The sequence below is a fragment of the Novosphingobium sp. ST904 genome (assembly GCF_001298105.1).
In the GTDB taxonomy this organism is placed as follows: Bacteria; Pseudomonadota; Alphaproteobacteria; order Sphingomonadales; family Sphingomonadaceae; genus Novosphingobium.
In genome coordinates this window covers 57,672-113,532 of record NZ_LGJH01000159.1, presented here as the reverse complement: position 1 = coordinate 113,532, position 55,861 = coordinate 57,672, and the positions used below count along the sequence as shown (strand labels likewise).

Here is a 55,861-nt window from a genome sequence, read left to right as displayed (position 1 = left end):
GATCGCGCCGTCCATCTGGGCGGCACCGGTGATCATGTTCTTCACGTAGTCAGCGTGACCCGGGCAGTCGACGTGCGCGTAGTGACGGGCTTCGGTCTCGTACTCGACGTGAGCGGTCGAGATCGTGATGCCGCGCTCGCGCTCTTCCGGAGCCTTGTCGATGTTTGCGAAGTCAACGGCTTCACCGCCGAACGCTTCCGACATGACCTTGGTGATGGCAGCCGTGAGGGTGGTCTTGCCGTGGTCGACGTGACCGATGGTGCCGATGTTGCAGTGCGGCTTGTTCCGCTCGAATTTTGCCTTCGCCATCTTACAAACCTTCTTTCGCTTGAATTGTATCTGCGGGATGTGAGGCAACGCCCGCCGAAACAGGCGCCGCCCCTAGAATGATCTTGCCGTTTAGGCAAGCTTCTCCTTGACCTCAGCCGCGACGTTCGCCGGGACTTCGTCATAATGGGAGAAGAACATCGAGTAGTTCGCACGGCCCTGGGTGAACGAGCGGAGCTGGTTCACATAGCCGAACATGTTGGCCAGCGGGACCATCGATTCGACGACCTGGGCATTGCCGCGGCTGTCGGTGCCCTGGATCTGGCCACGACGGCTGTTCATGTCGCCGATGACGTCGCCGAGGTATTCCTCGGGGGTGACGACTTCGACCTTCATGATCGGTTCGAGCAGCTTGATGCCGGCCTTCTGGGCGACTTCACGCATGGCACCGCGACCGGCGATTTCGAAGGCCAGGGCCGACGAGTCGACGTCGTGGTAGGCACCGTCGTAGAGGACGATGTCGAAGTCGATGATCGGGAAGCCGACCAGCGAGCCCGAGGCAGCGGTTTCGCGCATGCCCTTTTCGATCGCGGGGATATATTCCTTCGGAATGTTACCGCCCTTGATCTCGTCCTTGAAGGTGATGCCCGCGCCGCGCTCGCCCGGCGTGACCTTAACCTTCACGCGACCGAACTGACCGGTACCGCCCGACTGCTTCTTGTGGGTGTAGTCGATGTCCACCGGCTTCGCGAGGTATTCGCGATAGGCAACCTGCGGAGCGCCGACGTTGGCTTCGACCTTGAACTCGCGACGCATGCGGTCAACGATGATGTCCAGGTGAAGTTCGCCCATGCCCTTGATGATCGTCTGGCCCGATTCGTGATCGGTGGTGACGCGGAACGAGGGATCTTCGGCCGAGAGACGGTTGAGCGCGACGCCCATCTTCTCCTGGTCGGCCTTGGTCTTCGGTTCCACCGACAGTTCGATGACCGGCTCGGGGAATTCCATGCGTTCGAGCACGATCGGCGCGCGTTCGGCGCAGAGCGTGTCGCCCGTGGTGGTTTCCTTCATGCCGGCAAGAGCAACGATGTCACCCGCGAAGGATTCGTCGATGTCCTTACGGTCGTTGGCGTGCATTTCGAGAATGCGGCCGACCTTTTCCTTCTTGCCCTTCACCGAGTTCAGGTACGAACCCTTCGAGAGCGTACCCGAGTAGATACGGATGAAGGTGAGCGAGCCCACGAAGGGATCGTTCATGACCTTGAAGGCCAGCGCCGAGAACGGAGCGTTGTCTTCCGGCGGACGGCTGTCGGGCTCGTCGCTGTCGACCTTGACGCCCTGGACGTCTTCGATGTCGAGCGGAGAAGGCAGGTAGTCGACGACGGCGTCGAGCAGGGGCTGAACGCCCTTGTTCTTGAACGCCGAGCCGCAAACGACCGGAACGAACGAGTGGTTCAGCGTGCCCTTGCGGATCAGCGACTTCAGCGTGGCGACGTCGGGCTCATTGCCTTCGAGGTAGGCTTCCAGAACCGCATCGTCCTGCTCGACAGCGAGTTCGAGCAGCTTTTCACGGTATTCTGCAGCTTCGTCAGCGAGTTCAGCCGGGATTTCTTCGTAGAAGAATTCGGCGCCGAGCGATTCGTCCTTCCAGATGATCGCGCGGTTGTGAACGAGGTCGACCAGGCCCTTCAGGTCGGCTTCGAGGCCGATCGGAATGTAGAGCACGGCAGGCTTGGCACCGAGGCGGTCGATGATCGACTGCACGCAGTACTTGAAGTTCGCGCCGGTACGGTCGAGCTTGTTGATGAAGCACATGCGCGGAACGCCGTACTTGTCAGCCTGGCGCCACACGGTTTCCGACTGCGGCTCAACGCCGGCAACGCCGTCGAAGCAGGCGACCGCACCGTCGAGCACGCGCAGCGAACGTTCGACTTCAATGGTGAAGTCAACGTGGCCGGGGGTGTCGATGATGTTGATGCGGTATTCCTGGCCCTCAGACGTCCAGAAGCAGGTGGTCGCAGCCGAGGTGATGGTGATCCCGCGTTCCTGCTCCTGCTCCATCCAGTCCATGGTCGCGGCGCCGTCGTGGACTTCGCCGATCTTGTAGGACTTGCCGGTGTAATAGAGGATGCGCTCGGTAGTCGTGGTCTTACCGGCGTCGATGTGCGCCATAATACCGATGTTGCGGTACATATTGAGCGGATGGCTGCGTGCCATGGTGAGAATCCTTAGCAGGAGTGTTCGGGGTTGGGACCGACCGTCAGATAGGCCCCCGCCCCCTGAATTAAAAGTGTGACGCCCGGATGACCGCCTCTGAAGGGGCCGATCCGGGCGACACCACGCACATTACCAGCGGTAGTGCGAGAAGGCGCGGTTCGCGTCCGCCATGCGGTGCGTGTCTTCGCGCTTCTTCACGGCGTTGCCGCGGTTGTTGGCAGCGTCGAGCAGCTCGCCCGAGAGACGCGCCGACATGGTGGTCTCGGGACGGTTGCGGGCGGCGGTGATGAGCCAGCGGATGGCCAGGGCCTGGGCGCGCTCGGGGCGCACTTCGACGGGAACCTGGTAGGTCGCGCCACCGACGCGGCGGCTGCGGACTTCGATCTGCGGCTTCACGTTGTTCAGGGCATCGTGGAACAGCTGGACCGGATCGGCCTTGGCGCGGGTTTCCATGGTGTCGAGAGCACCGTAGACGATCGATTCAGCGACCGACTTCTTGCCGTCGAGCATGAGGTTGTTCATGAACTTCGACAGGGTCTGATCACCGAACTTGGGATCAGGCAGGATTTCCCGCTTCTCGGGACGACGACGACGTGACATCGTTGGTATTCCTTGTTGTTTCGGGCGGGAGCGTGAGCATCACCGGCCGGTAGATCCAGTACCGTGCGGCAGAGAACGTCAGGCCCTCATGCCGCTACCAGCTTACTTCGGACGCTTGGCGCCGTACTTCGAGCGCGACTGCTTGCGATCCTTGACGCCCTGCGTGTCGAGCACGCCGCGCAGGATGTGGTAGCGCACGCCGGGAAGGTCGCGGACGCGGCCGCCGCGGATGAGCACGACCGAGTGCTCCTGCAGGTTGTGGCCTTCACCCGGGATGTACGAAATGACTTCGCGGCTGTTGGTCAGGCGCACCTTGGCGACCTTGCGGAGAGCCGAGTTCGGCTTCTTCGGGGTCGTGGTGTACACGCGGGTGCAGACGCCGCGCTTCTGCGGGTTCTGCTCCATCGCAGGAACCTTCGACTTGGCCTTCTGCGGTTCGCGACCCTTGCGGATCAGCTGGTTGATAGTGGGCATCTATACTCTTCTTTCAAATGGGAGTGCGATGGATCCGGGCCGGAGCATCTTGCCCGTCGAGACGGACAGCACCGGCGCGAACCCTTCGCACCCCAAGGGACCAAACCGACAGCGGGCCCCGGAGCATCTGAGAGGATGAGGAAATTCGAGAGTCACGCCGAACGGTGAACACCCGGGCCGCACCTGCCGCGCCGATCCCGGATCGGGAACGATGGCGGTCTGCAACCTGGCAACCGTCGAACGTGAGCCGAAAAACACTCCACCCGGTCAGAAACACCGGATTACTTTGCCATGCGCACCTTCGAAAACCCCCTGCACGACTCGGCACAAGGTACTTCCGAAGAGACCTCCTCATGGCCAAGCCACGGAAAAGTCCCAAAAAATGCCGACATGACAATGTTCAGCTCTATGTCGTTTCCCACGAGCGAACCCGCAGGAGATGGCGGCCCTTAGGTGATCCGGGCCGCAGGGTCAAGTTCAGGCGCAATCCGCCTCCCCTCCCATCCCTATGCGGAAGCTGCGGAAGATAGCTTTGACGTCAGGAAGGGGGCCGGCAGGCGACTGTCGCCTGACCTGTTGCGCGACCGCGATAGCTGCCGGTCGCCTTTCACTGCGGGGAGCACTTGAGAGGATTTTTCCTGCCGTTCGGCAAGGGCCCCCTAGCGGACACCGCTCCGCCACGGCAAAAGGTAGTATGATCTCCTTTCGCCTCCCTTGGTATAGCCTGACTGTTGGAGCCGTCATATTGATCGGCGCCAGCTTCCTGCCGATTTCAAGTGCCATCAAGTGGCCTGTGATACTTGCTGGAGGCCTTCTCTTGATGGATGGCGGCCTCGGGCTGCGTACATTGCCGAGCCTCGTCCCGTTCGTGAGCTTTTCTGAGGATTGGCAACAGATTGAGCGCGAGATGTACTTCGGCCAGATCGGGAAAGTGCGCTGGGGCCTCATCGCCTGCGCCTGTATTTGCCTCGCTCTCTTTGCGCTGACCCTCCCCGGCGGCGATTGGCAAATCTGGGCTGTGCTTGCCTTGATGTTGGCGTCAGCAATCGGGTGGGTAGTAGCGGCTCTCAGAGCAATTCGAGAGGTGCTCGGGAATGACTGATAACCACCCATCATTGCCGCTAACGCTGCGGATCTGCACCGCCAGGAAACGGTCGGCCGGCTTTACGCCGCCAACGATGCGATCGGCGATCCGGAAGGGCGAGCATGGGGGGATTGCGGAATGTCCGGTTTGGCGAATCGTAATAGCAACCCCGGACATTGAAAATGACGGAAACTAGTGCCACAAAACTGCTGAATATTGCGTCTCAATGCGATTACGCACGGGCAACCCGTAAAAACTGGCTGAAAAGAAAGAAATAGGAATGTCTGGGAAATTTCTCAAGCGCAACGCGATCATTGATACGATCAGAAGCGAAGAGAAGATCAACAGCATACAGAGGCGAAATGGCGGACAACATTACCATGTTGATACCATTCCGTGCGGATGCCCAGATGATAACTGTGGCGCTTTTCACGTAATTAGAACCGATCGCCCCTTGCCTTCGGCAAGTGAGGCTGACGCAACACTCAAATCACGACGCTAACAATAACATTTGATAAGGTGAGCGATTTCGTATGTCTGCTTCTCGCAAGCGATAGCGAGGGAGCAGACGGCAAAAAAGGGGCGTTCGCGGACCGACAGCTTTTCTCGCGTAACAAAGGGCGGCCTCGCCTGAACGAGCGGCCGCTTTCGATCAATGGAAGATACCTGCCGTCCGGCGGTAATGGGTGCAAGGCAGTCGTTGATCCGACTCCGACCCGCTGACTTGTCCGCAAGCGAGGCGTGAGGATCGAGAGACCGAAAAGGCGGCCGGTGGAATCGGGACACGCCCCCGCGCCATCAGAAGAGCGAGAATCGAATCGCGCCGTGAACAAGGGATTTTATTATTTTCTGTCCGGCTTGTGCGAACTCGTGCAAATATCTATCTAGGAACCATCGAAGAGAATTCCGTCTACAGGCAATGCTTCGACTGAGAGCTCCGTGCTCCCGCTTATGAAGTGGAGCAAGGCCATGGCTTTTCATCTCACCCGTTATTTCACGTCATCGGCATCCGCACGATGAGCCGCGCCATCAACGTGAACCTGCCCGAGGCAGACGTGATCGCGCTTTGCGACAAGTTCGCCGTGTCTATCAGCACCATCGAGCCCTTGCCCACGGGCGGGACGCATCTGGTCTGCACGCGGGGAGAAGGCGCGGACGAAATGCGGCGCAGGCTCAAGGGCCATATCGTCGAAGGCGTCGTCAGGCGCTTCCCCTTCTATCGCGCCCGGGGCCCCTGGTAGGCCCGGACGTGCCGACGTGAAGGACCGTCCGATGGCACAGCAATTGAACCTGATCGTCAAGCCCTCCATCCACGAGGGCGTCCGGCCATTGGAGCGCGGCAACGCGCCCCGCCCCGGGATGCAGGACGATGCCCCTTCCCACTTCGACATCTTCCGCGCGGAATCCGTCAGCGTGACCTCCACCCTGTTCGCCGGGGGCGACTGGCGGTGGCGGCTGGTTTCCTGCGTGGGCACTGTGCTGGTCGAGTGCGGCGGCTATCGCAGCCAGGCGCTGGCGGCGGCGGCCGTGGACCTGCTGCGCAGCGAGGCCTGGTCCGCCACCGTATCCGCCCGGGCCTGATCTCGCGCAGGATCGAATCGGCCGAAGCGGCCTTTCCCCGAATTCGTACACGTCTTCGGGCGATCGGTGCTAGAAGCAGCCATCGCGGGAACCGGACACCAAGCCTCCCGCGGCTGAGGGATAAAACGCGCCCCCGCTTGAAAGCAGGAGCACGAACATGGCCAAGTCGCAGAAGCGCAGCACGCGGGAAATCCGCAAGCCCAAGGCAGCCAAGACCAAGCCCGCGCCTTCCTTGGGCCTTTCCACGGACTCGCAGGTCGTCACCACCATCCGCAAGCCCAGGGACAAGCTGTGAGGCCTTGATCCCCTGAGGCCCTGATCCCGCCCCTCCGCCCGCCACACCCCCGGCTGGCGGAGGGGCGCGGGAGCATCCGCCCCCGTTTGGCCAGTGCGTCGCAGAGCCACGGCCCTCACGGAACATTTTCCTACACGCCGCCGGCCGCGTTAAACCGGCCCGCCATGAAATGACGGGGATGACGGCAAGGATAATTGCTCCAGCCCCTGAATCGGCCCTGCAACCTTCATGAGGCCTGAAACGGCTTGAAAATCCCGCGCCCAAACCGGCGTAGAAGTGGCCGCAAACAGAAATCGATGCGCCGATGCAGCACGGAATAGCTTGCAATTTTGACGTTTAGACACCATGTGGCGGGTGCTGCGTCGCCTGCGACGGGATTTTGCCGGCTGGAACTTCAGCCCTGCCTCCCATTTCTAGCTGCTTGGCCTTGATGGCTCGCCTTTCGATGTGCGGACGGCGGGACCTGACGCAAATTGACTATGGACGGAACCGGATGGCCAAGGAAGAATTGCTTACTATGGAAGGCTACATCGAGGAAATCCTCCCCGATGGGCGCTTCGCCGTTCTGCTCGACAACGAGCACAAGATCATCGCCTACACCGCGGGTAAGATGCGCAAGTTCCGCATCCGCTCCGTCGTTGGCGACCGCGTACACGTGGAAATGACGCCTTACGACCTCACCAAGGGTCGCATCGTGTTCCGCGAACGCACCCCCGGCCAGGCCGGTGGCCCGCCGCGCAAGCGCGGCGGCTTCAAACGATAAACGCAATGCGGCCAAGGGCCGCTGATTCAGGGCGGCCATGAGCCGCGAAATTCAGGAATAGATGATTACAGATTTTTCGGGAGCGATCCATCGCTCTACCAATGCCTTCAATACACATCAGATCCGGCATCTCCCGCGCCCTGCGCGGGACGCCAGCCGGACCAGCCTGTCACGAGAGGATCTCCAGCGGCTTGTCGCCGCGATGGTCGACTGAGGTCGACCCTTCCTCCTGAAGGCACTTACCGGGCGGCGCGCAGGACGCGCCGCCTCGGGCAAAAACCCACAAACCGCAGCTTGCGGCGTAAGAACCGGGGTCGGCATATGCCGCGCCCCGGTTCTTCTGCAATCAGGCCGACTGCAGGTTCACGGCAGAAGCCTTGCCATTGCGGCCGACTTCGACTTCGTAGGAAACGCGCTGGTCCTTGTTCAGCGTCTGCATCCCGGCGTTCTGAACGGCGCTGATGTGGACGAAGCTGTCCTGGCCGCCGTCCTCGGGCGAAATGAAGCCGTAACCCTTGTCGGTGTTGAAGAACTTCACGGTGCCGATCGGCATGGGTGTTTCCTTTCAAGAAACGGTGTTTTCGGCCTGCGAGATTGCAGTCCGGTAGTGCGTCAAATCGTCAAGTGAAAGGAAATCGTCGCAGTTGAAGTTCGGATCGGAAAAATTCCGGCCCGGACCCAATATTGCCGAAACCCGTCGCAAATTCGACGTCAGCGCCAACGGCTATATCACAACAGCGCCCCGGTCCCTAGCTGGAACTGTTCTCGGGCGGATGATCCCCCTTCGCCCGAGTATTTTCGCGGCCTGTTCTCCGAGTTCGCCACCACCTAGCCCTTAATAACCAAGGAAATCCGCCGTCATTTTCGTAACCTATCAGGTGACGAATCCATGGGCGTGTCAGCCATCGGCGGGGCGGTTTCCCCCCGAAGGCAGGGCGCCGGGTGGCAGGTCTTTCCAGGGAGGGCACCCCATATGTCGCACCAGTTATCGCGCCTGTTCCGTTTCAGGCACATTCTCGCGGCCCCGCTTGCCGCGACGCTCGCTTCGTCATTGATGCTCGGGGCATGTTCCTCGCCCACGGCATCTCTGCCCACGCTCGCATCCACGCAGGCAGGTCCCTACCGCGTGGGTGCGGGCGACAAGCTGCATATCGTGGTGCAGGATCTGACGACCGCCGACGGCGACTACATCGTCGAGGATACCGGCGCGATCTCGCTGCCCTATATCAAGCAGGTGAACGTCGCCGGGCTCACTTACCGGGAGATCGAACAGGGCATCGCCGCCACGCTGCTGCGCCAGGGGATCATGACCGGCGACCCGGTGGTCAACGTCGGCCCGGTGGAACTGCGCCCGTTCTATGTGGTGGGCGAGGTCAACCAGCCCGGCCAGTTCGCCTATCGCCAGGGCATGACCGTGCTGGCAGCGCTTTCGGCGGCGGGGGGCTACACTTACCGCGCGCAGACCGGCAAGGTGGCGATCACCCGGCAGGTCGACGGCAAGGACGTGACCGCGCAGGCGGACGAAACCACCATCATCCTCCCCGGAGACCGTATCCGGGTCTACGAGCGCTGGTTCTGACGCCGTGCGGGGGGCAATCGCACTGGCCGTCCCGGTCCCGCTCCTGCTGGCGACTCCGCAGCAGGCACTGGCCCAGGCACGCGACATCGGCTCGACCGCGCCGGCGGTCTATCCCAACGACAGGTCCTACCGGGAACTGCCGATCCACCTCGGCTCGATCGACGTCACCATGGGCGGCGAAGCCCGGATCGAGTACGACAGCAACGTCTACGCCGAACCCGCCAATGCCCGGGACGACGTGCATCTCGAAATCACGCCCGAAATCAGGGCCCGGACCGCGCCCGGCGTCGTCAGCGGCGAAGTGCTGGCCACGTCCACGATCCGGCGCTTCGCCGATCTCAAGACCGAGAATACCGAGGCCTGGCTGCTCCAGGGCTCGGCGCGCTGGTCTCCCGATCCTTCCACCTCGGTAACGGGGCGCGGGTTCTGGCAGCGCGCGGTCGAGGAGCGCGGCTCGCCGGAATCCCGGCAGGACCCGAACTCCGGCCCGCGCGAGATCGACAGCCTGGGCGGCGAACTGCGCGCACACCATGAGACGGCGCGCCTGCTGTTCGACCTTCAGGGCAACATTACCCAGTACGACGCGGTTTCCGCGGCGGACGCCAACCGGGACTTCACCGGCTACAGCGCCCTTGCCACGGCCGGCTGGCGGGTATCGGGCATCACCTTCGTCACCCTGAGCGCCTTTGCCGTGCGGCGTGATTTCAGGATCGAAAGGACTTCCGAGGGCGACAAGCGCAACACCACCACCTGGGGCATGCGCGGAGGCATCCAGATCCAGCCGGGAGGCGTGCTGGAGGGCAATCTGTCGGCAGGCTTCTTCCGCCTCGAACCCGACGACCCGGGCACGCCGGGCCGCACCGGGCTCTCGGTCTCGGGCAACCTGACCTATCATCCCACGCGACGCACTGCGGTGATCCTCGACGCCTTCAACGGCGACGTCGCGACCTTCCGCACCGGCGCCCAGTCCCGCACGGACACGACCGTCAAGCTGGCGGTGCAGCAGGAGATCAGGCACAACCTGTTCGCAACGGTAGGCGCCGGCTATCGCCGCTCGCGCTACAACGGCTCGGGAACCAAGGAGCAGACCGTCACGGCATCGGGCGAGATCGAATATGTGATGTCGCGCAATATGTCGCTGGCCGGCTACGCTAATTTCGGCAAGCGGACCGGCGATGACGGCACCCAGGAGTTCGACCGCTTCCGAACCGGCGTCGCACTGCGCATCCGGTTCTGAGCGCCCCCCTCCGGCAGCACACACCCGGGGCAGCGCCCCGGGTTCCGGCATGTGCGGGACAGGCCCGTGCCGCTCGCCTCTCCCCTTCAGCCTCGCGCCAGTTCCTCGTAGACCGCGCTGACCTGACGGACGTGATTCTCCTTTGAGAAGCGCCGCATGGCTTCGAGCCGTGCATGCCGGCGGATCGCGTCGATCCGTTCCGGATCGGCAAGCAGGTCGGCGGCCGCGCGCGCCATGGCGGCGGGATCGTCGAGCGGGCAGAGCACACCGCAGCCGCCTTCCAGCGCCTCGGGATTGCCGCCCGAATCCGTGGCGACGACAAGCGTGCCGACCAGCATCGCCTCCACCAGCGTGCGGCCGAGCGGCTCGCGCGCGGCGGGAACCAGCAGCAGGTCGCAGCCCGCCAGCCATTCATGCCCCGGCGAGCGATAGCCCATCATGTGGACGCGGGCATTGCCGGATACCCGCGCGATCCGCTCGGGCAGTGCATCTCCCACCTCGGTGTTGCGCGGATCGCCGAACATCAGGCCGACGACCGGCCGGTCGAGCATGGCGCCCAGCCGCTCCACGGCCTCCACGAACTCCAATGGCCGCTTGCGCTTCACGAAGTTGCCGAACCAACCGCACAGCAAGGCATCGGGCGGACAGCCGAGTTCCTCGACGATCCGGGCGCGCATCGCCGCCCAGTCGGCGCTGACCGACGTGTCGAAGGGACTGTAGACGACTTGCGCGGCCCTGGCCGCCTCGCTCGATCCCTGCGGCAGGGAAAACCGCGAGACGGTGAAGATCCGGCTGGCCAGCAAGGGGGCGACGAAGCGCAGGCCGCGGGCATCGGGATCGCCGCGATGGTGCCAGACCAGCCGCGCCCCCGCCAGCCGCGCCGCCAGCGCCCAGCTCGCATGGCTGCGGCCGTCATTGCTGTGAACCACGTCGATACCATGCTCCCGCAGGAAGCGCGCCCGGCGGGGTACCCCTGCGAGCGCGCGCAGCACCTTGCCGGGACCGAAGCGCGCGCCGGGCACGAAGGAGCGGCGCGGCGCGGCGGGATCAGGCGTCCGGGTAAAGGCGCCGAAGAACTCCGCAATCGTTCCGTCCGGCACTTCCGGCACCACCAGCAGGCGGTAGCGCGCCGGATCGAGGCCCTCCATCAGCCCCCGCGCCGAGACATGGCTGCCGCCCAGTTCGTCCCCCGCGAAGGGGAAGCAGATGGTCAGCGGCCCGCCGGTCCGCCCACGGGCCGGGATCTCGCCGCCAAGGGGAACCGGCGCAGCCAGGCTGTTCACAGACCGAACCCCTTTTCGCGATATGCCAGGAATTCCTCGAAGTTCTCGATACCGTCGCCGTTCCGGTCGCCCCAGGCGTCGTTCTTCGTGGTGTCGAGCCCGTTGGCGCGCTCCCAGGCGTCGTCCATGCCGTCCTTATCGTTATCGGCATAAGGCGCGGCCGGAGGCTGGTAGGGGATCGCCGGGACGGGAGCGCCGATGCGTCCGGTGATGCCGCGCACGTCGGCGAGCACCTGCTGGTCTATGGCATCGCGCGGGAATGCCCCGGCGCGGGCGAGCACGGAGGAATAGGCGGCCGTCGCGGCCATCGGCTGGAGCGTCAGCGGACACGGCGCCTGCTGGACCTGCGCGGGCACGACTTCCGGGCTGACATGCTTGAAGTTGCCGCTGAAATTGTTGTCCCACAGATAGATCGACGCGGTTCCCGTCGATCCCACCGTCTCGCGGGCGACGCCCCGGCTGTTGGTGTTGGTATTGGTCCCGGCGATGAAGCTGTTGCCGACGATGGATACCGGCGAGCCCCCGTAGCTCTCCCAGACTTCCGCGAACTCGGAGGCGGCGTTGTAGAGCACGTTGTTGATGACCTCCACGCAGGAGCCACGCGGGAAGTTGATGTCGGGGTTGCGGTCTCCGTTGTGGGCGCAGACGTTGCCGATGAAGCTCAGCTTCTGCTTGTCCACCGGATCGCTGGCGAGCAGCGCGCACTTGTCATGCTTGGGGATACCCCAGGCGAAGATCGAATTGCTGATGGTGATCTCGTCGTTGTCGTCGTAGCCGTTGATCACCTCGTCGCGCGCCCAGGAGGCGCTGACATGGTCGATCACCACGCGGCTGCTCCGCTCGATGGTGATATCGTCCTCGCCGCCGGGATTGCGGCCGATGCGGTCGGTACGCACGCGGATGCCGCGCACGACCACGTCATGCGTGTTCTTGATGACCAGCGGGGTCAGTCCGTTGGACCCGCCCGCATGGGCCAGCGTGATGCCGCCGCCGGGCGCGGTCTGGCCGGCGATCGTCAGGTAGGGGGTCATGATCCACGGCGGGCGCTGGGTGAAGCGGATCACCCCGTTGACCCGGAACACGCAGACGCGCGGTCCGGTCGCGGTCACGCAGGCGCGGTAGGAACCGGCGCCGGAATCGGCCAGTGTGGTGATGTAGATGATACGCCCGCCGCGCCGCCCACGCTGGTGGCGCCGTAGCCCACGGCTGCCGGGAACGCCTTCTTGCCGGCGATGGCGCGCACCACGGGCGCCGCCGCCAGCACCGGCTCGCCCGCGGTTCCGGCAAGGCCGAGCACCAGGGCCACGATCGCCAGCACCGCGCCGCCGAACCAGACGGGACGCCAGTTCGCGCGTTTCCTCGCAACGGGGCGGGCTGTCCTCGAGGTGTCTGCCGCGGTCATGCCATATCTCCAGCCTGGCTCAGGAGCATTTTGCCCCCCGCCCCCCGCAAAGCCGTTTGCGGCAAGACCTTGATCCTCGCCCCCAGTGCGCACAAGTCACCAATTCGACTTAGCGCGGGACCGGCCCTCACCCTTTTGCGCTAACATCTATGCGCTGGCGGACTGCCCGGACTGGCCTTTGCCTTCGCCTCCCCCCCTGACCATGATCGCCGCCATGGCCGCTATCATCACACAGGCATCCCCCGAGTTTCCGGCGGGGCTTCCGAAGCCGGTTCCCGGCGTGATCCCCGACGCGGGGTGGCAGCAGCCGGCGAGACTTCCGGGCCATTCCGCATATCGGCCCGCGACCGCTTCGGTATCCCCATACGAACGCGTGATCGCCGTGCTGCTGCCTGTCGCCGCCTTCTTCCTGAGTTGGTGGCAGGTGGGCCGCATTCCCGCCTTCAACCTCACCATGTCCGACATCCTGCTTCTCGTCTGCACGCTGCTCATGCTCGCCTCGCGCGGGCTCAACGCGGCGATGATGGGGCGGATGTCGGCGATCTGGGTGCTGGGCCTGGTCATGCTGCTGGGCGGGATGCTGGTCGGCTCGGTCACGCACGGCGATTCCGAACGCTGGCCGGTGGTCGCCGGGCAATATGCCTTCGCGCTGCTGCTGATCCCGATGCTGCTGGCGAACTGCAGCCACGCACTGCTCCAGAAATGCGCGATCGCCTATGTGCTGGGCGTCGCCGTATCGCAGGCCATCGGCATCGCCATGGTCAACCTGCTGAGCCGCGCGGCGATCACCCAGTACGTCAACAAGTACGTGGTGACCGGCAATGGCCGCCTCGGCGCGATGACGGGCGAGCCGAACTCGAACGGCGCGGTCTGCGTCTTCGCGCTGATCTTCCTGATCCACGCGGTGATCGACAAGCGCCTGAAGACGGTCTTCGCGGTTCCCCTCGCGCTCGTGATCGTGGCCGGGCTGGTCTATTGCGCCAGCTTCACCGCCTTCACCGCGACGATCCTGTCCATCGGCTTCATCCTCGCCTTCTCGCGCATCCGCACGGTCATCTCGATCGCGGTGCCGGTGCTGCTGGTGGTGACTGCCTATGTCGGCCTCGGCGGGCCGGTGCCCGCCGTGTTCGAGCAACGCGTGGGCGACGCGGTGGTCACCGGAGACCCGACCAAGGCGGGTACTTTCGTCGGCCGCTCGGTGCTGATCGAGGAAGCCTGGCAGATGTCGGGCAACAACCTGCTGATCGGTCTCGGCAGTGACGGATACCGCAAGGCCAGCTCTTACGGGATGCCCGTGCACCAGCTCTACCTGCTGGTGCTCAACGAAGGCGGGATCGTCTCCTTCCTCGGACTCTTCGTCATGTTCCTCGCCATGCTGGTGGAGGGGTTGTTCATAGCCCGAAGAAACAAGGCGGCCGGCGTGTCCGCGCTCGCCAGCCTGGGAGTGTTCTTCATGTACGCCATGTCGTTGCCGCACATGTTCGCGCGGATGTGGAACGGACCGGTGGTGCTGATGTTCGCGCTTGCCGGGGCCGCCACTTTCACGGCGGCACGGCGGGAACGGCGCCCGAGACACGGGAGCTGGAAACCGGACGAACGGGAAGGCGACGAGCCCTCCCTCCGCCCGCAAACGATACGGACGCTGGAAGCAGGATGAACCGGAGAGAGAGTGCCAGCGAGGGCGCGGCGCCGATCTGGCGCCGTGGAGCCTCCTTCATCGCCCGCCAGCGCGAACGCTGGCAGGGCTCGGAGATGCTCCGCCCGCATCTCATGAGCATCATCCACCTGCTCTCGGGCAATTTCGGCGGCGTGATGATCATGATGGCGAGCCTCGCCATCGCCACCCGCGCGCTGGGCCAGCAACAGTTCGGCACCCTCGCAGTGGTGCTTTCCATCGGCAGGGTGTGCGAACGGCTGATCCGGTTCGAATCCTGGCAGCCGCTGGTTCGCTTCGTCGCCGTGGAGGAGGAAAACGGCGATGCCGGCAGGATGTCCTCGCTTTACGCCTATGGCCTGCTGCTGGACGTCGGCAGCGCGCTGGTGGCGGCGCTGATGAGCGTCCTGGTCGCCTGGCTGGCGGGCAACCTGATCGGCATCCAGCCCCATGACGTGGACCTCGTGGCGATCTACGCTTGCGCCATCGCCTGCAACCCGCGCGGCATGGCCAGCGCGGCACTGCGACTGGCGGGGCGCTTCCGCATCCTCGCCTATGTCCAGCTCGCCTCGTTCGTGGCCCGATTCGCGCTTTCGGCGCTGCTCTACGTGCTGGGAGAAGGACTGGTCTGGTTCGTCGTGGTGTGGACGGTGAGCCAGATCTTCGATTCGGCGTTGTTCAACTACCTCGGTTTCCGGGCGCTTCGCGATACCGGCATTCCCAGCCCGCTCAAGGCGGACCTGCGCGACCTGCCGGGCCGCTTCCCCGGCTTCATGCGCTTCGCCATCTCCACCAACCTCTCCTCCACCCTGCGCACGATGACGCACGAGATGGACACCCTGCTGGTCAGCAGCTTCGCGGGACCGGCAGCGGCCGGGCTCTACTATCTCTCCCGCCGCATCGCCAAGGTGGCGCAGACCGCGGGCGACATGATCCAGACGGTGATCTACCCTGATCTCGCCCGGCTCTGGCGCAAGATGGGGCCGGATTCGATGGCCCAGCTCGTTTCCGTGCTGCAACTGGTGCTGGCGGGAATCGCGCTGGCCACGGTGGGGGCGTGCTGGCTGCTCGGCCGGCAGGCGATCGAACTGGTGTTCGGCCCCGGCTTTGCCGACAGCTATCCCATGCTGCTGGTCCAACTCGTGGCTGTGCTGCTGACGCTTCATGCCACCCCCACCCGCGCCGCGCTGCTGGCGATGAACCGGCCGACTTTCGTGCTGCTCTCCAGCCTCGCCGCCACCGTCAGCTTCTTCGCTTCCGCACTCGTGCTGATCCCGCATTACGGCGCGCTCGGCGCCAACATGGCCCATATCGCCTTCGGAATCGCCACGGTGGCCCTGCTCGACACCGCGTTCTGGCGCGGCATCCGCAGCGCCCGGCGCACTGCCGTCCCGGCATCCGATTCCCTGGGCTCCCTGCATCCGGCACCCGTGCCTACCCCGATGCCGGCGGATTCCCGGACATGACAGTTCATGCCCCCAGCGAAGGCTTCGCCCGCAGCGTCAGCCCGCCGCAGCCGCTCCGGGTCAGCTCGATCATCACCAGCCTGACGTCGGGCGGCGCCGAAATCCTCGTCACCAACCTCAACGGCGCGTTTGCCGCCAAAGGCGCATCCGGCACCGTGGTCGCTTTCTGCGACGCGGGAACGCTGGGCAATTCAGCGGAGATGGAAGCCGAACTCGCGGCGCAGATAGACCGCACCGGCTGCCGTTTCGAATCGCTCTCGCTCGGACGGCGGCGGCGGCTGCTGCCGGGAATCCTCGCCTTGCGCCGCCACCTGGCCGAAACACGGCCCGACGTGGTTCACGCCCATACCGTGCGCGCGGTGGCCATGCTCGCCTTCTGCGGTTACCGAGGGCCGGTGGTGTTCACTTACCACAACAGCCGCCTCAGCTTCCCGCCCGGCCTGTTCACCCTGCTCGACCGGGTGGTCCATCACTACGTCGCCATCAGCAACGACACCGCAGGCATCTACCGGCACCTGTCGAAGCGGCCCTTCACGCTGATCCAGAACGCCCCCGCCGCGCGCTACCGCGCCGCCGGGCCGCGCCTCGTGCCCGAACGGCCCTGCCGCATCCTCAGCGTCGGCGCGATCTCGGACCAGAAGAACTATCCGCTGCTGATCGAGACCGCCCGCATCCTGCGCGACCGCGCGACCCCGGCCTGTCCCGCCCCGCTGCTGCGCGTGGCCGGTGGCGGCGAGGGGCTGGAGACGCTCCGCGCCCAGGTGCGCGAGCTGGGGCTGGAGGATGTCGTGCAGTTCCTGGGCGAGCGGCGAGACGTGCCCGAACTGCTCGCGCGCAGCGATCTCTTCCTCAACACCTCCCACTACGAGGGGTTTTCGGTGGCGATCCTTGAAGCCATGGCCATGGGCCTGCCGGTGGTCGCCACGGATGTCTCGGGCAATCGCGGGCTCGTGCGGCCCGCCCAGAACGGGCTGCTCTGCCCGGTCGACAGACCGCAGGCGCTGGCCGCGGGTATCATGCGGCTGATGCAGGATACTTCGCTTTACCGGCAGTTTTCCGCGGGCGCGCTGACCACCAGCCGCGAGTACACGATCGAGAACGCGGCCGCGCGCCATCTCGAACTCTACTCGTCCCTGCTGCGCCGCCGCGCCCCCCAAAAGGACTAGTCTCTATTAGCGGCGCCGTTCACGGATGCCCTTTTTGCCTGTCCCGCCTTTCACCGCATAGTCGAACATGGAAGGCCACCTGACCCGGCGGCACCTATCTTCACCTCGCAGGAGGGGCACATGTCGACTGCAATCGCGCCAAGCCAAATGGGCGGCGCGCCGGTACATTATCGAGGACCGGCGCTGTCGCAGGAAGGTTCCCAACCACCCGAACAGCAGGTCGGTCCGCGCGACCTGCTTCGTGTCGTCTACCGCTATCGCACGATGATGGTCCTGATCGTCGGCGCGATCACGCTCGCGGTGCTGGTGCAGCAGTTGCTTTCGCCCACGCTCTATCGCTCCTCCTCCACGGTGCAGGTCGAACTGATCGACGAAGTCGGCACCAACCAGGCGGACGTCAATTCCCGCAACGCGGAACGCGTCGCCAATGCGGTGCGCCTGCACGTTCGCGCTCCGCCGCCGAACAGGTGATCCGGGATCTCGATCTGGTTCACAACCCGGTCTTCCTGCGCGAACTCGGCAATGTCCCCTCGGACGCCAAGGTCCTTTACCAGGCCGCGACCAACAAGGTCCTGTCGATGACGACGATGAACTCGGAAACGGGTTCCGACCTCATCGAGATCGCCGTGACCGCGCGCTCGCCCGAACTGGCCGCCGAGATCGCCAACCAGATCCCGCCCTCGGTGCGCGCCCTGCGCACCAGCAAGAGCAACGAGCGCCGCGCCGAGCTGCTCTCCTCGCTGGAATACGAACAGCAGGCCCGCGCCCGCGCCGCCGAGGAAACCGCCAGGCACGTCGCCGATTTCCGCGAAACCCACCAGATGCTGGTGGGCGCGGGCGGCGCGGAGGACCTCGCCCAGATCAATCGCATCGCCGTGCAGAGCGCGGCAGCCACCGCCGCGCGTGACGGCGCCGCCGCCCGCAGCGCCGGCATCGCCCGCGCCAGCCAGATGCAGAGCACCGCGCTGGCCACCTCCGGCGCGCTTGACCAGCTCGAACGCCGCCGCGGCGAACTCGTGGCGGAAGCCTCCAAGCTCGGCACCAGCCTCGGGCCGAACCATCCCGACGTGAAGCGCCTCGGCTCTCAGCTTGCCGCGGTCGACAGCAGCATCGCCGAGGAACGCGGCCGCGTGCAGGCCGCCGCCCAGGCCGACGCTTCCGCGCGCGGCGCGCAGATGGCGCAGATCGCCCGCAGCGAAGCCGCCGGCGATTCCGCGCAGGCCTCGCGCCTCGAAGGCATCGTCGCCGGGCTCAGCTCGATGGCCTACCGCAACACCTCCAACACCGTGCAGCTCGAAAAGCTGGTCCGCGAGGCCACTCTCGCCGACGATGCCTACAAGGCGATCGCCGGCCGCGTCGAACAGGTTCGCGCGCAGATGCAGCTGGAAGGCGTGTCTTCCTCGATCGTCTCGCCGGCGGTTCCCAATTACGATCCGATCGCCCCGGCCCCGGTCAAGATGGCGATCACCGCGCTGCTCGGCTCCACCGTGCTCGCCTTCCTGATCGCGTTTGCCCGCGACTTCCTTGACGACCGCCTGCGCACCACCGCCCAGATCCGCCGCCTGTTCGGGCTGCCGACGCTGGGGATGCTGCCGCTGCTCAACCAGGACCTTTCGGAAGATCCGAAGGAAAGCCCGGTCATCCGCGAGCCGCAGTCGCTCTTCGCCGAAGTCGCCCGCTCGGCCTATACCGAAGTGCGTGCGCTCGACCGGCGCCCGCCGGCCCAGAGCAGCAACTCGCAGGTCGTGCTCGTCACCTCGCCGCTGCCCGGCGACGGCAAGTCCACCGTCTCGCTGACGCTGGCCGCCGCGGGCATCGCCATGGGCGATCGCACGGTGATCCTCGACCTCGACTTGCGCAAGCGCGGCGCCCTCCAGCGCCTCCAGAGCGACATGCAGGTGCCCGATCTGGTCGACATCGTCTGCGGTCGCGCCAATCTCGACAGTCTGGTGAGCCCGCGCTCGGCCAACCCCTATGACGGTCCTGACATGCCCGTGACGCTGGACGGCGAGGCCGGGGTGCCGATCCCCGTCGAAGCCGCCAGCCCGCACCAGATCGTGCTGCTGAGCGCCAAGGAACCGGTGGCCGAACCGGCGCTGCTGCTGTCCTCCAGCCGCCTCAAGACCCTGCTCGAACAGCTCCGTGAGCGTTTCGAACTGGTCATCATCAATGCCCCGGCCGCCCTGGCCGTGCGCGATGCGCGGGCGATGTGCCACTTCGCCGACCAGACCGTGCTGGTCGCCCGCTGGGGCCACACCACCGGAGACCAGATGCGCGCCGCCCTCGAAATGCTGGACGACAGCGTGGGCGGGGTGATCTTCGATCAGGTGGACTACGCCGAACATGCCCGCCGCCGCTACGGGGACTCGGTGCAGTATTATGCGGACTCGGCCAGCTACTACAGCTCGCCGGTAGCCGCCCGGGAGGCCATGGCCGCCCGTATCCGTCGCATGTTCCGGGGCCACTCCTGGCGGCCGGTGGAAGCCTGAGCGGGGCGCGCGGCGTGCAGAAGCTCCCCTTGCGTCTGCTCGCCGCGCTGCTCCTGCTGGCCGTGCTTCCGCTGCTGGCGGTGCTCGGGATCGGCGTAGTCCTGTCGATGGGTCGCCCGGTGCTGTTCCGACAGCGCCGGGCGGGCCTGCACGGACAGACCTTCACCCTGCTCAAGCTGCGCTCCATGCGCGAGGCCGCCGGAAAGGACGGCCAGCCGCTTCCCGACGAGGCGCGCGTCACCCGCTTCGGGCGCTTCCTGCGCCGCAGCCGGCTCGACGAATTGCCCGGACTGTGGAACGTGGCCGCCGGCGACATGGCCTTCGTCGGCCCGCGCCCTCTGCTCCCCGAGACCATCGCCGGACTGGGCCAGCGCGGCGCGATGCGCGGCGAGGTTCGCCCCGGGCTGACAGGCTGGTCGCAGGTCAACGGCAATACCCTGCTCTCGCTCGACGAGAAGATCGCGCTGGACCTGTGGTATGTCGCTCATGCCGGGCCGCTGCTGGACCTGCGCATCCTGGCGCTGACGGCCTGGGTCATGGTCGGCGGCGAGCGGCGCTCGCCGGATATCGCCCTGGCTTCAGGCGCGGACTGACGGTTCCAGCACGAGATCGTCCAGCGAATCCACCACATGGTGAGCGGCATGGTCGGGGGTCGGCGCGATGCAGGGATGGATATGCCCCTCGCGCAGGATCTGCACCGTCAGCCAGCCGCGCGCGCGCGGGGTGACGAAGTCCTTGGCCGCATTGTCGCCGATGTAGACATGTTCTGCGGCAGGACGTCCCGACCATTGCTCGACCATCGCATAAGCCATGGCATGGGGCTTGGCGCAGCCCTCGGGCAGGATGCCGGTGAGGACCACCTTGCCGATCCGCCCGTAAAGGCCGAGCGCCGCCACCTTGTTGCCCTGCGTCTGGCCGGGACCGTCGGTTATGATCGCGGTCGCGTGGCCGTCCAGCCGGTCGATCAGGCGCGCGGCGTCCCCGGCCAGCGCGATCTTGGGCGCATGGCCGCGATAGAGCGCCACCAGCGGGCCGACGTCGATCGCGGAAAGCCCCAGCGCGCCCAGCGCCGCATCGAACACGGTGCCGCGATGCCCCTCCTCGAACAGGCGCATGCATTCGGCGCCGTAGCCCGGTTGGCCGTGGCGTTCCTCTACATGACGGCCCACCGCCGCGAAGCCGCTCAGCGCGAAATCGCGTTCGAGATAGAGCGTATCGTCAAGATCGAGCACGACGACACGGCGCGAGATATCAACCACGGAACACGGCACTGTCGTAGCGTACCATGGTCACGCCCTCGCGCCAGTGGTCGCTTGCACATTCCGGCAGGCCCGCCACCCGCGCAAGCAGGCTTTCGGCGAAGCGCCCGCCCGCCTGGTCGGCCAGCGGATAGCCGCCGCCGAAGCGGGCGTTGATCTCGAACACGCGGGGGCCGCGGTCGGGGTCGTCGATGAGCTGGAAGCACAGGACGCCCTCCGCTCCCCGCCCCCGGCCCAGCGCCGCGGCCACGTTGGCGGCGATCTCGATCATGCGCGGATCGCGCACGGTGCGCCCCTTCTCGACTTCGCCCGCCCGCACAGAGATGCGCAAGTGCGGGATCGCCGAGCGGATTCGCCCGCGCGCGTCGAGGTACATGTTGATGGTATATTCCGGCCCGCGCAGCAGTTCCTGCACCAGCATCGGCTCGGGATAGTCTTCGCGGATATCGGCGGCGGATTCGAGCACTCCGATGCCCCGGCTGGCGCTTCCGCCCACCGGCTTAACGAACAGCGGGAAAGTCCAGCCCGAGGGATCTGCGCGCAGGGCCTCTATCCGCGCGGTACGCGGAACCGGCACTCCCGCGTCGCGCAGCACGGTAATGGTGCGCTCCTTGTCTCGCACGACGTCGATGATCTCCGGCGCGCGACATGGACCATCGTGCCCACTTCGGCGAACCTGTCCCGCGTGCGGGAAAGCACGTCCAGTTCGGTATCGATGGTCGGCACCAGCAACGCGATCTTCTCGCGCGCGCAGTGGTCGAGCAGGCGGGCCACATAGTCCGGGTCGGTGCAGCGCGGCACCTTGAAGGCGGCTTCGGCCTCCAGGCAGGCGGCGCTGAGTTCGGGCTCCAGGTCGCAGGCATGGATTTCCGCCCTCATGCCGAGCTTTTCGGCAGCCCGGCGGAAACAGCGCGTCAGTTCGACACGGCGACCCGCCGAAGTAAAGAGAATGCGTACCACGTTCATCTGCGCGTTCCCGCCTTTCCAATGAGGGCCTTTGCCATGAGGGGCTTTCCGACGGGAGCCTCCCCCCCGGGAGCCTCCCCGGCAGGCCTGGCGGCTCCCTCCTCTCCATGCCCCGCCGCGCGGGACTGCGCCAGCCGCCGGTCGTCCGGGTGCCCCGCTTCGGAAAGCCCGTTCCCCAGCACCTGGTCCCAGTTCTGGAGTATCCGCTCCGGGTGAAACCGTGCCATGGCCGTGCGCGCGGCCCTGCCCATGCGCATCCTTTCGAACGGATCGGCGATCAGCGCGGACATCGCCGCCGCCAGTCCCTCCACGTCCTCGCTGTCAACCAGCAGCCCGCTGCGGCCGTGCTGCACCATGTCGGAAGGCCCGAAATCGCAATCGGCCGCGACGACCGGCAAGCCCGCCGCCATCGCCTCGCCCAGCACATTGGGAAAACCCTCGTAACGGGAGGAGAGGACGAAGATATCCGCCTCCGCCACCCAGGCCCGCGGCCGCGGCGTCAGCCCGCGCAGCACGACCCGCCCTTCCAGCCCGGCACCGGCGATCAGCGCGGCAAGGGCGCCGTGTTCGGGGCCCTCACCCCAGATATCCAGCCCCCAGCCCGGCCAGCGCGGCGCCACTTCGGCAAAGGCCCGCACCAGCAGGTCAAAGCCCTTCTGGTGTCAGCCGCCCCACCGCGCAGAGCCGCCGGGTATCGCCGGCGGCGCGCGGCACGTCGGGTGGCGGCACCGGGTTCGCGATCGTCACCAGCTTACCGCGCACCGAGGCGGGGAAGCAGCGACGCACCGCGTCGGTCTGGCAGACGATGGCGTCGGCGCGGCGGTAAAGCAGGCGCAGCAGGAGGTTCCACAGCGGATGGGCGGCCTGCCGCTCGGGGTTGTTGCGCTCCGAACAGACCAGCCGGATGCCGGTGCCCGTGGTCGCCAGCGCGGCGATCAGGTTATTCTTGGTCAGGAAGGACACCAGCACCTGCGGCCGCCGCGCCGCAAGGACGCGCCGCAGCGCCGCCACCCGCCCCGCCATGCCGGCAAAGCCGCTCGAACCGCCCAGCCGGTGCAGCGCCGCGTCTTCGGGAAGGCGTGGAATATCGGATCGGCGGGACGGTCGAAGGCGATCACGTCCACCTGATGCCCGGCCTCGCACCAGTGGCGGGCCAGCTGCGCGATCACCTGCTCCGCACCGCCTGCCCCCAGACCGGAGGTCAGGATCGCGATATGCGTCGATGTCGGGAGAATTGCCAAGGAGGAAGAGCCCGTCCGGATGCCGCGCGAAGCGTGTGATCGATCGCCTCCAGTCTATCGAATGGCCTCCCCGCGCGGCAGGGTTCATGCGGTCTAACCCTTTATTGGCAAAGGCATCCATCCCTCGCCACCCGCCTCGCGCGCTGCCTTCATCCTGAGTGATTACGCCCTAATCGCGCTCACGCGGGGGGCCGTGATCCGCCAGACTTCCGCGCGGCGTCGGCAGCGCCGGCAATCGGGAAAGGGGCCTTCCGCGATGACGATGGGCGACGTTCTGCAGGAACGCGAATTGCAACAGGGCGAACGGCCCGAGACGCGGCCGCGCTCGCTCGCAAGGGTGGCGGGCTATGCGCTGCTCGGCGTGCTGTTCGTGGGACTCGCCGGCCGCCTGATGGACTTTCCCATCGGCCGCGACGAGAACCTGTTCATCACCGTCTCGCGCCTCTGGGGCAGCGGCGACATCTACCGCGACTTCGGGTTCAACCACCTGCCCTATCTGCCCTACCTGCTGGGCGGTCTCTACTGGCTGACCGGAACCGGCCATCTCGTCCTGCTCGGCCGCCTGCTGGTGCTGCTGGCCTGGGCGGCGGCGATCACGGCGCTGTGGCTGATCGCCCGGCGCCAGCGCGCAGGCTTTCCCGCCTTCTTCACCGCCGCCGTCCTGCTCATGGGCAATGTGCTGCTGCTCGGCGGTCCGGGCATGATGGCCACCAACAACTTCCTGCCGATCCCCTTCGCGCTGTTCGCGCTCTATTTCCTGCTGTGCGGACTGGACCGCGAACGCCCTTCGTGGACCCTGTGCTTCGTGGCGGGGATGATGGTTTCATGCGCGATCGGGCTCAAGGCGAACTACGTGTTCCTCGCGCCGTTCCTGGCGATGGCGACGATCCTGGCACCGGCGGCGCGGCCGCTGCGCTCGCGGCTGGTCTGCGGCGCGTCCCGCTGGCGCTGGGCGGGCTGACCGCCGGAATCCCGGTGCTTATCGCGATGGCCACCGATCCCGAGGCCATGCTCGCCCACACCGTGCGCTACTTCACCGAGCTGCAGGCCGCCTACTGGGCCCATTCGACCGAGCCCAAGGTCGTCGGCCTTGCCGCCAAGGTGCTGTTCGCCGAGGATATATGGACCTCGAACGCCTCCTTGCTGTCCATGGCCGCAATCGTCGCCCTCGTGGCCCTGCCGCTGCTGCGGCGCGGATGGCGCGACGGGCTGCTGACGGTCTGGTCCTGGCCGGTCGTGCTGACCGCCGCGCTGGCCGCTCTGGGCTTCGTCGTCGCCTTCGTGCCGAGCCCCTCGTTCCCGCAGTATTTCGTGCCGCCGATCCCGTTCCTGGTGCTGCTGGTGGTGCTGCTGCGCGCCCGGATGCTGAGCGAGAACCGCGTGGCCGCCGATGCCGTGCTCCTGTCGCTGGCGCTGCTGGCGCTGCTCTGCGCCGCCTCCCGGCTTGGACCGGGGCTGGTCTCCTTCGCCCGCCCGGCATCATGGGAAGGCGTGGCGGTCCACCGCGAGATGCGCGAACTCGTCCGCCGCGCCGCGGCTTCCTCGGGCGACCGGGTGGCGACGCTCTCGCCGCTACTTGCAGTGGAGGGCGGGCTCACCGTGCCGCCGGAATTCGCGGCAGGCCAGTTCGTCTACCGCGTGGCCGAATATATCCCCCCGCGCGACCGGCCCTACTGGACCACGACCTCGCCTGCGCAGCTCACCGCCTTTCTCGACGCGGACCAGCCCTCGGCGATCCTGATAAGCGGCGAGGAACCGCTGGAACAACCTTTCGAGGACTATGCCCGCAGCCATGGCTACATCCTGACCCAGGGCACCCGGAACGGCGGCTATCCGCGTCTTTTCCGTAGGCCCGAGCGCCCCTTGGAGGCACGCCGGTAACCCTTTGATAGCCGCATTGGCTAAAGCTGCCTAACCCGGATGACCATTTCTCCGACGCAGGCTCTGCCCTTAACCTTGCCCCATCGACAGGAGAAATTCTCCTGAAAATACCGACGCCGGAGACACGATCATGAAAGTCGTCCTGCTTGCCGGGGGCCTCGGCTCCCGCCTTGCCGAAGAAACGGTTCGGGTTCCCAAGCCCATGGTGGAAGTGGCGGGGCGCCCGATCATGCTCCACGTCATGGATATCTACGATCGCTGGGGTCACAACGACTTCATCGTGGCTTGCGGTTACAAGGCCATGGCGATCAAGAGCTTCTTCCAGGACCTTCACCTCATGTCGAACGACTTCACGGTCGGCATCGGCAATGGCGAAATGGCCCTGCACCCCACCACCAAGGTCGACTGGCGGGTTTCGGTGGTCGACACCGGCCTCGCGACGATGACCGGCGGCCGCCTGAAGCGCCTGCGTTCCTGGCTCGACGACGAGACCTTTATGGTCACTTACTCGGACGGGGTCGGCAACGTGGACATCTCCGCCCTGCTGGAATTCCACCGCTCGCACGGCAAGCTCGCCACGGTCACCGCGGTCCAGCCGCCGGCCCGCTTCGGCAATCTCGAACTCGGCCAGTGCGCGGGCGCGGGCGGCGAAGTGATCGAATTCACCGAGAAGGTCATCAAGTACGAAACCTGGATCAACGGCGGCTTCTTCGTCTTCGAACCGGGTGTGCTCGATTACCTCACCGGAGACGAGGAGCCGCTGGAGCAGGCCCCGCTCACCCGCCTCGCCCATGACGGCCAGCTCATGGCCTACAAGCACAAGGGCTTCTGGCACCCCATGGACACGATCCGCGACCGCGACACGCTGGACAAGCTGGGCACGCAGACGCTGCCGCCGTGGATGGACTTCGAGAACGGACAGCCGGTGCTCAGCACCGACATGCCCACCAAGCTGCAACATGCCTGAGCAAGGCTCACTGGATCAGGCGTTTGCTTCGGTTTACCGGGGCAAGCGGATTCTGGTAACCGGCCACACCGGTTTCAAGGGTGGCTGGTTGTGCCTCTGGCTCAGGAAACTGGGTGCAGAAGTAACCGGGATCGCCTTGCACCGCCCCCCGCAAGGCCCTGACTTATTCCATACGGTCGACCTCGGGGGGCTGGTCGACCACCGCATCGCCGACATCCGCGATGCCGGGGCCTATGCCCGGGCCTGCGAGGGGCTTGAGCCGGACCTCGTGTTCCATCTCGCCGCCCAGGCCCTGGTGCGGCCTTCCTACGACGATCCGGTGGAGACGTTCGCCACCAACGTCACCGGCACCGCCGTCGTGCTCGATGCGGTGCGCCGGATGAAGAGCGTGCGCGGCGTCGTCGTCGTCACCAGCGACAAGTGCTACGAGAACCGCGAGTGGGAATGGCCCTACCGCGAGACCGACGAACTGGGTGGGGCCGATCCCTACAGCGCCTCGAAAGGCTGCACCGAACTGGTCGCCGCCGCGTTCCGGCGCTCCTACTTCTCGGACCCCGCCGGTTGCCAGATCGCCACCGTGCGCGCCGGCAACGTGATCGGCGGGGGCGACAATTCGCTCGACCGCCTGCTGCCCGACGTTGTGCGCGCCACGATCGCGGGCACGGCTGTGACGATCCGCAACCCGGCCAGCGTGCGCCCGTGGCAACACGTGCTGGAGCCGCTGGCGGGATACCTGATGCTGGGTGCGCGGCTTCTTGGAGAGGGTGCGCCGCGCTTTGCCGAAGCCTGGAACTTCGGCCCCAGCGCCCAGGGCTTCATCGACGTCGAGGAAATCGCCCGCCACTTCCAGCGGGCCTGGGGGCCCGGCGTGGCGCAGATCGCCTTCGGTCGCCGTACCGACGATCCGCACGAGGCGGGAATGCTGACGCTCGACAGCAGCAAGGCACAGGCCCGGCTCGGCTGGCGCCCGCGCCTTTCGACCGAGGAAGCTGTGACCATGACCGCCGAATGGTACCGCGCCTTCGCGCGCGGAAACACCCGGATGCGCGCCTTCAGCGAGGCGCAGATCGCCCGGTATTCCCACGGGAATGCCGGGAGCACCACCGAATTGACCGAGGGGGAAGCAGCAAGATGCGCGTGAACTATGGCCAGACCGTCCACGGCGAGGAAGAGATCGCCGCCGTCCTCGAAGTCCTGCGGACCTCGACCCAGATGGGTCCGAAAGTGCGCGCCATGCAGGAGCAGGTCTCCGCGCTGTTCGCCAAGGACCACGGGATCATGGTCAACTCCGGCTCCTCGGCGAACTACCTCGCCATCGAGCTGCTGAACCTGCCCGAGGGCAGCGAGGTCATCACCCCGGCCCTGACCTTCGCCACCACCGTGGCGCCGATCGTGCGCTCTCGCCTCGTACCGGCCTTCGTGGATTCCGCGGTCGGCACCTACAACATCGACGTCGAGAAGATCGAGGCGATGATCGGGCCGAACACCAGGGCGATGATGATCCCCTCGCTGATCGGCAACCTGCCCGACTGGGACCGCATCCGCGAGATCGCCGACAAGCACGGCCTCATGGTGGTGGAAGACAGCGCCGATACGCTGGGCGCCACCCTGCGCGGCACCAGCACCGGCACCCGCTCCGACATTTCCACCACCAGCTTCTACGGCTCCCACGTCATCAATGCTGCAGGCAACGGCGGCATGCTCTGCATCTCGGACGAGGCTCTCGCCCGCCGGGCACTGCTGCTGCGCTCATGGGGGCGCACCAGTTCGCTCTACGTCGATTCCGAAAGCATCGAGAAGCGCTTCAACGTCGCGCTCGACGGGATCGACTACGACGCCAAGTTCCTGTTCGACGAACTGGGCTTCAACGTCGAGCCTTCGGAAATGGGCGCGGCCTTCGGGCTGGTGCAGTTGAAGAAGCTCGACCACAACATCTCGGCGCGCGAACACAATTTCGCTCGCCAGTATGCCTTCTTCAAGCAGTACGAGGACTGGTTCGTCCTGCCGGAACAGATGCCGGAATCGCGCACCGGCTGGCTGGCCTTCCCGCTCACCATCCGCGAGGACGCGCCTTTCACCCGCACCCAGATGCAGATCTGGCTGGAGGAGCGCGACGTGCAGACCCGCCCGGTCTTCACCGGCAACATCCTGCGCCAGCCGGCGATGCAGGGCGTGCCGCTCAAGGCGCCGCCGGAAGGCTGCCCGGTTGCCGACGCGGTGATGAAGGGCGGCATCCTGCTCGCCTGCCATCACGGGCTGACCGACGCCCATATCGACTTCATGCACGAATGCTTCGAGGCCTTCGTGCGATCGCTCTCCCCTGCAACGTCCCGCGAGGCCGCAAATGCCTGAATCGATGACCGCCGAGCGTACCCACGCCTCGACCCTCACGACCTGCCGTGCCTGCAAGGCGCCATCGCCTTACCTCTTCCTGCCACTGGGCGACCATGCCCCCGGCCAGATGCTGATCCGCCCCGAAGACCTCGACCGGGAACAGCCTTCCTTCCCGCTCAACACCCAGGTCTGCCTGGAATGCGGGCTGGTGGAGATCGCCGACCAGATCCCGGCCGATTTCTTCCGCCATTACCTCTACGTCCCCTCGGGCGCGGCGCGGATGCACAGCCACTTCTCCGATTTCGCGCGGGTGCTGTCCGACAAGGCGCGCGGCGGGCTGATCGTCGACATCGGCAGCAATGACGGCCTGCTGCTCGCCGCCTGCAACCTGCTGGGCTGTACGACGCTGGGCTTCGACCCGGCCGAGAACATCGCCGCCATGGCCGCCGAGCGCGGCGTGGAAACCCATATCGATTACTTCTACCCCGCCTCGGCGGAACTGGTACGGGGCCAGCGCGGCGAGGCGAAAGTCATCGTCACCACCAACACCTTCAACCACATCGGCGACCTCCACACCTTCATGGAGGCGATCTGCATCCTGCTGGCGCCGGACGGGACTTTCGTGATCGAGGTTCCCCGCGCCAAGGAGTACATCGACCACACCGAATTCGACAATATCTACCACGAGCACGTCTCGGAATTCAGCCTGTTGTCAATCGCGAAGCTGGCGGCGTTCTTCGACCTCGAAGTGACCGATGCGCTTTCGCTGCCCGACATTCACGGCGGCTCGATGCGCGTGTTCCTCAACCGCAAGGCCGCCGGCATCGCGCCCTCGCCCGCAGTGGCGGAAATGCTGGAGGACGAACTGTCCGGCGGCATGCTGGAGCAGGCCACTTACGACCGGCTGGCGCTCGACGTCGCGGCCATGGGCGTGGACATCCGCACCATGCTCGACGAAATGAAGGCACAGGGCCTGAAGATCGCGGGTTACGGCGCCTCGGCGCGGGGCAACACGCTCATCACCCATTTCGGGATCGACAGGCGCTATCTCGATTTCCTGGTGGACCGCAACACGCTGAAGCACGGCCTCTATTCGCCGAACACCCGCATTCCGATCCGGCCGGTCCAGGCCATCGAGGAGGAGCAGCCCGACGTGCTCTTCGTGCTCGCCTGGAACTTCTTCGACGAAATCTTCGAGCAGCAGGCGGCCTTCCGGGCGCGCGGCGGCAAATTCCTCGTTCCGCTGCCGATTCCCCGGATCGTCTGCTGACTCCAACACCGGAGGGCCTGAGTGTGCGCAATGCCGTCTCGCTGCTGACCGGCGCCGGGGGCTTCATCGGCGCACACCTGGCCCAGCGGCTCGTCGCCGCGGGCGACCCGGTCCATGTGATCGTCCGCCCCTCGACCTCGCTGGCGCGGCTCGCGCCGTTCGTGGACCGGCTGGTCGTGCACCGCATCGACCTTGCCGACCGCGCCGAGATCAGGCGCTGCCTCGCCGGGATCCGCCCGCGCCGGGTCTTTCACCTGGCAGCCGAAACGCGCCTGCCCGCCCAGCCCTCCTTCGCCGCAGCGCGGGCTGCGGCCGGAACCTACCTCCAGCCCGCGCTCAACCTGCTGGAACCGCTGGCGGAGCTAGCCGAGCCGCCGGACGTGGTGGTGCGGGCGGGCACCATCGCCGAATATGGCCGGGCGGAGCTGCCCTATTCCGAGACCCGCCGCGCTTTCCCCACCACGCCCTACGGCGCGGGGATGCTGGCCACTACCGACAGCATCGCGATGCTCGCCCCACTCATGCCGTTCCCGGTGGTGACCGCGCGCCTCGCCCTCTGCTACGGCCCCGGCCAGGCCACCAGCTTCCTGATCCCGGCGCTTGTCGAGGCCTGCATGGCGAACCGGCCGATCACCGTGCAGCGCCCGCTTGACCGGCGCGACCTGCTGCACGTCACGATGCCGTCGATGCCCTGCTGCACATCGCGCGGATGGCGCCCCGGGATTTCGGCACCGTCAACATCTGCACCGGCATCGCGCCCACCATGGCCCAGGTCGCGCAGCGGATCGCCGCACTGGCCGGCTGCGCTCCCGGTATCGTGACGCTCCGCCCCGCGCAGAGCACCGAGCCGGGAAGCGGCGGACAACCGACGGAACTGCGCTCCGATCCGGCACGGGCGCGAAGCCGGCTGCGGTGGGAACCTCTCATCGGCTTCGAGGAAGGGCTGCGCCGCACGGTCGCCGCGCACCGGCAACTCCAGCAGCAACATATCCAGATGAAGGCGGGGTGACGGGTGAGCAGCGAAGCGAAGACACTGGTTTCCATTCTTGTTCCCGCCTTCAACGAGGAACTCAACGTCGTGCGCTGCTACGAGGCGATCGTGCGCACGTTCGAGAAGCTGCCCGAATACCAGTACGAGATTATCGTCACCGACAACCATTCGAGCGACCGCACTTTCGAACTGCTGGAAGAACTGGCCCGCCGCGATTCCGCGCTCAAGGTCATCCGCTTCTCGCGCAATTACGGCTACCAGCGCTCCCTGCTCTGCGCCTACAAGGCCGCGGCAGGCGCCTGTTCGATCCAGCTCGACTGCGACCTGCAGGACCCGCCCGAACTGATCCCCGAGATGCTGAAGCTATGGCGGGTCGGGCATCAGGTGGTCTACGGTATCCGGCGCACGCTGGCGGACGGCTTCATGGTGGCCACGCTGCGGCGGGCCTTCTACCACTTCATCTCGTGGATCAGCGACGACGACCTGCCCGTGAACGCCGGGGAATTCCGTCTCGTCGACCGCCGCATCCTCGTGGAACTCCAGAAGGTGGACGATGCCTCGCCCTACTTGCGCGGGCTCATCAGCGCGATGGGCTTCTCGCAGGTCGGGCTCGAATACGACCGGGGCGACCGGGTGGCCGGCGAAAGCAAGTTCCCGCTCAAGTCGATGATCTCGCTGGCGGTGGACGGCGTGCTCAACCATTCGCTGATGCCGCTGCGGATCGCCTCGATCTCGGGCATCGTCATCGGCGTGCTCAGCCTGCTGCTGACGTTCACCTATCTGGTCGGGCGGGTGCTGCTGGGGCAGGCCTGGCCGGCGGGTTTCGCCACGACCACGATCCTGCTGCTCATGTCGATCTCGATCAATGCGATCTTCATGGGCATCCTGGGCGAATATGTCGGGCGGCTGTTCCTGCAGGCCAAGCGCGGCACCAAGCCGATCGTGGAGGAACGGCTCAACTTTCCCGAAGTGATCTCTCTGGTCGCGCGCGAAAGACCGTGAGGCGGGTCAGCACGAAGAGCGCGCCCGCGTAGACGCAGATCGCCAGTCCCTGCACCAGCGCGCTGCGTTCGAAGCCCGCGGCGCGGCCCATCGCCACCACTGCGAGATTGGCGGCATAGGACACCAGAAAGGCCGCTGCATAGCGCAGCCCCTCGGCAGCGGTGGCGCGGTGGCGGGCGCGGAAGGTCAGGTGGCGGTGCAAGGCGTAGGAGATCGGCAACCCCATCGCGAAACCGGCAAGATTGGCGGCATAGTCTCCCAGCCCCGCATGAAGCCAGCCCAGAATCAGGCCATAGCCGATGGCGGTGTTCGCCGCGCCGACCAGCACGAACCGCGCGGCCGTAGCCGCTTCCCGGCCCCAGGCGGAACGGATCATCGGGCCTCGGTCCCGGCGGGCTCCACCGCATGGAATTCCCGGTACCAGTCGGCGAAGCGCTGCAGCCCCTCTTCCAGCATGACGCGGGGATGATAGCCGCAGATCGCGTGGAGCTTGCTCACGTCGGCGAAGGTCGCGGTCACGTCTCCCGGCTGCATCGGCCGCATCACTTTCTCCGCCTTCCGGCCGAGCGCGGTTTCGAGCGCCTCGATCATGTCCATCAGCCCGACCGGGCGGCTGTCGCCGATGTTGAGCACGCGGTGCCCCGCGGCATCATTGTCGAGGGCGCCAAGAATGCCGTCGACGATATCGTCGATATAGGTGAAGTCTCGCGCCATGCGGCCTTCGCCGTAGACCTCGATCGGCTCCCCGGCCAGGATCTTCCGGGTGAAGCCGAAGTAGGCCATGTCGGGCCTTCCCCACGGCCCGTAGACGGTGAAGAAGCGCAGCCCGGTCTGCGGCAGGGCGTAAAGGCTGGCATAGGCCTCGCTCATCAGTTCGCACGAACGCTTGGTGGCGGCGTAGAGCGAGACGGGCGCCACGGCCGGATCATCCTCGGAAAAGCCTGCCCCTGCCAGCGGACGGTCGCCGTAGACCGAGCTGGAGGAAGCATAGACGAGATGCTCGAAGCCGGGAGCATGGCGGCAGGCCTCCAGCACCGAGAGATGACCGGCCAGGTTGGAGTGCTGGTAGGCGAAGGGGTTCTCGATACTGTAGCGCACCCCGGCCTGCGCGGCGAGATGGACCACCCGGCGCACCCCCCGCCCCCGCACGAGCGCAGCCACCGCCGCCGCGTCGGCCACGTCGATCCGGTGGAATTCGAAGCCGGCCATCCCCTCGAACGAGGCCAGCCGGGCTTCCTTGAGCGCCGGGTCGTAATAATCGTTCATCACATCCAGCCCGATCACCTGTTCCCCGCGTTCGAGCAGGCGATGCGCGGTGGCGTGGCCGATGAAGCCGGCGGCCCCGGTTACCAGGATCGGACTTTGGGCAGAAGCGATGGAGTTCAAGGGCTGATCCTCGTGCGCGGGCCGGATGTGGCCTTGTCCGCCGCGAGGGTGGGCATCCGCAGGGTGCTCGGCAATCACCCGTAAGCATGAACCGCGCGGTCATTCGGGGGTGCCGCAAGGTCCGTCCGGCTTAACCGCCTGCCGCGCCGTGCAAACCTACGTCATAACCTAGACTTTCGGGGGAGCCGCAGGCGATTCATGGCAATTGACCCATCCCCGCGCGCCATGTTCTTTCGTTAGTGTTCAGGGTGTTGTCCGGCAGGATCGCCCCGGGACCAGATAAAAGGGTCACTCCGCCATCAGTCCGTTTTTCCGGCATTTCCGCGGAGCAAGCAGGGAGCGCGACGTGCAGGAATCGGGTACAAGACCACTTGTCCATATCGGATTCCACAAGACGGCCTCCACGCTGCTCCAGAACGCGCTGTTCGCCCGTCCGGACCTCGGTTTCGAGCGGCTGGAGAACGATCGCCACCACGTCCAGCTCGACTTCGTGAAGCAGGGTGCGTTCGACGGCCCCTCGCCCGACCGGATCGAAAGCTACCGCCGCCGCGCCCGCGAGGCGCAGCGGCGCGGCAATACGCTGGTTGTCTCTCACGAAAGGCTGTCCGGCTATCCCGGCTCGGCCGGCTTCGATGCACCGCTGATCGCGGATCGCCTGAAGGAATGCCTGCCCGACGCGCGCATCCTGGTTTTCATCCGCGAACAGCGCTCGATGATCTTCTCGTACTATCTCCAGTACATCAGCGACGGCGGCTCGCTGTCTTTCAACCGCCTGGCCACGCCCCTGCAATGGACCCTGTACCGCAAGCCGGAATTCGACTTCCGCACGTTCGCCTACATCCAGTGCATCGAGTACTATCGCCGCCTGTTCGGGCCGGAAAGCGTGCTGGTCCTGCCGTACGAGGCGCTGCGGACCGATCCCGGCCGGGTGGCGCGGGAGATATCCCAGTTCTGTGAACAGAACCCCTCGCTCGTTCCCCTCGACATCTTCGGGGAGCCCGCGAACGAGGGGATGCCGATGCTGATGCAGATCCTGCGCCGGCCGCTCAACGCCCTGTTCAACCGCAACCAGCTTGCCCCGAATGCCCCGCTGCTGTTCCCGCCGTTCGATCGCAACTACCGCAAGCTGCGCCCCCTCTTCGCGTTCACCCGCATGCTCGAGGGGCCGCTGCGGCGGCGGCTGATGCGCCAGATCGAACTGGCCGTGGGCGAACGCTATGCCGAGAGCAACCAGCAGTTGCAGCGCATGACCGGCTACGACCTGCGCCGCTTCGGCTATTGCCTGCCCGCACCTGCACAGCCCCAGCAGGACCTGCCCGCGATCGCCCTAGGCGGCAAGGCGAGAGCGCGCGCAGCGATCCCGGCGCGGGCCTCCCGGCCGGCATGACACGGCCATGACCGACGCTTCCGCCATTGCCCCGCCGCTGAACCGCACGGCCGCCGGCGAACCGGACCGCACCACCGGCACGGCGCCCGGCACGAAGGCCGGGGCGAACTTCAATCCCACCGTCCACGGCCTGCGCGGCGTGGCCGCGTTCATGGTGTTCCTTGCCCATGTGCTCGGCGGGGTCGGCGAGAACGTCTATTCCGCCGATCCCGGTTATCTGGCCGCGACGACCGCGCCCTGGAATTTCGGGCGCTGGGGCGTGTGGCTGTTCTTCGTCATCAGCGGTTACGTGATCCTGCCCAGCGTGATGCGCTACACCCCGCGCGAGTTCGCGCTGCGGCGGTTCTTCCGGCTCTATCCGCTGTTCCTCGCCTTCTCGCTCCTGTTCATCGCGGTCAACGCCGCCAGCAACGCCTTTCCCGACCTGAACAGGATCGGCACGATCATTCCCGCCCTGTTCATGGTGAACCTGCTGACCCATACCGAGCAGCTCACCCCGAACGCCTGGAGCCTGAGCTACGAAGTGCTGTTCTATGCCATGGCCTGCCTTACCGTGCATGCCGCGATCCGGCGGCGGGACCGGGTCATGACGGTGCTGCTGGTCCTGTGTTCGGCATGGCTGGTGAGCCGTTTCCCGGCCATGGCGTTCTTCCTGGCCGGGATCGGCGTGCGCCTGCTGGACGACCGGCATATCCACCTGCCCCGCGCCTGGCGCCCGCTGTTCGAGATCATCGCCTTCGCCGGATGCCTGGTGTTCGGATCGGTGCAGCACTACGACTTCGGCCTCAGGGATGTCGGCAATCCGCTCGCCTACGGCACATTCCTGTTCACCGCCGCCTACTTCTACATGGCGATCGCGCCCGGCAGCCTGACCTCGCGCCTGCTGGATCGTCCCTCGATCTTCTACCTCGGCACGGTGAGCTACAGCCTCTACCTCGCCCATCCCTATACCTATTTCGCCACCCGGCAGCTCTTCGTCCACATGGGGTGGTTCGGGCCGAACTGGCCGCTGTCGCTGGCGCTGTTCCTGGCCGCGGCGATCCCGTTGACGCTGATCTTCACCCATTTCGTCTACCGCGCGCTGGAGCGCTATCCCTACCGCTGGTTCTTCCACGAAAGGGTGTTCCACCGCTGAGCGCGGCGGGCCGGAGAAGGTGGCCGGTCAGCCCGCCGGAACGGCCTGCCCCGGATCGCGGCGATCGACCGCGGCAACCACGCGATCCCGGCCTTCCTCCTTCGCCCGCAGCAGGGCCGCATCCGCCTTGGCGATCAGCGCATGGGCGGGCACATGCGCAGGATAAGTGGCCAGCCCCATCGAGACAGTCACCCGGCCGAGCGATGCGCCGTCATGGACGAGCGTCATCCCCGCTATACGCTCCTGGATCAGCCGTGCCCGCTCCAGCGCGCGCTCCTCGTCGAAACCGGGGAGCAGTAGCAGGAACTCCTCGCCGCCGTAGCGGAAGGCCACGCCTTCCTCGCGCACGGCATTGTCCAGCACGCCCGCCACCGAACGGATCGTCAGGTCTCCGGCATCGTGGCCATAACGGTCGTTGAGCAGCTTGAAATGGTCGATGTCCACCATCAGGCAGCTGAGCTGCGTCCGGGCGGCATCGGCCTGGGCAACGTGGCGGCGCAGGGTGTCGGCCAGCTCGTGGCGGTTGCGCAGCCCGGTGAGAGCGTCGAACAGCGCCTTTTCGTGCAAGGCATCCCGCAGCTTGAGATTGGCGAGCGCCAGCCCCACCGTCTCCGACATCAGCTCGATATAAGCCTGGATGTTCTCTCCCGGCCCGTGCGTCTCGGCCAGGTTCTCCAGCACCAGCAGCCCGATCGTCTCGCCCTGCGCGGTCAGCGGCACACATACCGTCGCCGAGGCCGCATCGGGCGTGACGTGCTTGCACGGCACGTCCACGATATCCCCGCCCGGCATGTGCGCCTGCCCGCGCCGCAGCGCCCAGCAATCGTCCGGGGTGAAGGCGGCGTCGCTGCCGTGGGGCGATTGCCACTCGGACGCGCAGGCCATCATGCCCAGCCGGTCGTCGAGTGTGTAGAGCCGCCCGGCAAGGTTCGGTGCGATCTTCGGCGCGAAAAGGCGCACCACCTCGAACAGGTCCGCCACGGATTCGCAGCCCTGGAGGCGCTGGGTCATGCGGGACAGCAGGTCGCGCACATGCCAGTCCGCGTCGCGCTCCCGTTCCAGCCGCTGGCGCTCTATGCCGTTCTCGCGGAAGATGCGGATGGCGTGAGCCATGTCGCCGATCTCGTCGATCTGGGAAAGCTGGGGCGGCTCTACCGCATAGTCCTGATCGGCCAGGCGGTTCACCACGTCGCTCAGGGTGGTGACCGGTTTGAGGATACGGCGCTTGAGCACGAAGCCCAGCACGAAGAGAAACAGCAGCGCGGTCACGCCCACCATGACCTCGGACACCGTGCGCAGCCGCTGCGAGGCCATGCTGGCATCCTCGATCGTGCGGTCGGATCGCTGGTCGAGCATGTAGCGGAAGCGGCCGAGCAGGAAGTGGACGCGTTCCAGCTCGCGTTCGTACTCCGCGCCGAACACGATCCGCCGGGCGGTGGCATCGTCGCCCGTCTTCATGGCGGCAATGGCGGCCTTCTGTTCGTCCTGCAGGGTTTCGGCCCAGCGCAGCCCTTCGGCCAGAGAGCGCAGTTCCTCCTCCTTCGCGCCATTGTCCTTGAGCCGGGCGACACGCTGCTCGACCGGGCCGAGCGCCGCGAGGGCGTGATTGTAGACGATCTCGTGGCTGGGGTTGCCGGTTACCGCAAAGAGCCGTGCCTGGTCGGTCAGCTGGGCCTCGTCGCTTTCCACCTCGAAGGCGAGCGCGTCGAACCGGTCGCGCTGGATCACGGCCTCGCGCTCCACCCGGTCGGCGTTGGACGCCAGGACCATCGCGATACCGGCGGCGATGGTGAGGCATACCGTCGCCCCATAAGCCCAGTTGGTTATCGTCGCTATGCGCATGCCATGATCCCGCCCCACCCGGCTGCTCCGCCGGTTCTGCTCCGTGATGATCCTAAGCGGACGAACTTGCCAGTCCGTAAAGCAAGATTTCCGTGAGAGTTCCCCGAGGATAGCTCCGGTCCGGAGGCGGAACATCGGCTCCCGTCCGGGCGTTTCGATGAAGAACACCGCAGGAGCCCTCCATGCGCAAGACTTTCACCGCTTTCGCCAACGCCGTCGCCGGAGCCGCGGGCAAGGCGCAGACTTTCATCATCGCGCTGCTGATCGTGGTTGTCTGGGCCTTTTCCGGCCCGGTCTTCAAATGGTCCGACACCTGGCAGCTGGTCATCAATACCGGCACCACCATCGTCACCTTCCTCATGGTCTTCCTCATCCAGAACAGCCAGAACCGCGACGCCGCCGCCTTCCAGGCCAAGCTCGACGAACTCCTGCGCGCGGTCGAAACAGCGCGGGACGATTTCATCGGCATCGAACACCTCAGCGTGGAGGAAATCGAAAGCCTGCGAAGGATGCTGGAAGAGCAGACCGGTGAGTGCAAGGATGGGCACAAGGCCCATGCCAGCGTCGAAAGGTTGCTCAGCCGTTATTGAGGCGGCGTGAGCAAGCGGGCTCAGGCCGGCGGAAGCGGCGCCGAACGCTTGGGATGCTGCATCACCACCAGCGTCTTGAACGCCTTCACATGCTCCTCCCCGTGCAGCACGCGCCGGGCGAAACCGTCGTAATGCTCCATGTCCTGCGCGACCACCTGGAGCACGAGGTCATGGTCCCCGGTGACGTACCAGACATCGATCACCTCGCGCGCCTGCCGCAGCCGGGCCACCAGGTCGTCCACCACGCGCACCTTGTCGGTATCGAGCGAGACCAGCACGATCATCTTGACCAGCCATCCCATCGTCCGCGGCGATACCAGCGCCATCTCCCGCTCGATCGCCCCCTGCTCCCGCAGCGCCCGCACCCGCCGGTAGCAGGCCGGAGCCGAAAGCCCGACCGCCTCCGACAGTTCGGGCATGGAGATTCGCGCATCGCGCTGAAGCTCGGTGAGGATGCGCAGATCGAACGCATCGGGCATTTGCGGGAACTCCGATAAAGATTATTGCCGAACCCGCATCATAGACCGCATTTATCGCGCCTCGACGATAAAAATCCCGCCACTTTGCCATCAAGGGATTTCCATGGTCGTCCGCCGTCTCGCCGCCAGATCTTCGTCCAGCGACTTCGCACCGCTTGCCGCGGTGGCGACGGCGATGGTCTCGATCTGCTGGGGCGCCTCGGTGGCCAAGACGCTGTTCCCGCTGATCGGCCCCGCCGGAACGACGGCGCTGCGCCTTTCGCTCGCCGCCGTGATTCTGTGCTGCGTGTTCCGCGTCTGGCGCCTGCCGTTCGACCGGACGATCCTGCGCGCGGCCCTGCCTTACGGCGTGGCGCTGGGCTGCATGAACATGCTGTTCTACTTCGCGATCCAGCGCATTCCCCTCGGCATCGCGCTCGCCACCGAGTTCACCGGCCCGCTCGCAGTGGCCACTTTCGCCTCGCGCCGACGGGTCGATCTGGCGTGGATCGCGCTGGCGGCAGCGGGTCTCTGCCTGCTCCTGCCCCTCGATTTCTCGCGCGATGCGGTCGATCCGGTCGGCGTGCTGCTGGCGCTCGGCGCTGGCGTGTTCTGGGGTGCCTACATCCTGATGGGCAAGCGCGCGGGCGAGGCGCTGGGCGCGGCCGCACCGGCCTACGGCATGACCATCGCCGCCCTGGTCGCCCTGCCGTTCGGCGTGGCGCAGGCAGGCGCGACCTTGCTCCAGCCGCATGTCCTTGCCGTCGCGCTGGTGGTTGCGATCTTTTCCAGCGCGATCCCCTATTCGCTGGAAATGTTCGCGCTGCGCCGCCTGCCGACCAAGAGCTTCGGCGTGCTGACCAGCGGCGAACCGGCCGTAGGCGCGCTGGCGGGCGCGCTGCTGCTGGGCGAAATGCTGCCTTTCGCCAAGTGGATCGGGATCGCCGCCATCGTCGGCGCCACCATCGGCACCACGCTGACCGCGCGCCCCGATGGCGATGATGATGCGAAGCTGTCGGTAGAGAGGGCTGATCCCGGCCCCACGGCTTGTGTGCGGGTGCGATTGCGCGCATTCGTCACTGCATCATGCCGCAAGCCCCCGATATCCAGCTCGCCATTTTCTCCCAGGCCGTCGACGCAGTAGGCGGCCAGCGCGCGCTGGCCCGTCATCTCGGCATCGCCGAACGCGACGTGCGCGACCGGATCTCCGGCGACACCCCGCTCGATTACGCGACGCTGCGCGAAACCGCCCGGGCCCTGATCGCCCATTCCGACATGTGCCGCCGCCTCGAACGCAAGCTGTCCCCGGCCTTCAGCGAAAACCTGACCGACGAACAGATCGAGGCGCTCAGCAAGTCCTGACAGGCCCGCCTTCCGGTGGGAGTTGCCGACGCGAGAGGCAATGGAACGACGAATAGGCGGCGGAAGCGGGATTTCCGTCGATCCGGCTCCAGTCCGAATTGAGCGGCACCCCGCTCCTCGGTAAATTCCCTTTATGTCCCGGACCTTTACCGCTCACACGCGCGCCTGATGCGCCGAATCGCCTCGATCCTCGGCTCGCTGGCCATCGGTCCGGTGATGGCGGCGGCGGGGATCGCCGGCCATGATCGCGCCCTGACGGTCGCGGGCGCCATCCTCTTTGGCACCGCATCGGTTCTATGGCTGTTCGTCTGGGGATCGGGGCGAGGTGCAGGCCGGAGCCCCCGGCGCACCGGCCCGTTCGCCCGCCTGTTGCGCAGCGCCACGCCCGAACGCCGCCTCGACGCGCCGGTCGCCCGCCTGCTCAAGCTGCGGATGCTGGCCGAGCTCGACAAGACCGGGCCCTGGGCGGTGGCGGGCATGGCGGGAGACCCCGAATCCTGCCGCTTTGCCGATGAGATCCGCGCTTTCATGGCCTTCAGCGGATTTCGGATGGCCCCGGACGGGCTCAGCGTCATCCTGCCCCCTTCCCCGGTGGTGGGACTGGCGATCGTCCCGCCTGACCCCGGCTCGGAACCGCACGGCCAATGCTGGTACTTCGTAGTCGGCGAAAAGCCCGGACCGGACCGCATCCTCCGGCACATGGCCCTGCGCCTTCTGAGGCCCTGAACACGGCACCGGCCGCCGCCGCGCCACTCCCCTGAGGGAGAACCGCGGGAACTCAGGCAAAATGCGCACCGGGCTCGGGGCTTTCCCCGATAGCTGACAGCCCGCCCCGGACAAAATCATTGCAATCTTAATGGGTTGGAGATGAGCGCAGCCGGTGGGGCAGGTTCGCCGGACAGCGCTCAGGCTCAAGCAACAGGGCATTACGCGATGAAGCAATTCGCCGACTTCCGCAGAGGCATCGGACGCGCAGCACTGGCGCTCGCGCTGGTCGCGGCAGCCGCCCCTATGGCACATGCCCAGTCGGGCGGCGGCGATGCCGGCCACCCCAATATCCTCATCATCTACCCCGACGATGTCGGCTGGTCGAACGTCAGCGTCTACGGCAACGGCGTGATGGGCTATACCACGCCCAATATCGACCGGCTGGCGAGGGAAGGGGCAATGTTCACCGAACATTACAGCCAGCCATCCTCCACCGCCGGCCGCGCATTGCTGATTACGGGGCAATATCCTATCCGCTCCGGCATGACCTCGGTCGGGCTTCCGGGATCGCCGCTCGGGCTGAAGGCCGGATCGCCCACCCTGGCCGAATTGCTGAAGGAACAGGGCTACGCCACCGGGCAATTCGGCAAGAATCGCCTCGGCGACAGCAAGTCCTCCCTGCCCACGGTCCACGGATTCGACGAATTCTACGGCAACCTCTACCACCTGAACGCCGAGGAAACGCCCGAACAGCGGGATTATCCCAAGGACGCTGCCTTCAAGACCAGGTACGGCCCCCGCGGCGTGCTTCACAGTTGGGCCACCGGCACCGATGACCAGACCGTCGACCCGCGCTTCGGCAAGGTCGGCAAGCAGAAGATCCAGGATACCGGCGCGCTTACGATCGAGCGCATGAAAAACATCGACCAGAACTTCATCGATGCCAGCCTCGATTTCGTGAAACGCGCAAAGGATTCGGGCAAGCCCTGGTTCGTCTGGCTCAATCCCAGCAGGATGCACCCAGCATCTTACCGACCAGAACCAATATCTGGCGCAGGATGCCACCATGTCCGACGACATCTACGGATCGGGCATGATCGAGCATGACATGCAGGTCGGCGCGATGCTCGAAAAGCTGAGAGCGATGGGTGCGCTGGAAAACACCATCGTCATCTGGTCCACCGACAACGGCCCCTCGCATAACGCCCGCACTTACGGTGGCACCACCCCTTTCCGGGGTGAGAAGATGACCACTTACGAAGGCGGCGTCCGCGTGCCGTTCATCGCCTGGTGGCCGGGCCACATCCCCGCCGGCCAGGTGAAGCAGGGCATCCAGGCCAACATGGATGTCTTCACCACGCTTGCCGCCGCCGCCGGCATCCAGGACCCCGTCGGGCGCGTCCTGAAGGAAAAGAACCAGGTGATCGACGGGGTGAACAACCTCGACTGGTGGGAAGGCAAGTCGGACCATTCCAACCGCAACAATTACATCTACTACGAAGGGAATGAGATCAGGGCCGTCCGCCTGAACCAGTGGAAGATGCACTTCGCGACTTCGGAAGGGTTCTTCGATGCCTGGAAGGAACTCAAGTTCCCGATGGTCATGAACATTCACTTCGATCCGTACGAAACGTTCGATACGGTCACTGATCTGACTTATGGAAACGAACGCAAGCAGTGGCTCATGGGGCCGATCCAGGATCTGCTAGCAGCCCATATAAAGTCACTGACCGAACATCCGCCGCTGCAGATCGCCCCTTCGTTCAATCTTTCGAAGATGACGGAAAAGCTCCAGACCGTCTCGAATTGAACGGCAAGCCATCAACGCGCATGGAGGCGCCGGGTCTGTAATGCTGCAATGAACAATCCGACGCTTGATCGTAACGCCCTGATCCCCGGATCGACCTATCGCTTCCACGCCATGGTCAAGCCGGGGGGGGGCGGAGTGCAACATCGACTGTGCCTATTGCTTCTACCTCCACAAGACCGACTTGCTAGACCACCGCCCGCGCGCGCGCATGAACAGCGCCGCGCTCGAGCAGCACGTCCGCCAGTATATCGAGGCGCAAACGGGCGAGGAGGTCGTCTTCTCGTGGCAGGGCGGCGAGCCCACGCTCATGGGGCTCGCCTTCTTCGAGGAGGTCGTCGCGCTCCAGCACAAGTACCGCAAGCCCGGCCAGCGGATCGAAAACGACCTTCAGACGAACGGCCTGCTGCTCGATGCCAAGTGGATCAGCTTCCTCAAGGCCAACGGTTTCCACGTCGGGCTGTCGATCGACGGTCCGAAGCACCTTCATGACCGGTTCCGCGTCACCAAGAACGGCAAGCCGACGTTCGATCTCGTCATGGCGGCTGCCACGATGCTGCGCGAGGCCGACATTCCCTTCGCGGCCCTGTGCGTCGTCAATCGCGAGAACGCGCTGCACCCGCGCGATGTCTATCGCTTCCTCGTCGACGAGATTGGCACCTGGCGCGTGCAATTCACTCCAGCCGTGGAACCGCGCCGCTTTCGCAGCGAAGCGCCCGCCCTGCTCGCGGAACCGCCTGTGGAAGGCACCGCGCGCGCCCGGCCGGTGCTGCCGATTCGATCGTCACGGACTGGTCGGTCGATCCCGACGACTATGGCCGCTTCCTGAGCGCCGTATGGGACGAATGGTTCGCGACCGATATCGGCCGCGTCCACGTCAACCTGTTCGAAACCGCAGTGGCCCAGGCGGCGGGAATGCCGGCGCAAATGTGTACCCAGGCCGAGTTCTGCGGCAAGGCGCTGGCGGTGGAGCATGACGGCGAAGTGTTCTCGTGCGACCACTTCGTCTATCCCGAGTACCGCATCGGCAACATCAACCAGACCCACCTCGGCAACCTCGCCTTTTCGCCCCGGCAGGAACAGTTCGCCCGCAACAAGAGCGCCAGTCTGCCCGGCAAATGCCGCAGCTGCGAATATCTGCGGCTATGCTACGGCGAATGCCCCAAGAACCGCCTTCTCCGCACACGCAGCGGCGAACCGGGGCTCAACTACCTCTGCTCGGGCCTTTACGCCTTCTACGACCACATAGGCCCCGACCTCGTGCGCATCGTGCAGTCCTTGGGAAGAACCTAGGCCGGGTAATCTGCTGAGCCACGACAACGCCCAGCGGAAAGCCCGCAGGCAACCCACCGCACCTCGTGAAAATGGATGAAAAAGATGGTGAGCCCTGCTGGGTTCGAACCAGCGACCTACTGATTAAAAGTCAGTTGCTCTACCGACTGAGCTAAGGGCCCCCGTTACCGGGCGCAGCACGCGAAGCGGCTGCGGAAGGGGTCACCTAAGGGCAGGGCGAGGCTTGGTCAAGCGGGCATGAAGCTGATTAATCGTAAGACCTGTCAAAGGGTCACGCCAGGTGCCGGCAATTCGCCGGGCCGGGCCGAGCACAAAATCACGCGCGCGGAAGGCGGGGTGAGGCAGGACAAGGCTTTCCTCGCCCTCTCCGCCCGCCCAGGGGCCGCCGTTCCAGAGCACGAGATCAAGGTCCAGCACGCGCGCCCCCCAGGCCCGGCCGAGGCGGCGGCGGCCGAACTTGTGCTCGATTTTACGCAATTTGTGCAGCATCTCGTCAGGCTCCCGCTTGCTGCGCACCAGCGCAACGCCGTTGGCGTAGCGGCGGCGCGAGGGGCCGAGCGGCGCGGTCTCGATCACCGGGGAGGCGGCGAGCACTTCCATCTTGCCCCGGCCCAGCGCCGAGAGCGCCGCGGCGAGCACCTTGCGAGGCCCGCCGTGGCGATGGTGGCGCATGTTGGAACCCAGCGCGACGAGATACTGATGCTTGGCCAAGGCCGCTGCCCTCCCCCGATTATGCCGTAACTGTCGGGACTTGTATCAGATATCCTGCGCGATGCGCGTATAAAGCTGCGGGCGGCGATCGCGGAAGAAGCCCATGCCCGCGCGTGCCTGGCCGCACGCGCGAGATCGAGCGTGGAAACCAGCACGCCGGTCTCTTCCTTGCCGAACTCGGCGAGGTAATCACCCCATTCGTCGGTGATGAACGAGTGCCCGTAGAAGGTCTGCTCGGTACCGCATTCCGATTCGACGCCGATGCGGTTGGCGGCGATCACCGGCATGCAGTTCGATACCGAGTGGCCGATCATGGCGCGGCGCCACATGCGGCTGGTGTCGAGCGTGGCATCGTAAGGCTCCGAGCCGATGGCGGTGGGATAGAACAGCAGTTCCGCCCCCATCAGCGCCATCACCCGCGCGCATTCGGGGTACCACTGGTCCCAGCAGACGCCCACACCAACTTTGGTGCCGAGCACGTCCCAGACCTTGAACCCGTCGTTGCCGGGGCGGAAGTAGTACTTTTCCTCGTAGCCGGGGCCGTCGGGAATGTGGCTCTTCCGATAGGTGCCGATGATCTCGCCGTCAGTGCCGATCATGGCGAGCGTATTGTAGTAGTGGTGGCCGTCGCGCTCGAAGAAACTGGTGGGAATGACGATCTTCAGCGCCTTCGCCAGCGCCTTCATCGCGATCACCGAGGGATGCTGCTCGGTCGGGCGCGCCAGGACGAAGAGTTCCTCTTCCTCCACCTTGCAGAAATAGGGGCCGGAGAACAGTTCGGGCGGCAGCACGATCTGCGCACCCTTTGCAGCGGCTTCCTCGACCAGCGTGGAGACGGCAGCGATGTTTTCGCCCTCGTCGGCGGAATTGAGCGCCAACTGGAGCGCGGCAACGGTAATCTCGGTCATAAGGCGCGCCCTTATCAGTCCCGCTTGCGGAACAGAAGGGTCATCCGGTCGCTCTCGCCGATCGCCTGATACTTCTCGCGGTCCTTGTCCTTGAGCGCCAGGGTGGGCGGCAGGGTCCAGACGCCGTCCGGCCAGTTGGCGGTGTCCTTGGGGTTGGCGCTGATCTCGGACCGGGCGACCAGATCGAAGCCGTTGTCCTTCATGAAGCGGACCACGTCGGCCTCGCGCAAGTAGCCCTTCGAGCCGTCGGCATAGTTGGCCGGAGCATCGGGACGAGCGCGGTGCTGTTCAACGCCGACCAGCCCGCCGGGCTTGAGCAGGTCGCGCATCGCCGCGAACTCGCTGCCGGCGATGTTCCAGCGCAGCAGGTTATGCATCATGCGCGGCACGATGATGACGTCGAACGTGCCCTTCTCGCCTTCGGGGATCGCGCCGAGCGTATAGGCGGCGAACCTGTCGGCCGGGATACCGGTGAACTTGGCGACATCGGCCGGATAGCCCGCCGCGCCCTTGCGGATGCCCTCCTTCGTCTCGGGCTTGAAGGCCGGAGCATCGGGATTGAAGTAGAGTCCGACGAGATGGCCCTGCTGGCCGAGGTAAAGCCCGAGCAGGCGCGAGTACCATTCCCCGCCCGGCGCATATTCGCCCACCTTCATGGTCGGCGCGACGCGGAAGAAGCTCAATGTCTCCACCGGGTGGCGATACTTGTCGCGCACGCGGTCTTCCTTGCGCGAGGGGCTGGAGGCGGCCAGTTCGAGCAGCGCCTCGCAGCCCTTGCAGGCTTCCGCTTCGGTATTCTCCTCGGCAGCCATGGCCGCGGTGGGCATGGCGATAACGCCGAGGAACGAGGAAAGGGCGATCAGGGCGCGGCGCATGTGATTCTCCCGTGGAACTCTGGTCGCGAATGAACCTAGTTTCCGGCCGCCCAATGACAACCCATCCAAGTGTACCTATCTAGCGACAAACTTCGCGCATTTGAGGAATTGAATCAGACATGGAAACGGCAATCGTGGCAGGCGGGTGCTTCTGGTGCACCGAAGCGGTGTTCCGCGACGTCATCGGCGTGGACTCCGTGGAAAGCGGCTATATCGGCGGCACAGTGCCGAGCCCGACCTACAAGCAGGTCTGCGGCGGCGACACTGGCCATGCCGAAGCGATCCGCGTGAACTACGACCCTTCGGTCCTGTCCTATGGCGATCTGCTCGACGTGTTCATGGGCACCCATGACCCGACGCAGCTCAACCGCCAGGGCAACGACGTGGGCACGCAGTACCGCTCGGCGATCTTCCCGCTCGACGATGCGCAGGCTGCCGAGCCGAAGCCGCCATCGCCCGTTCGAACGAGGACAACGGCGGCAAGGTCGTGACCACGATCGAAGGATTCGCCGATGGCAGGCAGAACGACGAATGGTATCCGGCCGAAGACTACCACCAGGAATACTGGGACGGTGAAGGCCAGCGGAACCCCTATTGCCTCGCGGTCATCCCGCCCAAGCTGATGAAGCTGCGCAAGAGCTTCCAGAACAAGGTCAAGGCCTGACCTGAAGCGCGGCGCGGCCCTGCCCGGCCCTTCCCTCGGATGGGACAAGGCGAGACATCGCCCGCGTTAACTGTTCGTAAGGGATGACTCTTCGCCGTGTCTCACCATGAGACACGGCGAAACGGGCAGTATCCAAAACACAAGGGACAAGTACTTAGCTCGCTCATTGCTCCGTTATTCTGGCGAGTCCCGCACATGTCCCGTCTCCGCAAGCTGTCACTTTCCGTTGCTGTTGCCGCCGTCGCCTTCGCGGCCAGCCCCGTGCTTGCCTCCTCGGGCATGATCGCCGGGATCGACGTGCTGAAGACCTGGAACCTCGTGGTGCTGGGCGATCTCACGTCCTCGTCGGAAGTGGAGGGCCGGACCTTCGTAGGCGGCAATCTCGACGGCAATGCCTCGAACTACCAGATCACCGCCCTGCCCGCCTCCAGCACCGGCACGCCGGGGCTGACGGTGGTGGGCGACGTCAACGGCGGCTACAAGAACCTCAACAACGGCTCCGGCGCGGTTGTCGGCGGCAACGTCAACAGCGGGCTCAACCTCAACGGCGCGGCACAGACGGTGCTGGTGGGCGGCACGATCAGCAACACCAACGTCAACAACAACACCGTGACCTCGGGCCTCGCCTCCAGCGACCCGCAGTTCGCCCAGAACCTCACCCAGCAGAAGAGCCTCATCGAAACCTCGATGGAGGGACTCAGCCACTCGATGAGCACCGAGACGGCCAACAGCCAGCTCTCGATCAGCGGCAATACCGGCACGTTCAACGCCCAGCCCGATGCCAACGGCGTGGCCGTGTTCAACATCTCCGCCGCCGACCTCGACAAGATCGGCGAGATCAAGTTCAACCTCAACGGCGCCGACACGGCGATCGTCAACGTTTCGGGCACGTCGATCAAGCTGGACGACAACTTCCTCGGCGGCACCGCCAACCTCGGCGAACATGTCGTCTGGAACTTCTACGAGGCCGACGATCTTTCGCTGGCCACGGCATGGGGCGGCTCGGTTCTCGCGCCGGGCGCCAATGCGACGACCTCGAACTACATCCAGGGCTCGGCCGTGTTCGGCAATCTCGTGCAGAACGGCGAGATGCACGTGGGCACCTATACCGGCGGGTACACGCCGGGCGGCGATCCGGGCACCTCGACCAGTTCTGGCGGCAGCACTTCGGGCGGCAGCACCGACGTGCCGGAGCCGGGCATGGTCGGCCTGTTCGCGCTGGGTCTCGGAGCGCTGGTGTTCTGGCGCCGCCGCCGCGCCGTCGCGGCCTGAAACCATGAAGCCTGCGCGCCGCGGATAGCGGCGCGCCAATATCGATATGGCGAAGTTCCGGGGGATCATCCCCCGGAACTTCCCGTGCTTATTTCTGCCAGCGGCCAACGAAGAACCCGTCAAGCCCGCCGACCTCCGCCAGCATCCCCGGATCGGTCCGCACCCAGCCCTCGGCCGTGGGTACGAGTCCTTCGGGCAATTCGGAGGCCGTGACCGGAACCCCGGTGAGCGAGACCTTCTCGGCCTGTTCCTCGCCCTCTTCCGGCTCCATCGAGCAGACCGCATAGACCAGACGCCCGCCCGGCTTGAGCCAGCCCGAAGCGCGTTCCAACATCTTCTCCTGAAGCGCGGTCATGTCCTCGATCTGGCGCTCGCCAATGCGGTGGAGCACGTCGGGATGGCGGCGCGCGGTGCCGGTTGCCGTGCAGGGCGCATCGAGCAGGATCGCATCGAACGCTTCTTCCGGCTCCCACGTCAGCACATCGGCCTGCACCACTTCGGCTTCGAGGCCGATGCGCTTCAGGTTGTCGCGCAGGCGCTCGAGGCGGCGCTTGGAATTGTCGAGCGCGGTGACCTGCCAGCCCGCCGCCGCCAGTTGCAGCGTCTTGCCGCCCGGCGCGGCGCACAGATCGAGCACCCGCTTTCCTTCACCCGCGCCCAGCAGACGCGCCGGCAGGCTCGCGGCGAGATCCTGCACCCACCAGGCGCCGTCGCGGAATCCTTCGAGGTGCTCCACCGCCGTACCGCGCGCAAGGCGGACGTGGCCGGGCATCAGCGAGGTTCCGCCCAGGCGCTCGGACCATTCGGCGGTCTGTTCGGGATGACGCAGCGCCAGGTCCAGCGGCGGCGGCTCGGCCAGCCCCGCCGCGATCGCCTCGGCGCGCACGCCCCAGCGGCCCGCGACGTCCTCGGGCAGGGTCGGCACATCGGGAAGCTGCGCACCGCCCTTGGTGACGGTCGAGAACACGCCGTGCGCGAGCCGGCGCGGACCGCCCATCAACAGCGGCAGGCCGGTGGCGATCACCGCGTGGCCGGGCGTCTCCAGCCGCAGTACCTGCGCGAGCATGATCTGGAGCACCGCGCGCGCCTTCGCGTCGGGCGCGAGCGGCAGGCGGGTGGCGCTGTCGATCAGTTCGTCAAGGTCGGTGCGCCAGCGCAGCACCTCGCCGGCAATGGCGCGGGCAAGCGCCCGGTCAGCGTCTCCGCCCACGCGGGCCAGCGCGGAGCCGCCCGCCTGGTCGAGCGTTTCGCCCCGCCGCAGCACGGCATCGATAAGGTTGAGCGCGGCACGCGCGCGGGAAGGCCGGGAATGTCCATGTGCAGCCCCTATAGCGGATTGCGTTTTCGCGCTACCTCCACCACATGAGCTTCATGACACAGCGCGCCACCCAACGTCCCGAAGGCTTCGCGAAGCCCACCCACTGGACGAACGAGCCCGCCCCGAAACCGGCCGAGCAGAAGGCCGAGCCCGATCCGGACGGCATTTCGCCGACCCGCTACGGCGACTGGGTGCGCAACGGGATCGCCGTGGACTTCTGACCCCCGCCGCCTGCAGGCGGATGACGAAAACCCCCTAGCCGACCAGCGTAGCGGTTTCGGCGATCTGGCTGATGCCGCGCTTGCCGTCCTGGCGATCGAGCTGGACGACGATATCGATCACCGAAGCGGCATATTCCAGCGTCTCGGCGCGGGTCAGGCCGATTCCGGTCTGCATCGACATCAGCGCGATCTGCTCAAGAGCGCCGCGCGGCGTATTGGCGTGCACGGTCGAGAATGAGCCGGGGTGCCCGGTATTGATGGCGCGCAGGAACGAGACTGTCTCGGTGCCGCGCAGTTCGCCCAGCACGATGCGATCGGGGCGCAGGCGCAAGGCGGCCTGAAGAAGATCGTTAGCGGAGACCTTGGCCTCTCCCAGTTCGCCCTTCACCGCGATCAGCCCTACCCCGTTGGCGCCAGGCAGCCGCAGTTCGGCGGTGTCTTCCACCAGAACCACGCGCTCCTGCTGCGGGATTTCCGAAAGCATGGCGTTGAGGAACGTGGTTTTGCCCGTAGAAGTACCGCCTGAGATCAGGATCGTACGGCGGCGGCGGATCGCATCGCGCAGGAAGGCAATCGGTTCGGCCATGGCATCTGGCGTGGGCTCTTCGGCGGGCGGCGTGATAGGGCCGCGATCGTAGGCGTCCAGCGGCAGTTCGAGCAGGCGGTGGCGGCGGATCGCCATGGCCCAGTTGGCGCGTGTCGCAGGCGGACCCACGAGCTGGATGCGCGCGCCGCTCTGCCCGCCATGGGCAGGAAGCGTGGCGGAGAGCAGCGGATGCTCGCGATTGATGCCCTGATGGCTGATCCGCGCGACCTGCTCGGCCAGGCGCTGGAGCAGGCGATTGTCCATTTCCGGTAAGGCGATGCGCTGCATGCCCGCAAGCGCCGCGTCTTCCACCCAGATTTCGCCGGGCCGGTTGACGAGGATCTCCGTTACGCTCTCACGCTCAAGCCAGGGGCGCAGCGGCGCCAGATAGGCATCGAGGTAGACCGAGCGCGCAGCGACCTGCATAGGCTCGCCGTCAGGCAGGAGCACCCCGGACGGGGCGCCTTGCAGGGAAAGAACGTCAGCCATAACGCCTCACTGAACCTGACTGAAATCCAGGTCCTTGGCGGTGAAGACGCGAATCGGCTCCCCCTGCCGCACCCGGATCGTCGGGCCGACGCTGCCGCTCTGCTGGACCGCTGCCGCCGCCGCCGACTGGCCGCCGCCGACGACCACGCTCGAACCGCTGGTGGCCAGCGTGGAAAGCCCGCCCACGACGGAGAGCAGCATGGCCGAGCCGAACCGCTCGAAGAAGTGGCTGTTGACCTTGCCGGGAAGGCCGGTCTCACCGCCGAAGGCAATGGCGGGCGAACCAAGGTTTACCGAGACGCCGTCCGGCCGGATCACGCGGCTCCAGATCACATAGGCGCGCTTCTGGCCGGCCGTCAGGCCGCTCTTGTACTGGCCGATCAGGCGCGAGGAACGCGGGATCAGCGTGCGCTTCCCGTCGAAGCTGCGCACGTCGGCGGAGACGATGGCGCGCACGTAACCGGGCACGTCGGTGTCGATCGCGGTTTCAAGCACGGCCGGGATCAGCGTGCCCTGCGTGACCGTGGTGGTCGGGTCGAAAGTGCGCGCGGCAGCGGCGGTGCTGCCGGTGCCGCCGATGCGCGCGGCGAAATCGTCATTGGCGTTGCCCGCCTTGGCCTCTCCCCCCGGACCGGCGGACGGCATGGACACGGCATTGCCGCCTGCATCGAACACCACCGTGGGATTGGCGAAGGGATTGGCCGAGGCTGCGGGATTGGCGCCGGGGTCTGCGGCAAGCACGGGCGCCGGAGCCGGAGCCGCCAGCGGCGCACCCGGTTCGACCGGCTGAGCGGGGACTGCGGCGGGCGCGGGCACTGCCGGTGCGGGAACGCCGGGCTGCGGAACGGCGGCGGCGCCGGGCTGCGCGGTCTGGCCTTCGGGCGAATTGCGCACCGAATCCATCGACCACAGCGTAAGGCCGCCCAGCGCGGCAACGATCAGCACGCCCGCGGCAAGGCCGAGGCCGTCCGCCTTCTTCCGCTGCGTGACCTGCGGCAGGACATTGCGGCTGGCAAGGTCGATGACCTGTGCGCCTTCACCGTCGCGCGGGTCGGCAGCCTCGGTGGAATCGAGCTTCTCACGCAGGAAGGAGTTGGGCGCCATGTGTCAGTTCCCGTTCGATGAAGCGGCGATCGTGGTGGAGGCCGTGGGGGCCGCTGCCGGTGCGGCCTGGGCGACGGCGGCCGTCCCGCTCGCCGCTGCCGGCGGCGCGGAGATACCGGGCGCCGCTTCCGACCGTGCGTTTTCAAGAGTGGCCACGGCCTTGCCCGAACGCAGGATGATCTGGCGCGGCACTTCGGCGATGACGATGGTCTGCCCGCGTACCGCGTAGTTCACCGGGCCTTCGTCGCCCTTCTCGTTCTTCACGAGGATTGCGGGAACGGCGGTATTGTCGGGCCAGAGCAGATAAGTCGAAATGCCGTCGTCATAGACCCGCGAGGGCTGGAGCTTGGCAAGGCCGGTGCGCTTCCACGCAAAGTTGAGCGCGGTGGCATCCACCGGCGTCGCGGCCGGATCGCCCGCCGCCAGCGCCTGTTCGGCAGGATCGAGCCCGGCCATCGCCGGTGCCCCAACCGCGCCCGGCACCGCTTCGGCCGGTTCGTCCTTGTACGTGAAGCGCAGCATGTAGAGCGCGCGCGCCTTGGGCGAGGCCACGAGGTCGAAGAAATAGGTGTGGCGATTGGTCACCACCGTCATGTTGGTGCGCGCGCTGGCTTCCAGCGGCTTCACGAACAGGAGATCGGCACGCTTGTTCGGCGTGATCTGCCAGGTCTGCGAATCGCCCACCGCGACATTCTCGATCGCCTCGTTCCTGCCGAAGGCGATGGTCGCCTGAACGCCGGTCTTCCCGTCGATCCGCACGACTTCGTTGTCGGTGAAGGCATGTTCGACGAGGCGCTCGTCCGCCTGTGCGGCAGCGGCCTGCATGATGGCAAGGACGGCGGCGGTCGCGGCCAGGGCGCGGGCCTTGGGGCGAATCATGTGAACTTCTCCTTGGCCGGTGCGCGGCCAGTGCTGTTTGATGCCACATCGTTGGACGGGCGGAACCGGCTGCCGATCCCGCGCGCACGCGATGCATTGCTCGAACCCAGCGGCTCGACTCCGCCGCCCGAGACTTGCGTTATCACGGTTCGCCGGTCGCTTGAATGCGCTGTCGTTCCCTGGTCCTGTCCGGGAACCGGCGCCATGGCCGCCGCGCTCGCCGCCGAGACTGCGCCGTGCGGGACTGGCCGGCAGTCGGAGCAAAGGGCTGGACCTGCCCGCCGATGACGGAAACCGGTGCGGGAGGCGCCACGTTGTCGCGCCCTGTGCGCGAGCGTTCGGGGCTGGCGAGGCCGAATACCTGCCAGCCGGACACCAGCGTACCGGCGATCTTGAGCACCATGCCCATGAGCGCGAGATGGACGGCCGCCACCACGAACAGCGCCATGGCTGCACGGCCGTCGATCTCGCCGAGCTGCGCGCCCTGCACCAGCGCCGAGACGATCGGCACCAGCAGTTCCAGAGTGATGCCGCCGCCAAGCACGACGAAGAGCGGCGTCGTCGCGGTGAGCACGACACCCCGCAGCCAGCCGGCGGTAAGTCCGCGCGTGCCGCCGAACAGCGCCATGACGACAAAGATCGGGCCGAGCGCGAGCAGGATGGCCAGCGCGATGCGCGCTGTCAGCAGCACGCCGACGGTGCCGAGCAGCAGCATGAGCGCGCCCATCCACATCACGCTATCGGGCGAGAACAGCCCTGCGGCACCGGCCGCCTTGGCCGCTGCGCCGCCCTGAGCTGCACCCTGTGCCGCTTCCCCGCCGTTCTGGCCCGCATTCTGGCCTACATTCTGCGAAGCTTCGGCAATGGCGTTGAACACCACGTCGATCCGGTCTCCGAAGATCTGCGTGGCCGATCCCTTTGCGCCCATAAGCAGCGACGCGATCCAGTCCGGGCCGCCTACCGCAAGCTTCCAGACCACGCCCTGATAGGCGATCCAGCTCGTCGCGAAAGTCAGCACGAGGCCCAACGTCAACATGCGCGGGGTCAGTGCCGAGATACCGAGGCTGGAGCGACCGGTCAGCAGCGAGATCGCGAAGAAGGCGATGTAGAGGGTAAGCAGGATGGTCAGCACCGGGGCCATCGCCCCCTCGGCGCCGAACAGGCGGCCGAACGCGGCCGAGGCCATCTCGTTGGCCACGCAATCGACCGCACGCAGCGCCGGGGCGACCCCGGCGGATGCGACTTCGGTGAGCTGTTCGCAGGCGGTGCTCATGGCCGGGTTACTCCGCCGCCTCGATCCAGGCGTCCTCGTCCTCGACCTCTTCGGGTTCGCCGGGCCACGGGAACCCGGTCAGGCGCGGATACCACGCCGCCGGATCGTCGCCATAACGCTCGCGAAGCTGGTCGAGCTTGCGCACCGTGCTCTCGCGGCCGGAAAGCACGGTGAGCACTTCGGGCATCCCTGACAGGTCGAGCCTGACCACCGCCGAGGCATCGGACTGGCGGACCAGGAAGCAGCGGGACTGCGCGGGCAGCGTCTTGATGACGTCCAGCTCGTGCTGCGACAGGCCGAAGCCCTCGCAGTAATCCTCATGCCGGGCGCGGGCATTGGGCATGAACACCATCGTCGCGGTCTGCTCGACCAGCGCGGTGGCGATCCTGCTGTCCAGCGCATCGCGCGCGGACTGGGTGGCGAAGCCCACCAGCGCGTTGCGCTTGCGCAGCGTTTTCAGCCAGTCGCGGATGCGGGCGGCGAAGACTTCGTCGTCAAGCGCCTTCCAGCCCTCGTCGATGAGGATCATCGTCGGCTCGCCGTCGAGACGCTCGTCGATGCGGTGGAACAGGTACATCATGACCGGCGTGCGCAGGCGCGGGCTTTCCAGCAGCGCCGTCATGTCGAAACCGAGCACGCGGGCGGAAAGGTCGAGACGGTCATGCTGGTTGTCGAACAGCCAGCCGTGCTCGCCTCCCCCGTTTGGCCCATGGCTTATCCATGCATCGAGGCGCGATGCGAGATCGCCCGGCTGCGGGCGCCGCGCGCCGGCCAGCAGTTCGCGGAAGTGCGAGAGCCGGCGCAGCGAGGGATCGTTGTGATAGGCCGCATCCACCGCGCCCGCGATCGTCGCAAGTTCCTCGGGGCCGCGCGCTTCGAGCAGCACACCCAGCCAGTCGCGCAGGAAGGCGCGGTTGGCGGCGGTGTCGGGCAGCGAGAGCGGGTTGAACCCTGTCGGATGGCCGGCGGCAACGCGGCTGTACATGCCGCCGATGCCCCGCAGGAACACCTCGGCGCCGCGATCCTTGTCGAACAGCACCGTGCGGGGCCCGAACTTCTGCGCCTGCGCGGCCAGGAAGTTCATGACCACCGTCTTGCCGGAACCCGACGGACCGATGACGGTGAAGTTGCCGAGATCGCCCTGATGGAAATTGAAGAAGAACGGCGTCGAACTGGTGGTGGAGAGCAATGTCACCGCATCGCCCCAGTGATTGCCGCTCGCCTGCCCCATCGCAAAGCCGTGAAGCGAGCCGAAACAGGCCATGTTGGCGCTGGAGATCAGCGCGCGGCGCACGATGAATGCCTCGTTGCCGGGAAGCTGGCCCCAGAATGCGGGCTCCATGTTGACGTCCTCGCGCACCGCCACCGCGCCGGCATCGGCGAGCGAGGCGGCGCAAAGCGCGGTCGCCTCGTCAAGCGCGTCCAGCTTATCGGCACGCACGAGCACCGAGAGGTGATGGTCGCCGAAACCGACCGCGCCGGTTCCCAGCGCATCGCGCGCGGCCGACATCTCGCGACGCTCGGCCATGGCTTCCTCGTCCGCCGAGCGCAGGCGGCGGATGGCAAGGTCGATGCGCTCGCGGGCGATCTGGCGGTCCGAAGGCGCGTAGCTCTCGGTCAGGACCAGTTCGCAAGGCAGGCGCAGCAGCGCATCGGTGAGCCCGGGCGCGGTGCTGTCGGGATAATCCTTGAGGCTGACGACCGAGGCGAACGAGGCGCTGGCCGCGCCGCGCAGCTCCAGCGCATCCATGCCGAAATTGATGCGCCGGTAGGGCAGCATGTGGCCGATGTCGGTGCCCTCAGCCGGGCGGCGCACCGGCCGCATCTCGCCGTTGTAGAGCGCGGAAAGCAGTTCGAGCACTTCGGAGCACGCACCGGCCTGCCCTTCGTAGTCGCCCAGCAGCCGCGCGCCATAGGCACCCAGCGAGGCGACCATAGCCGAGGCTGCCGCGCGCAAGGCCCGCACGTCGGCGAGATCGGCCTCGACCGGCGCGGAACCCTTGTTCCTGAGCATGCGCGAGAGCTTGTCCGGCCAACCTGCCTTGCCGCGTGCGGGGGCGACGGACCAGGGTGATGAACTGGTCGTTGACGAAGAGCGCACCGGATCCGGTGCGGGCCCGCCAGC

General features: G+C 66.3%; 57 protein-coding genes, 1 tRNA gene and 4 pseudogenes (2 of these 62 only partly in view). 34 read left to right on the top strand and 28 right to left on the bottom strand.

Annotated elements, in window-relative coordinates:
- The 4 genes from tuf to rpsL form a co-directional block, all read right to left on the bottom strand.
- A protein-coding gene (gene tuf / locus ADT71_RS22045) for an elongation factor Tu (protein ID WP_054440300.1) crosses the window boundary here: on the bottom strand, positions 1-309 show its beginning. Its footprint begins 882 nt before the window's first position; 309 of the gene's 1,191 nt are visible here — the first part of the coding sequence; the start codon lies at positions 307-309; its stop codon lies off the left edge, out of view.
- A gap of 90 nt (positions 310-399) precedes the next feature.
- Positions 400-2,484 (bottom strand): elongation factor G, encoded by a 2,085-nt coding sequence (gene fusA / locus ADT71_RS22040; protein ID WP_054440298.1) that lies wholly within the window; start codon positions 2,482-2,484, stop codon positions 400-402.
- A gap of 129 nt (positions 2,485-2,613) precedes the next feature.
- Positions 2,614-3,084: a 30S ribosomal protein S7 gene (rpsG, locus tag ADT71_RS22035; RefSeq protein WP_054440295.1), complete on the bottom strand. Its 471-nt coding sequence runs from the start codon at positions 3,082-3,084 to the stop codon at positions 2,614-2,616.
- Positions 3,085-3,186: 102 nt separating this feature from the next.
- Positions 3,187-3,558 carry a 30S ribosomal protein S12 gene (gene rpsL / locus ADT71_RS22030; RefSeq protein WP_007682177.1) on the bottom strand — a complete coding sequence of 124 codons (372 nt, stop codon included), beginning with the start codon at positions 3,556-3,558 and terminating at the stop codon, positions 3,187-3,189.
- 745 nt (positions 3,559-4,303) lie between these two features.
- Here rpsL and ADT71_RS22025 point away from each other — a divergent pair.
- The 5 genes from ADT71_RS22025 (at position 4,304) to infA (ending at position 7,281) form a co-directional block, all read left to right on the top strand.
- Positions 4,304-4,660: a hypothetical protein gene (locus ADT71_RS22025; protein WP_132469053.1), complete on the top strand. Its 357-nt coding sequence runs from the start codon at positions 4,304-4,306 to the stop codon at positions 4,658-4,660.
- Between the two features lie 998 nt (positions 4,661-5,658).
- Positions 5,659-5,883, top strand: coding sequence for a hypothetical protein (locus ADT71_RS22020; protein WP_054440292.1), 225 nt, complete (start codon positions 5,659-5,661; stop codon positions 5,881-5,883).
- Between the two features lie 31 nt (positions 5,884-5,914).
- Positions 5,915-6,223 (top strand): hypothetical protein, encoded by a 309-nt coding sequence (locus tag ADT71_RS22015; protein ID WP_132469052.1) that lies wholly within the window; start codon positions 5,915-5,917, stop codon positions 6,221-6,223.
- A gap of 157 nt (positions 6,224-6,380) precedes the next feature.
- Complete coding sequence (locus ADT71_RS32375; protein ID WP_165913223.1) at positions 6,381-6,518, top strand: hypothetical protein; 138 nt, start codon at positions 6,381-6,383, stop codon at positions 6,516-6,518.
- A 493-nt stretch (positions 6,519-7,011) separates the two neighbouring features.
- Positions 7,012-7,281: a translation initiation factor IF-1 gene (infA, locus tag ADT71_RS22010; RefSeq protein ID WP_054440289.1), complete on the top strand. Its 270-nt coding sequence runs from the start codon at positions 7,012-7,014 to the stop codon at positions 7,279-7,281.
- Between the two features lie 346 nt (positions 7,282-7,627).
- Here infA and ADT71_RS22005 read toward each other — a convergent pair whose 3' ends face one another.
- Positions 7,628-7,834, bottom strand: coding sequence for a cold-shock protein (locus tag ADT71_RS22005; protein WP_054440287.1), 207 nt, complete (start codon positions 7,832-7,834; stop codon positions 7,628-7,630).
- 420 nt (positions 7,835-8,254) lie between these two features.
- On the opposite strand from ADT71_RS22005, the gene ADT71_RS22000 reads away from it, so the two are divergent.
- Positions 8,255-8,860, top strand: coding sequence for a polysaccharide biosynthesis/export family protein (locus ADT71_RS22000; protein ID WP_054440285.1), 606 nt, complete (start codon positions 8,255-8,257; stop codon positions 8,858-8,860).
- A 4-nt stretch (positions 8,861-8,864) separates the two neighbouring features.
- Positions 8,865-10,097, top strand: coding sequence for an outer membrane beta-barrel protein (locus ADT71_RS21995; RefSeq protein ID WP_054440283.1), 1,233 nt, complete (start codon positions 8,865-8,867; stop codon positions 10,095-10,097).
- Positions 10,098-10,183: 86 nt separating this feature from the next.
- On the opposite strand, the gene ADT71_RS21990 is transcribed toward ADT71_RS21995, so the two are convergent.
- Genes ADT71_RS21990 through ADT71_RS34275 form a run of 3 tightly spaced genes read right to left on the bottom strand, consistent with a single transcriptional unit; the run spans position 10,184 to position 12,782 of the window.
- Positions 10,184-11,380 carry a glycosyltransferase family 4 protein gene (locus tag ADT71_RS21990; protein ID WP_231636100.1) on the bottom strand — a complete coding sequence of 399 codons (1,197 nt, stop codon included), beginning with the start codon at positions 11,378-11,380 and terminating at the stop codon, positions 10,184-10,186.
- Entirely contained in the window at positions 11,377-12,489 is a 1,113-nt protein-coding gene (locus ADT71_RS21985) for a pectate lyase (RefSeq protein WP_231636099.1), read from the bottom strand. Before ADT71_RS21985 ends, ADT71_RS21990 begins: the two co-directional genes overlap by 4 nt.
- Positions 12,486-12,782 (bottom strand): hypothetical protein, encoded by a 297-nt coding sequence (locus tag ADT71_RS34275; RefSeq protein ID WP_231636098.1) that lies wholly within the window; start codon positions 12,780-12,782, stop codon positions 12,486-12,488. The genes ADT71_RS21985 and ADT71_RS34275 overlap by 4 nt, the downstream gene beginning before the upstream one ends.
- 214 nt (positions 12,783-12,996) lie before the next feature.
- Between ADT71_RS34275 and ADT71_RS21980 the strand changes: the two genes are divergently transcribed.
- The 6 genes from ADT71_RS21980 to ADT71_RS21955 all read left to right on the top strand — a co-directional run bounded on the left by ADT71_RS21980 (position 12,997) and on the right by ADT71_RS21955 (position 20,150).
- Positions 12,997-14,439 carry an O-antigen ligase gene (locus ADT71_RS21980; protein ID WP_132469051.1) on the top strand — a complete coding sequence of 481 codons (1,443 nt, stop codon included), beginning with the start codon at positions 12,997-12,999 and terminating at the stop codon, positions 14,437-14,439.
- Positions 14,436-15,902: a lipopolysaccharide biosynthesis protein gene (locus ADT71_RS21975; protein WP_054440279.1), complete on the top strand. Its 1,467-nt coding sequence runs from the start codon at positions 14,436-14,438 to the stop codon at positions 15,900-15,902. The genes ADT71_RS21980 and ADT71_RS21975 overlap by 4 nt, the downstream gene beginning before the upstream one ends.
- Positions 15,899-17,068 (top strand): glycosyltransferase, encoded by a 1,170-nt coding sequence (locus ADT71_RS21970; RefSeq protein ID WP_054440277.1) that lies wholly within the window; start codon positions 15,899-15,901, stop codon positions 17,066-17,068. Before ADT71_RS21975 ends, ADT71_RS21970 begins: the two co-directional genes overlap by 4 nt.
- A 120-nt stretch (positions 17,069-17,188) precedes the next feature.
- Positions 17,189-17,539 carry a hypothetical protein gene (locus ADT71_RS21965; protein WP_156336744.1) on the top strand — a complete coding sequence of 117 codons (351 nt, stop codon included), beginning with the start codon at positions 17,189-17,191 and terminating at the stop codon, positions 17,537-17,539.
- On the top strand, positions 17,536-19,557 hold the full coding sequence (locus ADT71_RS21960) for a tyrosine-protein kinase domain-containing protein (protein ID WP_054440274.1): 2,022 nt from the start codon (positions 17,536-17,538) through the stop codon (positions 19,555-19,557). The genes ADT71_RS21965 and ADT71_RS21960 overlap by 4 nt, the downstream gene beginning before the upstream one ends.
- A gap of 14 nt (positions 19,558-19,571) precedes the next feature.
- Positions 19,572-20,150 carry a sugar transferase gene (locus ADT71_RS21955; protein ID WP_054440272.1) on the top strand — a complete coding sequence of 193 codons (579 nt, stop codon included), beginning with the start codon at positions 19,572-19,574 and terminating at the stop codon, positions 20,148-20,150.
- Here the strand turns inward: ADT71_RS21955 and ADT71_RS21950 are convergent.
- Genes ADT71_RS21950 through ADT71_RS35950 form a run of 6 tightly spaced genes read right to left on the bottom strand, consistent with a single transcriptional unit; the run spans position 20,136 to position 23,023 of the window.
- Positions 20,136-20,816 carry an HAD family hydrolase gene (locus ADT71_RS21950; RefSeq protein WP_054440270.1) on the bottom strand — a complete coding sequence of 227 codons (681 nt, stop codon included), beginning with the start codon at positions 20,814-20,816 and terminating at the stop codon, positions 20,136-20,138. The genes ADT71_RS21955 and ADT71_RS21950 overlap by 15 nt on opposite strands.
- Positions 20,809-21,438: an ATP-grasp domain-containing protein gene (locus tag ADT71_RS32370; RefSeq protein WP_197283105.1), complete on the bottom strand. Its 630-nt coding sequence runs from the start codon at positions 21,436-21,438 to the stop codon at positions 20,809-20,811. Before ADT71_RS32370 ends, ADT71_RS21950 begins: the two co-directional genes overlap by 8 nt.
- The gene (locus ADT71_RS32365) at positions 21,366-21,782 is read right to left on the bottom strand and encodes a hypothetical protein (protein WP_197283104.1); all 417 of its coding nucleotides are present in this window, start codon (positions 21,780-21,782) and stop codon (positions 21,366-21,368) included. Before ADT71_RS32365 ends, ADT71_RS32370 begins: the two co-directional genes overlap by 73 nt.
- Positions 21,779-22,420 (bottom strand): glycosyltransferase, encoded by a 642-nt coding sequence (locus ADT71_RS21940; RefSeq protein WP_054440267.1) that lies wholly within the window; start codon positions 22,418-22,420, stop codon positions 21,779-21,781. Before ADT71_RS21940 ends, ADT71_RS32365 begins: the two co-directional genes overlap by 4 nt.
- A 7-nt stretch (positions 22,421-22,427) precedes the next feature.
- A complete protein-coding gene (locus ADT71_RS30635) occupies positions 22,428-22,805 on the bottom strand; it encodes a glycosyltransferase (RefSeq protein WP_054440266.1) in 378 nt (125 codons plus the stop codon).
- The gene (locus tag ADT71_RS35950; RefSeq protein WP_369818321.1) at positions 22,733-23,023 is read right to left on the bottom strand and encodes a glycosyltransferase; all 291 of its coding nucleotides are present in this window, start codon (positions 23,021-23,023) and stop codon (positions 22,733-22,735) included. The genes ADT71_RS30635 and ADT71_RS35950 overlap by 73 nt, the downstream gene beginning before the upstream one ends.
- A gap of 256 nt (positions 23,024-23,279) precedes the next feature.
- On the opposite strand from ADT71_RS35950, the gene ADT71_RS34270 reads away from it, so the two are divergent.
- The 8 genes from ADT71_RS34270 (at position 23,280) to ADT71_RS21890 (ending at position 31,468) form a co-directional block, all read left to right on the top strand.
- On the top strand, positions 23,280-23,984 hold the full coding sequence (locus ADT71_RS34270; RefSeq protein WP_054440264.1) for a glycosyltransferase family 39 protein: 705 nt from the start codon (positions 23,280-23,282) through the stop codon (positions 23,982-23,984).
- Positions 23,985-25,034: 1,050 nt separating this feature from the next.
- Positions 25,035-25,871 (top strand): glucose-1-phosphate cytidylyltransferase, encoded by an 837-nt coding sequence (gene rfbF, locus ADT71_RS21920; protein WP_054440260.1) that lies wholly within the window; start codon positions 25,035-25,037, stop codon positions 25,869-25,871.
- Positions 25,864-27,012, top strand: coding sequence for a CDP-glucose 4,6-dehydratase (gene rfbG, locus ADT71_RS21915; protein ID WP_054440258.1), 1,149 nt, complete (start codon positions 25,864-25,866; stop codon positions 27,010-27,012). Before rfbF ends, rfbG begins: the two co-directional genes overlap by 8 nt.
- Entirely contained in the window at positions 27,003-28,223 is a 1,221-nt protein-coding gene (locus ADT71_RS21910) for a DegT/DnrJ/EryC1/StrS aminotransferase family protein (RefSeq protein ID WP_054440256.1), read from the top strand. The genes rfbG and ADT71_RS21910 overlap by 10 nt, the downstream gene beginning before the upstream one ends.
- On the top strand, positions 28,216-29,475 hold the full coding sequence (locus ADT71_RS21905; protein WP_231636097.1) for a class I SAM-dependent methyltransferase: 1,260 nt from the start codon (positions 28,216-28,218) through the stop codon (positions 29,473-29,475). The genes ADT71_RS21910 and ADT71_RS21905 overlap by 8 nt, the downstream gene beginning before the upstream one ends.
- 23 nt (positions 29,476-29,498) lie before the next feature.
- Complete coding sequence (locus tag ADT71_RS21900; RefSeq protein ID WP_054440254.1) at positions 29,499-30,296, top strand: NAD(P)-dependent oxidoreductase; 798 nt, start codon at positions 29,499-29,501, stop codon at positions 30,294-30,296.
- Positions 30,293-30,484: a hypothetical protein gene (locus ADT71_RS32360; protein WP_197283101.1), complete on the top strand. Its 192-nt coding sequence runs from the start codon at positions 30,293-30,295 to the stop codon at positions 30,482-30,484. Before ADT71_RS21900 ends, ADT71_RS32360 begins: the two co-directional genes overlap by 4 nt.
- A 3-nt stretch (positions 30,485-30,487) precedes the next feature.
- Entirely contained in the window at positions 30,488-31,468 is a 981-nt protein-coding gene (locus tag ADT71_RS21890; RefSeq protein WP_054440250.1) for a glycosyltransferase family 2 protein, read from the top strand.
- Here the strand turns inward: ADT71_RS21890 and ADT71_RS21885 are convergent.
- Positions 31,422-31,844, bottom strand: a complete 423-nt coding sequence (locus tag ADT71_RS21885; RefSeq protein WP_054440248.1) for a GtrA family protein — start codon at positions 31,842-31,844, stop codon at positions 31,422-31,424. The two genes, ADT71_RS21890 and ADT71_RS21885, sit on opposite strands and share 47 nt — an antisense overlap.
- Positions 31,841-32,854, bottom strand: coding sequence for an SDR family NAD(P)-dependent oxidoreductase (locus tag ADT71_RS21880; RefSeq protein WP_279388376.1), 1,014 nt, complete (start codon positions 32,852-32,854; stop codon positions 31,841-31,843). Before ADT71_RS21880 ends, ADT71_RS21885 begins: the two co-directional genes overlap by 4 nt.
- 346 nt (positions 32,855-33,200) lie before the next feature.
- On the opposite strand from ADT71_RS21880, the gene ADT71_RS21875 reads away from it, so the two are divergent.
- Positions 33,201-34,241 (top strand): sulfotransferase, encoded by a 1,041-nt coding sequence (locus ADT71_RS21875; protein WP_054440246.1) that lies wholly within the window; start codon positions 33,201-33,203, stop codon positions 34,239-34,241.
- Positions 34,242-34,248: 7 nt separating this feature from the next.
- On the top strand, positions 34,249-35,376 hold the full coding sequence (locus ADT71_RS21870; protein WP_054440244.1) for an acyltransferase: 1,128 nt from the start codon (positions 34,249-34,251) through the stop codon (positions 35,374-35,376).
- Positions 35,377-35,403: 27 nt separating this feature from the next.
- Here ADT71_RS21870 and ADT71_RS21865 read toward each other — a convergent pair whose 3' ends face one another.
- Positions 35,404-37,218: a diguanylate cyclase gene (locus ADT71_RS21865; RefSeq protein WP_054440242.1), complete on the bottom strand. Its 1,815-nt coding sequence runs from the start codon at positions 37,216-37,218 to the stop codon at positions 35,404-35,406.
- A gap of 182 nt (positions 37,219-37,400) precedes the next feature.
- Between ADT71_RS21865 and ADT71_RS21860 the strand changes: the two genes are divergently transcribed.
- Positions 37,401-37,808 (top strand): low affinity iron permease family protein, encoded by a 408-nt coding sequence (locus tag ADT71_RS21860; RefSeq protein WP_054440240.1) that lies wholly within the window; start codon positions 37,401-37,403, stop codon positions 37,806-37,808.
- Between the two features lie 20 nt (positions 37,809-37,828).
- Here ADT71_RS21860 and ADT71_RS21855 read toward each other — a convergent pair whose 3' ends face one another.
- Positions 37,829-38,287: an Lrp/AsnC family transcriptional regulator gene (locus ADT71_RS21855; RefSeq protein WP_054440238.1), complete on the bottom strand. Its 459-nt coding sequence runs from the start codon at positions 38,285-38,287 to the stop codon at positions 37,829-37,831.
- A gap of 103 nt (positions 38,288-38,390) precedes the next feature.
- Here ADT71_RS21855 and ADT71_RS21850 point away from each other — a divergent pair, with 103 nt between their 5' ends.
- The 7 genes from ADT71_RS21850 (at position 38,391) to ADT71_RS32350 (ending at position 43,436) form a co-directional block, all read left to right on the top strand.
- On the top strand, positions 38,391-39,410 hold the full coding sequence (locus ADT71_RS21850) for a DMT family transporter (RefSeq protein ID WP_082370491.1): 1,020 nt from the start codon (positions 38,391-38,393) through the stop codon (positions 39,408-39,410).
- Positions 39,353-39,628 (top strand): hypothetical protein, encoded by a 276-nt coding sequence (locus ADT71_RS21845; RefSeq protein ID WP_054440236.1) that lies wholly within the window; start codon positions 39,353-39,355, stop codon positions 39,626-39,628. Before ADT71_RS21850 ends, ADT71_RS21845 begins: the two co-directional genes overlap by 58 nt.
- Before the next feature lie 168 nt (positions 39,629-39,796).
- On the top strand, positions 39,797-40,354 hold the full coding sequence (locus ADT71_RS21840; protein WP_054440234.1) for a hypothetical protein: 558 nt from the start codon (positions 39,797-39,799) through the stop codon (positions 40,352-40,354).
- A gap of 207 nt (positions 40,355-40,561) precedes the next feature.
- Entirely contained in the window at positions 40,562-41,443 is an 882-nt protein-coding gene (locus tag ADT71_RS21835; RefSeq protein ID WP_255351678.1) for a sulfatase-like hydrolase/transferase, read from the top strand.
- Positions 41,403-42,146 carry a sulfatase-like hydrolase/transferase gene (locus tag ADT71_RS35125; RefSeq protein WP_255351677.1) on the top strand — a complete coding sequence of 248 codons (744 nt, stop codon included), beginning with the start codon at positions 41,403-41,405 and terminating at the stop codon, positions 42,144-42,146. The genes ADT71_RS21835 and ADT71_RS35125 overlap by 41 nt, the downstream gene beginning before the upstream one ends.
- 97 nt (positions 42,147-42,243) lie before the next feature.
- Positions 42,244-42,972, top strand: a complete 729-nt coding sequence (locus tag ADT71_RS32355; RefSeq protein WP_197283106.1) for a radical SAM protein — start codon at positions 42,244-42,246, stop codon at positions 42,970-42,972.
- Between the two features lie 98 nt (positions 42,973-43,070).
- A complete protein-coding gene (locus ADT71_RS32350; RefSeq protein ID WP_197283100.1) occupies positions 43,071-43,436 on the top strand; it encodes an SPASM domain-containing protein in 366 nt (121 codons plus the stop codon).
- Positions 43,437-43,521: 85 nt separating this feature from the next.
- Here the strand turns inward: ADT71_RS32350 and ADT71_RS21825 are convergent.
- The 4 genes and pseudogenes from ADT71_RS21825 to ADT71_RS21810 form a co-directional block, all read right to left on the bottom strand.
- A tRNA-Lys gene (locus tag ADT71_RS21825) sits at positions 43,522-43,597 on the bottom strand.
- Between the two features lie 40 nt (positions 43,598-43,637).
- Positions 43,638-44,147 carry a 2-amino-4-hydroxy-6-hydroxymethyldihydropteridine diphosphokinase gene (folK, locus tag ADT71_RS21820; protein ID WP_054440232.1) on the bottom strand — a complete coding sequence of 170 codons (510 nt, stop codon included), beginning with the start codon at positions 44,145-44,147 and terminating at the stop codon, positions 43,638-43,640.
- 45 nt (positions 44,148-44,192) lie between these two features.
- A pseudogene (gene aguB, locus ADT71_RS21815) lies at positions 44,193-45,055 on the bottom strand (N-carbamoylputrescine amidase).
- 14 nt (positions 45,056-45,069) lie between these two features.
- Positions 45,070-45,930, bottom strand: coding sequence for a class I SAM-dependent methyltransferase (locus ADT71_RS21810; protein WP_054440231.1), 861 nt, complete (start codon positions 45,928-45,930; stop codon positions 45,070-45,072).
- A 119-nt stretch (positions 45,931-46,049) separates the two neighbouring features.
- Here ADT71_RS21810 and msrA point away from each other — a divergent pair.
- Together msrA and ADT71_RS21800 are read left to right on the top strand one after the other, a co-directional pair.
- Positions 46,050-46,594, top strand: a pseudogene (gene msrA / locus ADT71_RS21805) (peptide-methionine (S)-S-oxide reductase MsrA).
- 195 nt (positions 46,595-46,789) lie between these two features.
- Entirely contained in the window at positions 46,790-47,866 is a 1,077-nt protein-coding gene (locus ADT71_RS21800) for a choice-of-anchor A family protein (protein ID WP_054440229.1), read from the top strand.
- 88 nt (positions 47,867-47,954) lie between these two features.
- Here ADT71_RS21800 and ADT71_RS21795 read toward each other — a convergent pair.
- Positions 47,955-49,183, bottom strand: a pseudogene (locus ADT71_RS21795) (RsmB/NOP family class I SAM-dependent RNA methyltransferase).
- Between the two features lie 54 nt (positions 49,184-49,237).
- Between ADT71_RS21795 and ADT71_RS30630 the strand changes: the two are divergent.
- Complete coding sequence (locus tag ADT71_RS30630; protein WP_082370498.1) at positions 49,238-49,405, top strand: DUF1674 domain-containing protein; 168 nt, start codon at positions 49,238-49,240, stop codon at positions 49,403-49,405.
- A 34-nt stretch (positions 49,406-49,439) separates the two neighbouring features.
- Here the strand turns inward: ADT71_RS30630 and virB11 are convergent, their stop codons facing one another.
- The 5 genes and pseudogenes from virB11 to ADT71_RS21770 form a co-directional block, all read right to left on the bottom strand.
- Positions 49,440-50,480, bottom strand: coding sequence for a P-type DNA transfer ATPase VirB11 (virB11, locus tag ADT71_RS21790; RefSeq protein ID WP_054440227.1), 1,041 nt, complete (start codon positions 50,478-50,480; stop codon positions 49,440-49,442).
- A 6-nt stretch (positions 50,481-50,486) separates the two neighbouring features.
- Positions 50,487-51,584 (bottom strand): TrbI/VirB10 family protein, encoded by a 1,098-nt coding sequence (locus tag ADT71_RS21785; RefSeq protein ID WP_054440225.1) that lies wholly within the window; start codon positions 51,582-51,584, stop codon positions 50,487-50,489.
- 3 nt (positions 51,585-51,587) lie between these two features.
- The gene (locus ADT71_RS21780; RefSeq protein ID WP_054440223.1) at positions 51,588-52,463 is read right to left on the bottom strand and encodes a TrbG/VirB9 family P-type conjugative transfer protein; all 876 of its coding nucleotides are present in this window, start codon (positions 52,461-52,463) and stop codon (positions 51,588-51,590) included.
- 142 nt (positions 52,464-52,605) lie between these two features.
- Positions 52,606-53,736, bottom strand: coding sequence for a type IV secretion system protein (locus ADT71_RS21775; protein WP_231636095.1), 1,131 nt, complete (start codon positions 53,734-53,736; stop codon positions 52,606-52,608).
- 7 nt (positions 53,737-53,743) lie between these two features.
- Positions 53,744-55,861: pseudogene (locus tag ADT71_RS21770) on the bottom strand (VirB4 family type IV secretion/conjugal transfer ATPase); it runs 325 nt beyond the window's last position.

Coding starts and splice junctions, on each gene's coding strand:
- fusA (WP_054440298.1), bottom strand. CDS start 2,484: ATGGCACGCAGCCATCCGCTCAATATGTACCGCAACATCGGTATTATG.
- rpsG (WP_054440295.1), bottom strand. CDS start 3,084: ATGTCACGTCGTCGTCGTCCCGAGAAGCGGGAAATCCTGCCTGATCCC.
- rpsL (WP_007682177.1), bottom strand. CDS start 3,558: ATGCCCACTATCAACCAGCTGATCCGCAAGGGTCGCGAACCGCAGAAG.
- ADT71_RS22020 (WP_054440292.1), top strand. CDS start 5,659: ATGAGCCGCGCCATCAACGTGAACCTGCCCGAGGCAGACGTGATCGCG.
- ADT71_RS22015 (WP_132469052.1), top strand. CDS start 5,915: ATGGCACAGCAATTGAACCTGATCGTCAAGCCCTCCATCCACGAGGGC.
- ADT71_RS32375 (WP_165913223.1), top strand. CDS start 6,381: ATGGCCAAGTCGCAGAAGCGCAGCACGCGGGAAATCCGCAAGCCCAAG.
- infA (WP_054440289.1), top strand. CDS start 7,012: ATGGCCAAGGAAGAATTGCTTACTATGGAAGGCTACATCGAGGAAATC.
- ADT71_RS22005 (WP_054440287.1), bottom strand. CDS start 7,834: ATGCCGATCGGCACCGTGAAGTTCTTCAACACCGACAAGGGTTACGGC.
- ADT71_RS22000 (WP_054440285.1), top strand. CDS start 8,255: ATGTCGCACCAGTTATCGCGCCTGTTCCGTTTCAGGCACATTCTCGCG.
- ADT71_RS34275 (WP_231636098.1), bottom strand. CDS start 12,782: ATGACCGCGGCAGACACCTCGAGGACAGCCCGCCCCGTTGCGAGGAAA.
- ADT71_RS21980 (WP_132469051.1), top strand. CDS start 12,997: ATGGCCGCTATCATCACACAGGCATCCCCCGAGTTTCCGGCGGGGCTT.
- ADT71_RS21975 (WP_054440279.1), top strand. CDS start 14,436: ATGAACCGGAGAGAGAGTGCCAGCGAGGGCGCGGCGCCGATCTGGCGC.
- ADT71_RS21970 (WP_054440277.1), top strand. CDS start 15,899: ATGACAGTTCATGCCCCCAGCGAAGGCTTCGCCCGCAGCGTCAGCCCG.
- ADT71_RS21965 (WP_156336744.1), top strand. CDS start 17,189: ATGTCGACTGCAATCGCGCCAAGCCAAATGGGCGGCGCGCCGGTACAT.
- ADT71_RS32365 (WP_197283104.1), bottom strand. CDS start 21,782: ATGAACGTGGTACGCATTCTCTTTACTTCGGCGGGTCGCCGTGTCGAA.
- ADT71_RS30635 (WP_054440266.1), bottom strand. CDS start 22,805: ATGGCGGGGCGGGTGGCGGCGCTGCGGCGCGTCCTTGCGGCGCGGCGG.
- ADT71_RS34270 (WP_054440264.1), top strand. CDS start 23,280: ATGACGATGGGCGACGTTCTGCAGGAACGCGAATTGCAACAGGGCGAA.
- rfbF (WP_054440260.1), top strand. CDS start 25,035: ATGAAAGTCGTCCTGCTTGCCGGGGGCCTCGGCTCCCGCCTTGCCGAA.
- rfbG (WP_054440258.1), top strand. CDS start 25,864: ATGCCTGAGCAAGGCTCACTGGATCAGGCGTTTGCTTCGGTTTACCGG.
- ADT71_RS21910 (WP_054440256.1), top strand. CDS start 27,003: ATGCGCGTGAACTATGGCCAGACCGTCCACGGCGAGGAAGAGATCGCC.
- ADT71_RS21905 (WP_231636097.1), top strand. CDS start 28,216: ATGCCTGAATCGATGACCGCCGAGCGTACCCACGCCTCGACCCTCACG.
- ADT71_RS21885 (WP_054440248.1), bottom strand. CDS start 31,844: ATGATCCGTTCCGCCTGGGGCCGGGAAGCGGCTACGGCCGCGCGGTTC.
- ADT71_RS21870 (WP_054440244.1), top strand. CDS start 34,249: ATGACCGACGCTTCCGCCATTGCCCCGCCGCTGAACCGCACGGCCGCC.
- ADT71_RS21865 (WP_054440242.1), bottom strand. CDS start 37,218: ATGCGCATAGCGACGATAACCAACTGGGCTTATGGGGCGACGGTATGC.
- ADT71_RS21860 (WP_054440240.1), top strand. CDS start 37,401: ATGCGCAAGACTTTCACCGCTTTCGCCAACGCCGTCGCCGGAGCCGCG.
- ADT71_RS21855 (WP_054440238.1), bottom strand. CDS start 38,287: ATGCCCGATGCGTTCGATCTGCGCATCCTCACCGAGCTTCAGCGCGAT.
- ADT71_RS21850 (WP_082370491.1), top strand. CDS start 38,391: ATGGTCGTCCGCCGTCTCGCCGCCAGATCTTCGTCCAGCGACTTCGCA.
- ADT71_RS21845 (WP_054440236.1), top strand. CDS start 39,353: ATGCCGCAAGCCCCCGATATCCAGCTCGCCATTTTCTCCCAGGCCGTC.
- ADT71_RS21840 (WP_054440234.1), top strand. CDS start 39,797: ATGCGCCGAATCGCCTCGATCCTCGGCTCGCTGGCCATCGGTCCGGTG.
- ADT71_RS21835 (WP_255351678.1), top strand. CDS start 40,562: ATGAAGCAATTCGCCGACTTCCGCAGAGGCATCGGACGCGCAGCACTG.
- ADT71_RS35125 (WP_255351677.1), top strand. CDS start 41,403: ATGTCCGACGACATCTACGGATCGGGCATGATCGAGCATGACATGCAG.
- ADT71_RS32350 (WP_197283100.1), top strand. CDS start 43,071: ATGTGTACCCAGGCCGAGTTCTGCGGCAAGGCGCTGGCGGTGGAGCAT.
- ADT71_RS21810 (WP_054440231.1), bottom strand. CDS start 45,930: ATGCGCCGCGCCCTGATCGCCCTTTCCTCGTTCCTCGGCGTTATCGCC.
- ADT71_RS21800 (WP_054440229.1), top strand. CDS start 46,790: ATGTCCCGTCTCCGCAAGCTGTCACTTTCCGTTGCTGTTGCCGCCGTC.
- ADT71_RS30630 (WP_082370498.1), top strand. CDS start 49,238: ATGACACAGCGCGCCACCCAACGTCCCGAAGGCTTCGCGAAGCCCACC.
- virB11 (WP_054440227.1), bottom strand. CDS start 50,480: ATGGCTGACGTTCTTTCCCTGCAAGGCGCCCCGTCCGGGGTGCTCCTG.
- ADT71_RS21785 (WP_054440225.1), bottom strand. CDS start 51,584: ATGGCGCCCAACTCCTTCCTGCGTGAGAAGCTCGATTCCACCGAGGCT.
- ADT71_RS21780 (WP_054440223.1), bottom strand. CDS start 52,463: ATGATTCGCCCCAAGGCCCGCGCCCTGGCCGCGACCGCCGCCGTCCTT.
- ADT71_RS21775 (WP_231636095.1), bottom strand. CDS start 53,736: ATGAGCACCGCCTGCGAACAGCTCACCGAAGTCGCATCCGCCGGGGTC.